This is a genomic window from Streptomyces sp. NPDC107454 (assembly GCF_055582885.1).
Genome location: NZ_JBVJPA010000023.1, coordinates 126,169 through 182,036 on the forward strand (window position 1 = coordinate 126,169; position 55,868 = coordinate 182,036).

50 protein-coding genes and 5 pseudogenes (1 of these 55 running past the window's edge) are annotated in these 55,868 nt (G+C 69.6%); 32 read left to right on the top strand and 23 right to left on the bottom strand.

Annotated elements, in window-relative coordinates:
* From ACZ69M_RS43380 to ACZ69M_RS43395, 4 genes are all read right to left on the bottom strand, one after another.
* Positions 1-46: the 5' portion of a Na+/H+ antiporter gene (locus ACZ69M_RS43380; protein ID WP_470058886.1), read on the bottom strand. 1,877 nt of this gene lie to the left of the window's left edge; 46 of the gene's 1,923 nt are visible here — the first part of the coding sequence; it begins with the start codon at positions 44-46; the stop codon falls past the left edge of the window.
* Positions 47-362: 316 nt separating this feature from the next.
* Positions 363-1,379 (bottom strand): zinc-dependent alcohol dehydrogenase family protein, encoded by a 1,017-nt coding sequence (locus ACZ69M_RS43385; protein ID WP_470058888.1) that lies wholly within the window; start codon positions 1,377-1,379, stop codon positions 363-365.
* Positions 1,380-1,400: 21 nt separating this feature from the next.
* Positions 1,401-1,808 (bottom strand): (R)-mandelonitrile lyase, encoded by a 408-nt coding sequence (locus tag ACZ69M_RS43390; RefSeq protein ID WP_470058890.1) that lies wholly within the window; start codon positions 1,806-1,808, stop codon positions 1,401-1,403.
* Between the two features lie 68 nt (positions 1,809-1,876).
* Complete coding sequence (locus tag ACZ69M_RS43395; RefSeq protein ID WP_470058892.1) at positions 1,877-2,209, bottom strand: carboxymuconolactone decarboxylase family protein; 333 nt, start codon at positions 2,207-2,209, stop codon at positions 1,877-1,879.
* A gap of 279 nt (positions 2,210-2,488) precedes the next feature.
* Here ACZ69M_RS43395 and ACZ69M_RS43400 point away from each other — a divergent pair.
* Positions 2,489-3,282: pseudogene (locus ACZ69M_RS43400) on the top strand (helix-turn-helix domain-containing protein).
* A gap of 64 nt (positions 3,283-3,346) precedes the next feature.
* Here the strand turns inward: ACZ69M_RS43400 and ACZ69M_RS43405 are convergent.
* The gene (locus tag ACZ69M_RS43405) at positions 3,347-3,715 is read right to left on the bottom strand and encodes a MarR family winged helix-turn-helix transcriptional regulator (RefSeq protein ID WP_470058894.1); all 369 of its coding nucleotides are present in this window, start codon (positions 3,713-3,715) and stop codon (positions 3,347-3,349) included.
* Between ACZ69M_RS43405 and ACZ69M_RS43410 the strand changes: the two genes are divergently transcribed.
* A complete protein-coding gene (locus ACZ69M_RS43410; protein ID WP_470058896.1) occupies positions 3,714-3,893 on the top strand; it encodes a hypothetical protein in 180 nt (59 codons plus the stop codon). The two genes, ACZ69M_RS43405 and ACZ69M_RS43410, sit on opposite strands and share 2 nt — an antisense overlap.
* A 49-nt stretch (positions 3,894-3,942) precedes the next feature.
* On the opposite strand, the gene ACZ69M_RS43415 is transcribed toward ACZ69M_RS43410, so the two are convergent.
* From ACZ69M_RS43415 to ACZ69M_RS43445, 7 genes are all read right to left on the bottom strand, one after another.
* Entirely contained in the window at positions 3,943-4,872 is a 930-nt protein-coding gene (locus ACZ69M_RS43415) for a quinone oxidoreductase family protein (RefSeq protein WP_470058897.1), read from the bottom strand.
* A 156-nt stretch (positions 4,873-5,028) separates the two neighbouring features.
* Positions 5,029-6,288 carry an MFS transporter gene (locus tag ACZ69M_RS43420; protein WP_470058899.1) on the bottom strand — a complete coding sequence of 420 codons (1,260 nt, stop codon included), beginning with the start codon at positions 6,286-6,288 and terminating at the stop codon, positions 5,029-5,031.
* A 165-nt stretch (positions 6,289-6,453) separates the two neighbouring features.
* On the bottom strand, positions 6,454-7,323 hold the full coding sequence (locus ACZ69M_RS43425; RefSeq protein ID WP_470058901.1) for a helix-turn-helix domain-containing protein: 870 nt from the start codon (positions 7,321-7,323) through the stop codon (positions 6,454-6,456).
* A 172-nt stretch (positions 7,324-7,495) separates the two neighbouring features.
* Positions 7,496-8,194: a type 1 glutamine amidotransferase domain-containing protein gene (locus ACZ69M_RS43430; protein WP_470058903.1), complete on the bottom strand. Its 699-nt coding sequence runs from the start codon at positions 8,192-8,194 to the stop codon at positions 7,496-7,498.
* Positions 8,195-8,215: 21 nt separating this feature from the next.
* Positions 8,216-8,608 (bottom strand): nuclear transport factor 2 family protein, encoded by a 393-nt coding sequence (locus tag ACZ69M_RS43435; RefSeq protein ID WP_470058905.1) that lies wholly within the window; start codon positions 8,606-8,608, stop codon positions 8,216-8,218.
* A gap of 297 nt (positions 8,609-8,905) precedes the next feature.
* On the bottom strand, positions 8,906-9,580 hold the full coding sequence (locus ACZ69M_RS43440; protein WP_470058906.1) for a TetR/AcrR family transcriptional regulator: 675 nt from the start codon (positions 9,578-9,580) through the stop codon (positions 8,906-8,908).
* A gap of 16 nt (positions 9,581-9,596) precedes the next feature.
* Positions 9,597-10,355, bottom strand: a complete 759-nt coding sequence (locus ACZ69M_RS43445) for an SDR family NAD(P)-dependent oxidoreductase (protein ID WP_470058908.1) — start codon at positions 10,353-10,355, stop codon at positions 9,597-9,599.
* A 192-nt stretch (positions 10,356-10,547) separates the two neighbouring features.
* Here ACZ69M_RS43445 and ACZ69M_RS43450 point away from each other — a divergent pair, with 192 nt between their 5' ends.
* Positions 10,548-11,480 (top strand): quinone oxidoreductase family protein, encoded by a 933-nt coding sequence (locus ACZ69M_RS43450; protein WP_470058976.1) that lies wholly within the window; start codon positions 10,548-10,550, stop codon positions 11,478-11,480.
* Positions 11,481-11,510: 30 nt separating this feature from the next.
* On the opposite strand, the gene ACZ69M_RS43455 is transcribed toward ACZ69M_RS43450, so the two are convergent.
* Complete coding sequence (locus ACZ69M_RS43455) at positions 11,511-12,059, bottom strand: TetR/AcrR family transcriptional regulator (RefSeq protein WP_470058910.1); 549 nt, start codon at positions 12,057-12,059, stop codon at positions 11,511-11,513.
* A 122-nt stretch (positions 12,060-12,181) separates the two neighbouring features.
* On the opposite strand from ACZ69M_RS43455, the gene ACZ69M_RS43460 reads away from it, so the two are divergent.
* A complete protein-coding gene (locus ACZ69M_RS43460; RefSeq protein ID WP_470058912.1) occupies positions 12,182-12,766 on the top strand; it encodes a TetR/AcrR family transcriptional regulator in 585 nt (194 codons plus the stop codon).
* Here the strand turns inward: ACZ69M_RS43460 and ACZ69M_RS43465 are convergent.
* Positions 12,747-14,480, bottom strand: a complete 1,734-nt coding sequence (locus ACZ69M_RS43465; RefSeq protein ID WP_470058914.1) for an FAD-dependent monooxygenase — start codon at positions 14,478-14,480, stop codon at positions 12,747-12,749. The genes ACZ69M_RS43460 and ACZ69M_RS43465 overlap by 20 nt on opposite strands.
* Positions 14,481-14,652: 172 nt before the next feature.
* Between ACZ69M_RS43465 and ACZ69M_RS43470 the strand changes: the two genes are divergently transcribed.
* The 8 genes from ACZ69M_RS43470 (at position 14,653) to ACZ69M_RS43505 (ending at position 21,500) form a co-directional block, all read left to right on the top strand.
* Positions 14,653-15,081, top strand: coding sequence for a nuclear transport factor 2 family protein (locus tag ACZ69M_RS43470; protein WP_470058916.1), 429 nt, complete (start codon positions 14,653-14,655; stop codon positions 15,079-15,081).
* A gap of 20 nt (positions 15,082-15,101) precedes the next feature.
* Positions 15,102-15,746: a VOC family protein gene (locus ACZ69M_RS43475; RefSeq protein WP_470058917.1), complete on the top strand. Its 645-nt coding sequence runs from the start codon at positions 15,102-15,104 to the stop codon at positions 15,744-15,746.
* Positions 15,743-16,582, top strand: coding sequence for a fumarylacetoacetate hydrolase family protein (locus ACZ69M_RS43480; RefSeq protein WP_470058919.1), 840 nt, complete (start codon positions 15,743-15,745; stop codon positions 16,580-16,582). Before ACZ69M_RS43475 ends, ACZ69M_RS43480 begins: the two co-directional genes overlap by 4 nt.
* Positions 16,583-16,597: 15 nt before the next feature.
* A complete protein-coding gene (locus tag ACZ69M_RS43485; protein ID WP_470058921.1) occupies positions 16,598-17,341 on the top strand; it encodes a methyltransferase domain-containing protein in 744 nt (247 codons plus the stop codon).
* Between the two features lie 90 nt (positions 17,342-17,431).
* Positions 17,432-18,424 (top strand): hypothetical protein, encoded by a 993-nt coding sequence (locus tag ACZ69M_RS43490; protein WP_470058923.1) that lies wholly within the window; start codon positions 17,432-17,434, stop codon positions 18,422-18,424.
* Entirely contained in the window at positions 18,421-19,524 is a 1,104-nt protein-coding gene (locus ACZ69M_RS43495) for an alcohol dehydrogenase catalytic domain-containing protein (protein WP_470058925.1), read from the top strand. Before ACZ69M_RS43490 ends, ACZ69M_RS43495 begins: the two co-directional genes overlap by 4 nt.
* A 65-nt stretch (positions 19,525-19,589) precedes the next feature.
* Positions 19,590-20,477 (top strand): SDR family oxidoreductase, encoded by an 888-nt coding sequence (locus tag ACZ69M_RS43500; protein WP_470058927.1) that lies wholly within the window; start codon positions 19,590-19,592, stop codon positions 20,475-20,477.
* Between the two features lie 42 nt (positions 20,478-20,519).
* Positions 20,520-21,500, top strand: a complete 981-nt coding sequence (locus tag ACZ69M_RS43505; RefSeq protein WP_470058928.1) for an AraC family transcriptional regulator — start codon at positions 20,520-20,522, stop codon at positions 21,498-21,500.
* Between the two features lie 70 nt (positions 21,501-21,570).
* On the opposite strand, the gene ACZ69M_RS43510 is transcribed toward ACZ69M_RS43505, so the two are convergent.
* The gene (locus ACZ69M_RS43510) at positions 21,571-23,013 is read right to left on the bottom strand and encodes an aminomethyl transferase family protein (RefSeq protein ID WP_470058930.1); all 1,443 of its coding nucleotides are present in this window, start codon (positions 23,011-23,013) and stop codon (positions 21,571-21,573) included.
* 258 nt (positions 23,014-23,271) lie between these two features.
* Between ACZ69M_RS43510 and purU the strand changes: the two genes are divergently transcribed.
* Both purU and ACZ69M_RS43520 read left to right on the top strand, forming a co-directional pair.
* A complete protein-coding gene (purU, locus tag ACZ69M_RS43515) occupies positions 23,272-24,171 on the top strand; it encodes a formyltetrahydrofolate deformylase (protein WP_470058932.1) in 900 nt (299 codons plus the stop codon).
* Between the two features lie 51 nt (positions 24,172-24,222).
* Positions 24,223-25,095: a methylenetetrahydrofolate reductase gene (locus tag ACZ69M_RS43520; protein WP_470058934.1), complete on the top strand. Its 873-nt coding sequence runs from the start codon at positions 24,223-24,225 to the stop codon at positions 25,093-25,095.
* Positions 25,096-25,137: 42 nt separating this feature from the next.
* Here the strand turns inward: ACZ69M_RS43520 and ACZ69M_RS43525 are convergent, their stop codons facing one another.
* Together ACZ69M_RS43525 and ACZ69M_RS43530 are read right to left on the bottom strand one after the other, a co-directional pair.
* Positions 25,138-25,902, bottom strand: coding sequence for a TetR/AcrR family transcriptional regulator C-terminal ligand-binding domain-containing protein (locus tag ACZ69M_RS43525; protein WP_470058936.1), 765 nt, complete (start codon positions 25,900-25,902; stop codon positions 25,138-25,140).
* A gap of 101 nt (positions 25,903-26,003) precedes the next feature.
* Positions 26,004-26,459 carry a MarR family winged helix-turn-helix transcriptional regulator gene (locus ACZ69M_RS43530; protein WP_470058938.1) on the bottom strand — a complete coding sequence of 152 codons (456 nt, stop codon included), beginning with the start codon at positions 26,457-26,459 and terminating at the stop codon, positions 26,004-26,006.
* 71 nt (positions 26,460-26,530) lie between these two features.
* On the opposite strand from ACZ69M_RS43530, the gene ACZ69M_RS43535 reads away from it, so the two are divergent.
* From ACZ69M_RS43535 to ACZ69M_RS43560, 6 genes are all read left to right on the top strand, one after another.
* A complete protein-coding gene (locus tag ACZ69M_RS43535; RefSeq protein WP_470058940.1) occupies positions 26,531-27,322 on the top strand; it encodes an SDR family NAD(P)-dependent oxidoreductase in 792 nt (263 codons plus the stop codon).
* A gap of 296 nt (positions 27,323-27,618) precedes the next feature.
* Positions 27,619-29,964, top strand: a complete 2,346-nt coding sequence (locus ACZ69M_RS43540; RefSeq protein ID WP_470058942.1) for a transketolase-like TK C-terminal-containing protein — start codon at positions 27,619-27,621, stop codon at positions 29,962-29,964.
* Between the two features lie 236 nt (positions 29,965-30,200).
* Positions 30,201-31,736, top strand: a complete 1,536-nt coding sequence (locus ACZ69M_RS43545) for an aldehyde dehydrogenase family protein (RefSeq protein WP_470058944.1) — start codon at positions 30,201-30,203, stop codon at positions 31,734-31,736.
* A 209-nt stretch (positions 31,737-31,945) separates the two neighbouring features.
* Positions 31,946-32,908: an amidohydrolase family protein gene (locus ACZ69M_RS43550; protein ID WP_470058946.1), complete on the top strand. Its 963-nt coding sequence runs from the start codon at positions 31,946-31,948 to the stop codon at positions 32,906-32,908.
* A 22-nt stretch (positions 32,909-32,930) separates the two neighbouring features.
* Entirely contained in the window at positions 32,931-33,851 is a 921-nt protein-coding gene (locus ACZ69M_RS43555) for an NADP-dependent oxidoreductase (RefSeq protein ID WP_470058948.1), read from the top strand.
* Between the two features lie 78 nt (positions 33,852-33,929).
* Positions 33,930-35,426, top strand: coding sequence for an aldehyde dehydrogenase family protein (locus ACZ69M_RS43560; protein ID WP_470058949.1), 1,497 nt, complete (start codon positions 33,930-33,932; stop codon positions 35,424-35,426).
* Between the two features lie 88 nt (positions 35,427-35,514).
* Here the strand turns inward: ACZ69M_RS43560 and ACZ69M_RS43565 are convergent, their stop codons facing one another.
* Positions 35,515-36,285 carry an IclR family transcriptional regulator gene (locus tag ACZ69M_RS43565; RefSeq protein WP_470058950.1) on the bottom strand — a complete coding sequence of 257 codons (771 nt, stop codon included), beginning with the start codon at positions 36,283-36,285 and terminating at the stop codon, positions 35,515-35,517.
* A 100-nt stretch (positions 36,286-36,385) separates the two neighbouring features.
* Between ACZ69M_RS43565 and ACZ69M_RS43570 the strand changes: the two genes are divergently transcribed.
* The 8 genes and pseudogenes from ACZ69M_RS43570 to phoU all read left to right on the top strand — a co-directional run bounded on the left by ACZ69M_RS43570 (position 36,386) and on the right by phoU (position 45,534).
* Complete coding sequence (locus ACZ69M_RS43570) at positions 36,386-37,474, top strand: cupin domain-containing protein (protein ID WP_470058952.1); 1,089 nt, start codon at positions 36,386-36,388, stop codon at positions 37,472-37,474.
* The gene (locus ACZ69M_RS43575; RefSeq protein ID WP_470058954.1) at positions 37,471-38,301 is read left to right on the top strand and encodes a fumarylacetoacetate hydrolase family protein; all 831 of its coding nucleotides are present in this window, start codon (positions 37,471-37,473) and stop codon (positions 38,299-38,301) included. Before ACZ69M_RS43570 ends, ACZ69M_RS43575 begins: the two co-directional genes overlap by 4 nt.
* Complete coding sequence (locus ACZ69M_RS43580; RefSeq protein WP_470058956.1) at positions 38,298-39,023, top strand: maleylpyruvate isomerase family mycothiol-dependent enzyme; 726 nt, start codon at positions 38,298-38,300, stop codon at positions 39,021-39,023. The genes ACZ69M_RS43575 and ACZ69M_RS43580 overlap by 4 nt, the downstream gene beginning before the upstream one ends.
* A gap of 16 nt (positions 39,024-39,039) precedes the next feature.
* On the top strand, positions 39,040-40,605 hold the full coding sequence (locus ACZ69M_RS43585; RefSeq protein ID WP_470058958.1) for an FAD-dependent monooxygenase: 1,566 nt from the start codon (positions 39,040-39,042) through the stop codon (positions 40,603-40,605).
* Positions 40,602-42,662 (top strand): acetate--CoA ligase family protein, encoded by a 2,061-nt coding sequence (locus ACZ69M_RS43590; RefSeq protein ID WP_470058959.1) that lies wholly within the window; start codon positions 40,602-40,604, stop codon positions 42,660-42,662. Before ACZ69M_RS43585 ends, ACZ69M_RS43590 begins: the two co-directional genes overlap by 4 nt.
* Positions 42,655-44,313 (top strand): (2,3-dihydroxybenzoyl)adenylate synthase, encoded by a 1,659-nt coding sequence (locus ACZ69M_RS43595; RefSeq protein WP_470058961.1) that lies wholly within the window; start codon positions 42,655-42,657, stop codon positions 44,311-44,313. The genes ACZ69M_RS43590 and ACZ69M_RS43595 overlap by 8 nt, the downstream gene beginning before the upstream one ends.
* A gap of 107 nt (positions 44,314-44,420) precedes the next feature.
* Positions 44,421-44,569 (top strand): annotated as a pseudogene (locus ACZ69M_RS43600) (LacI family transcriptional regulator); the annotation flags it as partial.
* A gap of 295 nt (positions 44,570-44,864) precedes the next feature.
* A pseudogene (phoU, locus tag ACZ69M_RS43605) lies at positions 44,865-45,534 on the top strand (phosphate signaling complex protein PhoU).
* A gap of 113 nt (positions 45,535-45,647) precedes the next feature.
* Here the strand turns inward: phoU and ACZ69M_RS43610 are convergent.
* Complete coding sequence (locus ACZ69M_RS43610; RefSeq protein WP_470058978.1) at positions 45,648-46,850, bottom strand: PP2C family protein-serine/threonine phosphatase; 1,203 nt, start codon at positions 46,848-46,850, stop codon at positions 45,648-45,650.
* A 515-nt stretch (positions 46,851-47,365) separates the two neighbouring features.
* Here ACZ69M_RS43610 and ACZ69M_RS43615 point away from each other — a divergent pair.
* A complete protein-coding gene (locus ACZ69M_RS43615; RefSeq protein ID WP_470058962.1) occupies positions 47,366-48,007 on the top strand; it encodes a carbonic anhydrase in 642 nt (213 codons plus the stop codon).
* A 24-nt stretch (positions 48,008-48,031) separates the two neighbouring features.
* On the opposite strand, the gene ACZ69M_RS43620 is transcribed toward ACZ69M_RS43615, so the two are convergent.
* The 3 genes and pseudogenes from ACZ69M_RS43620 to ACZ69M_RS43630 all read right to left on the bottom strand — a co-directional run.
* The gene (locus ACZ69M_RS43620; RefSeq protein WP_470058964.1) at positions 48,032-49,030 is read right to left on the bottom strand and encodes an L-threonylcarbamoyladenylate synthase; all 999 of its coding nucleotides are present in this window, start codon (positions 49,028-49,030) and stop codon (positions 48,032-48,034) included.
* Between the two features lie 54 nt (positions 49,031-49,084).
* Complete coding sequence (locus ACZ69M_RS43625; protein WP_470058966.1) at positions 49,085-49,582, bottom strand: hypothetical protein; 498 nt, start codon at positions 49,580-49,582, stop codon at positions 49,085-49,087.
* Positions 49,569-50,477, bottom strand: a pseudogene (locus ACZ69M_RS43630) (IS110 family transposase); the annotation flags it as partial. The pseudogene ACZ69M_RS43630 and the gene ACZ69M_RS43625, both read right to left, overlap by 14 nt.
* Positions 50,478-50,905: 428 nt before the next feature.
* Between ACZ69M_RS43630 and ACZ69M_RS43635 the strand changes: the two are divergent.
* Together ACZ69M_RS43635 and ACZ69M_RS43640 are read left to right on the top strand one after the other, a co-directional pair.
* Positions 50,906-51,994, top strand: a complete 1,089-nt coding sequence (locus tag ACZ69M_RS43635; RefSeq protein WP_470058968.1) for a phage baseplate protein — start codon at positions 50,906-50,908, stop codon at positions 51,992-51,994.
* A gap of 142 nt (positions 51,995-52,136) precedes the next feature.
* A pseudogene (locus ACZ69M_RS43640) lies at positions 52,137-53,428 on the top strand (ISAs1 family transposase).
* Between the two features lie 341 nt (positions 53,429-53,769).
* Here the strand turns inward: ACZ69M_RS43640 and ACZ69M_RS43645 are convergent.
* On the bottom strand, positions 53,770-54,726 hold the full coding sequence (locus ACZ69M_RS43645; protein WP_470058970.1) for an IS701 family transposase: 957 nt from the start codon (positions 54,724-54,726) through the stop codon (positions 53,770-53,772).
* Between the two features lie 422 nt (positions 54,727-55,148).
* On the opposite strand from ACZ69M_RS43645, the gene ACZ69M_RS43650 reads away from it, so the two are divergent.
* On the top strand, positions 55,149-55,676 hold the full coding sequence (locus tag ACZ69M_RS43650; RefSeq protein WP_470058971.1) for a hypothetical protein: 528 nt from the start codon (positions 55,149-55,151) through the stop codon (positions 55,674-55,676).
* Positions 55,677-55,868 lie beyond the last annotated feature (192 nt).

Below are 55,868 nucleotides of genomic sequence, written 5' to 3' on the forward strand. Positions count from 1 at the left end.
CGGCGGCGCCGATGCGGTCGAGTTCGTCGCTCGTCCATGTAGTCATCGGTGGTTCTCCTCTCTGCCTGCCTCGGCAACTGACTCGTCAGTGGTGTTGCGCGGGCCTGAGGAGGAGATTGGCCGTGGCGACGGCGATGGGCACCCGGGGCCCGAACCGCTCCGGACGGCGCTGTCGAGCGCCACCGGAGGTCTGTGTGCTGACACGGTGAGCGGGGCGGACATGCGGTGGGCTCCTGAGACCGGGTGGGCGTAGGAGGCGGTCGGGTGGGCGTGGTGCCGAGAGGTCGACCGAGATGGGTCACGGCTCGATGGTGCCGACGATGCTGGGTGCGGCCGATCCCGCACCCACCACCGCCGGGCTGTCACGGACGCAGCAGCGTCTTGATGGCGCGGCGCTCGTCCATGGCCTTGTATCCCTCGGCGACCTCGTCCAGCGGCAGGGTGAGGTCGAAGACCCTGCCCGGGTTGATACGGCCGCTGAAGACGCGGTCTACAAGATCGGGCAGGTAGGCGCGCACGGGGGCGGGGCCGCCGCGCAGGCCGACGTGCGAGAAGAACAGCTCCTGGCCGTCGACGGCCACGTCGTGGGGTACGCCGACGAAGCCGACGTTGCCGCCCGGGCGGGTGGACAGCAGGGCCTGGTGCATCGACTGCTGGGTGCCGACGCATTCCAGGACCGAGTCGGCGCCGATGCCGTTCGTCAGCTCCTTGACCCGGGCCACGCCTTCCTCGCCGCGCTCGGTGACGATGTCGGTGGCGCCGAACTCCAGGGCCAGCTTCTGCCGGGACTCGTGCCGGCTCATGGCGATGATCCGCTCGGCGCCCAGCTCCTTGGCGGCGATGACACCGGACAGGCCCACCGCGCCGTCTCCGACGACCACGGCCGTCGAACCGGGCTTCACCTCCGCTGCCTTGGCCGCGTACCAGCCGGTGCCCATGACGTCGGACAGGGTCAGCAGGCCCGGGATGAGCTCCTCGGCCGGCTGCTCCGGTGTGGCGACGAGGGTGCCGTCGGCGAGGGGGATACGGATGTACTCGGCCTGGCAGCCGTTGGGGAAGTCCCGGCGCAGGCAGGAGGTGTGGTAGCCGGCCTGGCAGACCGGACAGGTGTTGTCGGAGGCGATGAAGGAGCCGATGACGAACTGGCCCATCTTGACGGTCGACACGTCGCTGCCGACCTCCTCGACGATGCCGACGTACTCGTGGCCGATCGGGTGCGGCTCGGTGACCGGGTTGATGCCCCGGTAGTCCCAGAGGTCGGAGCCGCACACACAGGTGGCGACGGTCCGGATGATCGCATCCGTCGGTGCCGCGATCGTCGGCTCCGGAGCGTCCTCCACCCGGATGTCACCCGGCGCGTGGATGATCGTTGCTCGCATGGTGATGTCTCCTGTCGGGGGTCAGGAACGCGTACGGGTGCTGTCGCGCGGGCCGTTGTACTCGTCGTCCGAGACGTGTTCGAGCCAGGTGGCGTCGTCCGTCTCCCACAGGGCGAGGTGGGTCATGAACTGTTCGGGCGCGGCGCCGTGCCAGTGTTCCTCCCCCGGGGGCGTGTAGATGACATCGCCGGGGTGGGCCTCGATGATGTCGCCGCCGCGGGACTGCACTAGCGCGATGCCCTCGACGATGTGGAGGGTCTGGCCGAGGGCGTGGGAGTGCCAGGCGGTGCGGGCGCCGGGAGTGAATCGGACCATGTTGGCCCGCATCCGGGAGGGCTCCTCACCGCGGTGGATCACGTCGGCGTAGGCGTCGCCGGTGAACCACTCGGCGGGAAGCTTCATGGTCGGGGGCTGCTTCAGCAGTTCCATGGTGTCTTTCCCTAGGGGGTGCTGCCGCCGGGCGGTGCGACGGCCACATCGCGGAGGCGGGGGCGGCCTCAGCCGGACTGTTCGGCCCTGTCCACGATCGCCTTCAGCTGGGTCATCGCCGACATGGCGTTGGGCCATCCGGCGTAGAAGGCCAGGTGGGTGATGGCCTCGACCAGCTCGTCCTTGGCCACGCCGTTCTCCAGCGCCTTGCCGAGGTGGAAACCGAGCTGGTCAGTGCGGTAGAGCGCGGCGAGAGCGGTGACGGTGACCAGGCTGCGGTCGCGTGGGGACAGACCCGGCCGCTCCCAGATGTCGCCGAACAGGACCGTGTCGGTCACCTCGGCGAGTTTCGGGGCGAACTCCTGGATCGCCGGCGGTGCGAACTTCTTCCGTTCGGTCATGGGGTGGTGCTCCTAGCGTGTGTTCGGTGCGTGTGCCCGGTGGCTTTCGAACCGCCCGGTCCTCGGCCGGACGCTGGTCACGGTGCTCGACTGCCTCACGCCCAATTGGCCTGCGGGAAAACCGGTGGCAGCCGGAATGCAATCCCGAACCGGCCGCGTCATCGACCCTGCCACCTGTACACGGGCCCGCGAAGGGGAGAATTCCATCCTGGACAAGGCTTATCCAGGGAAAAATCCTTCCCCCCTTCACCAGTGACAGCCGGTGCGGCACTGGCTGCCATGACCAGCGACGCGCACCTGAACGAGCTGGGACAGTTCCTCAAGGCGCACCGGGGCGCACTGAGCCCGCGAACCGTCGGCCCGCCCGACACCGGTGGCCGGCGGCGTGTGACGGGCCTGCGGCGGGAAGAGGTCGCTCTGCTCGCCGCCATCAGTACCGACTGCTACACGCGGCTGGAGCGGGGCCGCATCCAGCCGTCCGCGCCGGTCCTGGCCGCTCTGGCGCGGGTCCTGCATCTGGACGACGACGAGCGCGACCAGCTGTACGAACTGGCCGGGCGGCAGACGGTACGACCGTGCCGTGAGGGCGTACAGCAGGTGCAGCCGCAGTTGCGTCGGCTGCTCGACGACCTCGCCGCGACTCCCGGCGTGGTGACCGGACGCCGTATGGACGTCCTGGCGTGGAATCCGCCCGCCGCCGCCCTGTTCACCGATTTCGCGAAGGTGCCCAGAGAGAAGCGAACTACGTGCATATCCTCTTCACCGACCTGCGCATGCGGACGTTGTACGCGGACTGGCGGACGGTGGCCCGCGACGCCGTGTCCCAGTCGCGCACGCTGGCCGCCGGGAATCCGGCCGATCCACGACTGTCCGGGCTGGTCGGCGAACTCTCGGTGCTGGACGAGGACTTCGGACAGTGGTGGGCAGGCCGCCACATGTCGTCGCGCAGCAAGGGCACGAAGAGGTTCTGCCACCCCGTCGCCGGCGACCTCACGCTCGACTGGGACACCCTGACCTCGCCGGCTGATCCTTCCCAGCAGGTGGACCGCCGAGCCCGGTACCCGGTCACATGACGGTCTGCGGTTCCTCGCGTCGTGGATGTGACGGCGACCCTTGTCTGCCTGGGTGGCACGCGGCTCAACCGGCGTGGTTCTCGGCCGACTCGGCGGCGGCGCGGACGATGCCGAGAAGACGGAGCAGTTCGGCCTGTTCTTCAGGGTTCAGGACGGAGAAGCGGTCGGCCGCGATCTGCCGGCGGGGCCCTTCCACTTCCTCCATGAGGTCGACGCCGCGTTCGGTGAGGCTGACAAGCACGGCTCGCCGGTCGGTCGGGTCGGGGCTGCGCCGCACCAGACCGTCGCGCACCAGGGCGTCGACCGCCTCGGTCCTACTGCGCGCGGTGATGCCGAGCCGCTCCGCGAGGGCGCCGATACGGCTGGGGCCCGTGCACGCGAGTGCTGCCAGAAGCTTGCCGCGGGCGAAGGTGAGTCCCCTGGACCAGGGCATGCACCTGTCGGTGTACGCCGAGGACCCCGATGGGATCGGCCTGGAGATCATATGGCGCGCTCCCTCGGAGGACGGGTCCTACGACGGCTTCGACCGGGTGCCCCTCGACCTCGACAAGGCCCGAGCCCGGTGGGTAGGCGAGCACGCCACCGGGGCGGCTGCGGGCGTACCCGCCTGATCACCGGTATCCCGCAATCCGCTGCGGTGTCTTACGAGTGCTTCGAGCCTCAGAACGTCAGGACCAGCCGGCCGCGCACCCCGCCCTTCGCGAGAAGCCGGTGCGCCTCGGCGGCCTGCTCCGCAGGGAACGTCCTCGCGACCCGAAGCGTGATGCGGCCCTCCTCGACCTGCTGCCGCAGCCGGTCCAGCTTGGCGCGCTCCTTGGCGTACCGGAACACGACGATCGGCTCGAAGGAGATGTCCCGCTCGCCCGGGCCGTCGAAGCCGCGCAGTGTCACCACGCGGCCGCCGTCGCGGACGGCCCGCGCGGCCAGGGCGTCGAGCAGCGCGCCGTCGAGGAGTCCGTCCACACCCTCGGGGATCGCCGCGCGCACCCGGCCCGGGTACTCGGCCCCGCGACGCAGCACGAGGTCTGCACCCAGCTCCTTGATCAGTACCTCGTCCTGCTCCGAGGCGTCGGCGACCACGCGCAGTCCGTCCTCCTTGGCCAGCTGGACGGCGTAACCACCGACCGCGCCCGCGGCACCGGTGATCGCGACGGTCTGCCCCGGCTGCAGACCGAGCGTGTCCAGCGCCAGGCGCGCGGTCAGGCCGTTCATCGGCAGGGACGCGGCCTGGGCGTCGGAGGCACCCTGGGGAGCGCGGACCACCGACTCCGCCGGTATGACGCACTGCTCGGCGTAGGCGCCGTGCGAGCCGCTGGGCATCACGATCGCCATCACCCGGTCACCGACCCGGAGATCCGTGTCCGTACCCGGGCCTATCCGGTCCACGACGCCCGCGGCGTCCATGCCGGGAACGAACGGCGGCTGGGCGTCCGGCGAGCCGGGGCCGCGGCGCTGGAGGGCGTCGACCGCGTTGACGGTCGCGGCGCGCACCCGGATGCGCACCTCGCCCGGACCGGGCTCGGGGGTGGGCTGTTCCAGGACCTGGAGCACTTCGGGCCCGCCGAATTCCGTGAAACCTACAGCCTTCATACGAATTACCTCATGGGTCGGTATGCGGTCGTTGAGGCAACCGACGATTCCGCCTCCCCCGCGTGCGGAAAAGGGGAGATTTCTTGGCTGGGATGCGTTGGTAGGGGGGAGAGAGCCTTCCCCCCATGAGGGCTCCTGGCTCTGTCTCCGGTGCGGTCATTGCGAGCGTCGCGGGACGACGAGCGGGCCCCGGCGCCCAAGTGCCCACACGACGAGGCCGAAGCCGCTGAGGACCATGCCCGCGACCGTCACGGCCGTCCAGCCGCCCGTCGCCCACAGCACCGAGGCGGCGGCCGAGCCGATTGCGCCGCCGAGGAAGTTGCTCGTGACGAACGCGGTGTTGAGTCTGCTGCGCGCCTCGTCGGACACGGCGAACATCCGCGACTGGTTGAGCAGGTTGACGCCCTGGACGGCTATGTCCAGCACGACGATGACGACCACGACGAGCATCACGGAGTGCCCGGCGAAGGCCGACAGGACGAACGCTGCCAGAACCAGGGCCCATGCGATCCCGGTCGCGGGCAGGGAGAGCCCGCGGTCGTGCAGGCGTCCGGCCCGTCGGGCGGCGAGGGCACCGGCCACACCGGCGAGGCCGAAGAGGCCGATCTCCGTCACGGAGTAGCTGAAGGGCGGGGCGCTGAGCAGGAACGTCAGAGACGTCCAGAACATGGTGAAGGCGGCGAAGGCCGTGGCCCCGAGGACCAGGGTCCAGCGCACCGTGCGTTCCCGTCGTACGACCCTCCCGACGGAGGCGATGAGTGCCGGGTAGGGCATCTGCGTCTTGGGCTCGAGGGAGGGGATCGCCCGGTACAGCAGAGCGGCGAACCCGGCGGCGGCGACCGCCGCGACGACGTAGAGGGTGCGCCAGCCGGCCGCACCGGCGATGAGCCCGCTGATCGTCCGGGACACCAGGATGCCGGTGAGGATGCCCGACACCACGGTCCCCACCACGCTGCCGCGGTTGTCGTCATCGGCCAGGTCACCGGCGAGCGGGGCGAGCAGCTGACCGGAGACGGTCGTCACGCCCAGCAGGGTGATGGCGATCAGCAGGATCCCGAACGAGGGTGCCAGCGCGCACCCCAGCAGGGCCACCGCTGAGCACAGCAGCATCATGGGTATGAGCCGTCGCCGGTCGTACGCGTCACCGAGCGGTACGACGAGGAGGATGCCTGCGGCGTATCCGAGCTGGGTGGCCGTGACGAGCCACCCCGCTGCGGCTGTGGAGGCATGCAAGTCCCGGGCGATGAAGTCGAGCAGCGGTTGCGCCCAGTACAGGTTCCCGACGGCGGCGCCGCCCGCCACCGCGAACAGGAAGGTCAGTCCGCGGGTCATGAAGGTCCGGCGCGCGGTGGGCGGGGTCAGGTGGTCGGATGTGGGGGCGGCCGGCGATGACGCCGGAGTGTCCGGTGCGGGCATGGGTTCTTCTCCTCCGGGCGCGTTCGATACGCCGGGCATCGTGAGGTCTCTGCCGCTCAGCGATGCTTCCTTGCTTCTCCGAGCTTGTGGAGGGGAGGTTTGCCACCCGGGGCAGCGCCGACCAGGGGAAGCAATGCTCCCCCTCAAGAGCCGGGATGCCGCGGGTCAGGCGATGGTGTCGGACGCCGTCCGCTTGGGGTCCGCGGCCCAGGACGCCAGGAGACGCAGTGCGTCGTGGGAAGGGGAGCCGGGTGCGGCTGTCCACACGATGATGCTCTGCTCGGGGTCCGTGGCGCACGTGAGGGTGTCCCAGTCGAGCGTCAGCTCGCCGACGACCGGGTGCCGGAGCTTCTTGGTGCCCTTGCCCCGCATGGCGACGTCGTGTTCGGTCCACCGCTGCCGGAACTGCTCGTCGCGTGCGGACAGTTCGTCGACGAGGGCGGCCAGGCGCGGGTCGCCGGGGTAGCGCGCACTCTCCATGCGCAGCTGTGCGATGGCCAGGCGTGTGACCTCCTCCCAGTCCGCGTACAGCTCGCGCATCCAGGGCTCGGTGAACAGGAGCCGGACGAACACGCGCTCCTGCTCCGGGTAGCGCCCGAAGTCGGTCCACAGGACGCCGGCGAGCCGGTTCCAGGCCAGGATGTCGGTCCGTCGGCCGATGACGAAGGCCGGGGTGGCGGTGAGGTCGTCCAGCATGCGCTGCAGCTGGGTGTCCACCCGCTGTCGGTCGCTGGGCATGGCCGGCCGTACGTTCTCCTTCGCCGCGAGCTCGAAGAGGTAGGTGCGCTGGTCGTCGGTCATCCGGAGCACCTGGGCGATCTCTCTCAGGAGGGGAGCCGACGCCTGCAGGCGGCCCTGCTCGATGCGGGCGTAGTACTCGGTGCTGATCGCGGCCAGAAGGGCCACTTCCTCGCGGCGCAGACCGCGCACCCGTCGGCGCTGTCCGCCGCGCAGTCCCACGTCGGAAGGGTTGAGCTCGGCACGGCGGGCCTTGAGGAACTCGCCCAGCTCGTTCAGATGCGGGTTGCCGTTCATGATCTCCAGCCTCGCACACGGGCTCCGCGCTGTGAGGGGGAAGGATCCTTCCTACGTTGGAGCGCGTCCGACGCGAAAATCATGTGGTTCGGCCCGGTACGGCGGTGAACCATGACAGGACGTGGCGGCCCAGTAGGCGTACTGGGCCGCCACGAGGGCAAGCGGCGTGAGATCAGCTCAGCGCCTTGAGTACCTTCTGGGCCAGCGGGACCGCCGAACCCGGGTTCTGGCCGGTGAACAGGGTGCGGTCCACCTCAACGTGCGGGGTGAACGGCTCGGCCTCGCGGTAGTCGGCCTGGAGTTCGATGACGAGCCGGTCCTGCAGCAGCCACTTCGCGCGGTCGGCGAGACCGTTCTGCTTCTCCTCGGCGTTGGAGAGGCCGGTCAGTCGGTAGCCGGCGAACGGGGAGGTCCCGTCGGGGCCAATGGTGGCGAGGAGCGCGGCGGGACCGTGGCACACCAGGGACACCGGCTTGCCGGAGGCGAGCCACTCGGTGAGCAGCTTGCCGGACTCGGCGTTGTCGGGCAGGTCCTCCATCGGGCCCCAGCCGCCGGGGTAGAACACGGCCGCGTAGTCGTCGATGTTCACGTGCTCGATGCGCAGCGGATGCGTCAGCTCGGTCGCCTCGCGCAGCGCGGTCCGCATGCGCTCGGCGCCTTCCTCGCCGCCATTGAACTCGGGGCTGAGGCTGAGGGCGTCCGCCGTGGGCGGCACCCCGCCGGGGGTCGCCGCCGCGATCTCGTACCCGGCCTCCTTGAAGACGGCGTAGGGGCCGAGGGCTTCTTCAACCCAGAATCCGGCCGGCTGGCGGGTGCCGTCGGCCAGCGTCCAGTGGTCGGACGCCGTGATCACGAAGAGGATCTTCGCCATGGGTGGTCTCCCGGTGGTGTCTCAGCCCTTCAGGGCCTGGTGGATGACGTGGCTGTCCGCGGCCTGCTGCAGCTGGACGGCCTTGCCGTCGCGGACGGTCCACAGGTGGATGAACCGGGCGTCGACCTCGTTACCGGTCTTGGCCTTGCCGTGGTAATGCCCGTACACGAAGACGTGGCCGGCGTCGTCCGCGAAGAACTCCTCGGGCACCGCGCCGAAGGACTCGAAGTTCGGCGCAAGCCTGCCGAAGAAGTCCCTCCCCGCACTGCCCCAACCGTGGTAGACGCCGCCGTACGGAAAGCCCGGGGTGATGTCCCAGACGAGGTCCTCGGCCATGACCTCCTCGGTGACCTCCGGCGCCATTCCGGACTCGTACAGGCGCTTGATCAAGGTGATGTTCGGGGATTCGGACATGGTGATTCCTTGCGGTGGGTGAATCGGATGGAATGCCGCCTGGGCGAAAGAAAGGCCCTGATCAGGTGACCAATGTGGCTTGACCGTCGAGGAAGAGCGCCGTCGCGGACCGCGGGAAGTCACCTTGAACGCCTTGCTCTGTGCGTGATCCAGCATTGCATCCGAACAGCGCGGTGTGAGGGGGAAGAAAATTTCCCCTGTATGCCCTGATCCGGGTAAGGGGAAAGGCCCCTTCACGCCGATGGCAGAAGGGGCCGCACCCGAGAATCAGATGGGAGTTGCACTTATATGGGGCCGCTACCGGGGTCCACTTTCAGGCGCATTCCACAGCTCTCGGAGTTCCGCCCATCGCGGTACGGGCCCGTGCAGGTCCGTGGACTGACCGGGGTCCGGGGTGCCCAGCCCGGCGAGGACCAGGTCGAGGTACCGCAGGTGCAGCGCGGTGGCACGCTCGCCGGTGACGGGGATCCGAGGGGTGAGGTGTTCGAGCAGCAACGGGATGTCGGCGGACCCGAAGTCGGTGCGCAACACGCCCGCCCGGTGGGCACCATCCACAAGGTCGTCAAGGGCGGCGCGCAGCCGTTCCGCGGCGGTCAGTACCTCGTCGGTTGCCGGCAGTCGGCCACCGACCAGGGGGAGGAGCGGACCGCCCGTCCCCTGGTCGGCCAACGCGTCGCGGAAGAAGCGAACGAGGGCGGCCCAGGGATCAGGCTCCTCGGCGAGCGCCGTGCGCGCCTGCGTGAGGAGTTGTTCCATCCCCGCGATCCGCATGCGCTGGGCCAGCAGCTCCTTGCTGGGGTAGCGGCGGTAGAGACTGCCCATGCCGATCCCGGCTCGGCGGGCGATCTCGGAGACGGGAGCGTCCCAGCCGCGCTCGGCGAAGACCTCGCGCGCGGCCTGGAAGAGGCGGGCGTCGTTGCGGTCCGCCTCCCGTTGGCGGCCGCGCGGTCTGCCTGCGTACGTGTCACCCATGGTGCGGCATTCTCCCTCAGCGGCGTCCCACGCCGTGCCCGCCGTCGACAGTGATAACAGCCCCGGTGACGAAACCGGCGTCCTCCCCGGCGAGCATGGTGATCGCGCGGGCCACGTCCTCCGGTTCCGCGACCCGCCCGAGCGGGGTGTGCTCGGCCAGGCGCTGCTGGAACTCGGCCGGCTGCCCGGCGCTGGCCTCGGTACGGACGAAGCCGGGCGCGACGACGTTGACGTTGATGCCGAGCGGGCCGGCCTCGTAGGCGACGAAGCGGGCGAAGGTGTTCAGCGCGGCCTTGGCGGTGCCGTGCGCGGCCATGCCCACGGTCGGTGGGCCGTCGGCCACCGCGCTGGAGACGTACACGATCCGGCCCCCGCCCTGGGCGCTCATGACGGCCAATGCCTGCTGGGTGAGGGTGAACGCGGACGCGAGTTCGTTCGTCACCTTGGCGTGGAAGTCCTCCCAGGACAGGTTGGGGAGCGGGGTCGGGGTGAAGCGGGCACCTGCGTTGCAGACGAGGACGTCCAGTTGCCCGTCGGCCGTGGAACGCTCCAGCAGTTCGGCCGCCTGAGGGGGGTCGTACACATCGGCCTGCACGGCGAAGGCTTCGCCACCGTCGGCCTCGATCTGCTTGACCACCTGGTCGGCAGCCTCGCGGTTCGAGAAGTAGTTGACGGCCACGCGGTACCCACGGGCCGCCAGCTCACGCGAGGTGGCCGCACCGATACCCCGGCTGCCACCGGTGACCAGGGCGGTCGGCTTGCTCGTCGTCTTCATGTGTCCTCCGAGTCGGCGGAACGATGCGTTCTACATCCAACTTATCGGAGCGGAGCGCTCCGCTCAAAATTGCGGTCGCGCTGCTGCGAGCGCGGGCTCGCCCGTTGTGCGTGTGGAGCTTCCAGGGCGAGTTCGGACGGCGGAATGATTGCTTCCAGCAACGTGTTGTCCGCGACTATGAGCGAAGCAGTAGTGGCGAGCGCCTACGGCGGTGCCGAGGTCCTGTCGGTGATCGACGTCGACGTTCCGGAGCCCGGGCCCGGGCAGGTGCGCATCGCGGTCCGTGCGGCAGGTGTCAATCCCTTCGACTACAAGATGTACAGCGGCGCCTTCGGAGCCGATCCGGCGAAGCTGCCGCTGCGGCTGGGTGTCGAAGCGGCGGGTCTGGTCACCGCGGTGGGCGCCGACGCGACCGGCCCCGCAGGTCCGGTCCAGGTGGGTGACGAGGTGATCGCCTATCGCGCGCCGGGCGCGTACGCCGCGGAACTCGTCGTACCGGCCTTGTCGGTGCTGCCGAAGCCGGCCGGACTGTCCTGGGAGCAGGCCGGCGGGCTGATGGCTGCCGGCGTCACCGCCGTACACGTCCTCGAAGCGGTCGGACTCGGCGAGGGCGAGACGGTGCTGGTCCACGGGGCCGCCGGAGGGGTCGGCCTGGTGGCCGTCCAGCTGGCCGTGGCACGCGGCGCCGGCGTCGTCGCGACGGCAAGCCCCGCCAAGCACGAGCTGCTGAGGGAGCTGGGCGCGGTTCCGGTCGCGTACGGGTCCGGCCTGGCGGACCGCGTACGTGCGGCGGCGCCGGAAGGGATCCACGCGGCGGCCGACCTGGTGGGCACCGACGAGGCGGTGGACGTCTCCATGGAACTCGTGACCGACCGTTCCCGTATCGCCACCATCGCGGCGTTCGAGCGCGGGGCCCGGGCCGGGATCAGACTCCTCGGCGGCGGCCCCGGCGCCGACCCCGGCACCGAGATCAGGGACGCCGCCCGCCTGCAGCTCACGGAGGCCGCGGCGGCAGGACGACTGCGCATCGTGATCGCGTCCAGTCACCCGCTGCGTGAGGCCGCCGCAGCCCATCGCGAGAGTATGGCCGGTCACACCACCGGAAAGATCGTCCTGGTGCCGTAACCCATTTCCGTTCAGCCCGCAAGAGACCACTCAGGCGCTCGCCCGCGCGATGACCGCTTCCAGCAGGAACCGGATCAGCTCGTGGGCGGGCCGCTGGGGTGAGCGGGGCACGTTCGCGCCCTCGAACACAGCGACGGCCAGTTCCGCGATCATCTCCCTGTCCACCGGGTGCGGTTCCAGCACCTCGTACACCATCGTCCGCATCCAGTGCAGGAAGCGCTCGTGGGCCTCACGCACGGCCGATGAGTGGTCGAGGCGCTCGTGCATCGCCCGGTGCAGCGAGCGATAGGGGCGCATGTCCGCGAGGCTCCGGGCCAGCGCGGTGAGCGGAGCGCGGTCACGGAGTTCGCTGTCCAGCGCCTGGTTCTCGCGACTGAGCATCCGGTCCATCACCGCGGCGAATATGTCGTCCTTCGACGCGTAGTACCAGTAGACATTGCCTCGGGCGACTCCCGCTGCCGCGCTGATGTCCGCCATGGTCGTGCCGTCATAACCTCGGGCCAGGAACCGTTCCGTCGCCGCGGAGAGCAGGTCCGCGGCCCGTTCGTCGCGCGGAACGCGCCGTCCCTTCCTCGGCACGGCATCTCCAGGGACTTCTCGCCGGGGTCCGGCGGTCACAGCACTCCTTCCTTTCGAGCAGGCACGGCCTGCCGGGTGTCTACACTCAGTTGAGACGTGGTGAACTCATGGGAGGAGTCGGGATGCCGCGGAACCGCCAACAGATCCCCCGGGAGGAGCGCACGGGTGATCTGCTAGCCGCGGCCACCGAGCTCTTTCTCGCGAAGGGCTATGCCAAGACCACGATGGCGGACATCAGCGCGGCAGCGGGTGTCGCCCGGGGCAACGTCTACTGGTACTTCGACTCCAAGGACGACATCTTCGCAGCGGTGATGGACCGCATGCTCAGCCGCGAGATCCGCATCCTGAACGAGGAGCAGGCGGGCGCCGACCCGCTGAGCCGGCTGGTGCGCGGGCTGTCCGACATGCGCCTGTACCGGCCGCTGCACCAGGCCATGCACGACCGGCTTCCCCATTCGGAGGCGGTTCGCGCCGCCCACAACACCTTCCTGGACTGGATCGTCGGACTGGTCGATGAGCTCATGGCCGAGCGCGGCCTCGATCATGATCCGGGCGTCGACGCCGCGCTCGTCCGCGATGTCGCGGTCGCCGTGTTCGAAGGCGCGAACGTGCCCAACGACCGGAACCGGCCGGCCCACGAGATGATCCGGTTCCTGATGGAGTCCGTCCTGGCGGGGAGCTCGGCGGTCAAGGGGCGTGGGCGCTGAGTCCCGCACCTCGGACGAGGTGAGCACCGACTTCCGCTGATACGTCCGCCCGCGCCGCGTCGACCGCGGTCGTGTCCGGGGGCGGGACCGTCGCCCCGCGCAGTGTGTCGAGCACGGCGACGGGATCCGCGGGAGCCTGCCGGCCCCGCCAGCCGACGTGACCGTCCGGGCGGACGAGCACCAGCGGCCGCTCGTACAGCTCCGCGGCGGCCGGGTCGGCGAGGCGCAGCACCGTCAACGGCACTCCACACCGGCGTGCCGCCTCCACCAGCGGCGACGGGTCCGCCGGCCCGGAGACCACGAGCGTGAACCCGCGGCCGAAGTGGTCCAGCACCGAGCTGCCGTCGGGCAGCCAGACGTGCGGTGCGCGGCAGCCGGGCCACGTCGACGGGACGTACTGGTCCGGCTCGTCGGGCGGTTCCGGGCTGCCGTCCGCCACGCAGATCGGGGAACCGCTGTAGCGGTATCCGAGCTGGACACCCGCGCAGCGGAACTCCTTGGCCCTGGACCGGCGGATCTCCTCGCCCGTTTCACGCCGGGCCCGTTGCCCGTCCGCGTCCGTGCCGTCGAGCACGGGATCGGGGACGAGCCCCGCGTCGGCCCTCCAGTTGCTGGAGGCTTCCGTGACGTTGCGGACGGCGATCGGCCGCCGCTCCTGTTCGTAGCTGTCGAGCAGCGCCGGGCCTCCCCATCCTTGGAGGGCCGCGGCGAGCTTCCAGCCGAGGTCCACGGCGTCGCCGATCCCGGTGTTGGCGCCGAACCCCCCCTTGGGCCACAGCAGATGCGCCGCGTCACCCGAGAGGAACACCCGTCCCGCACGGTAGGTGCGGGCCACGACGCAGTGCCCGCTCCAGGGCTGCGCCGCGAGGACCTCCACGTCGATCGGTGCGCCGACGGCCTCGTGGATCCAGGCGACCACGTACTCGGGGTCGGGCTCCTCGTCCAGGTAGACCGAGAGCCGCCACTCGTCCACGCCGTTGACGACCGTGATGTACGGCCTGCGCGCCGACGACAGGGTATGAATCTGCACCGCCGGCCCGCCCAGCCGCTCCCGAAGAAGGTCCAGCAATTGCGGCGCACGGAAGTGCACCGCGAAGTTGTGGCCCTGCGCGAACATGCCCTCGTACTCGATGCCGAGAGCCCGACGGATACCGCTGCGGCCTCCGTCGCAGGCCACCAGGTACGCGCCGGCCAGCTCCTCAGTGGCACCGCTCGCCACGTCGCGGACCACGGCCAGGACACCCTCGGAGTCCTGCTCCAGTGACTCCAGGCGGGTTCCGTACCTGATCTCGACGCCGGGCAGTTCACTCGCCGTACGGGCGAGCAACGGCACGAAGGAGAACTTGGACAGGAACGCGGGGCCTTCCGGGGTCACAGGGGCGTACACGCCCGAAGACCGGTTGGTGACCCCGTAGTCGAACTCCGTGAGCACGTGTCCCGTGGCGGACGTGGCGAACACCGTGCGGTGCGGGTAGTCCGGAGGCGGAGCCGACTCCGCGCGTGCCTCTTCCGCGCAGCCCCAGCGGCGAAGGTGCTCCATGGTGCGTGAAAAGATCGCCTCACCTGCCGGAAAGGGCACGCGGCCGTCGCCCTGATCGATCACGGTGACCGGCACACCACGCCACCCCAACTCGGTCGCGAGGGCGAGACCCACAGGCCCCGCCCCCACCACCAGGACGCGCCGCGATCCGGCTCTCTCGTTCTGGTCAGACATAGAAGATCTGCCTTCCTGAGCAAGGGTCGGACCGCTCATGGCCCCACCTCTTGAACCGGAGTCAGAATCGCACGGGCAAGCCGTTGTATGGAAGACCTGGAAAAATACAAGGCTTTTGACGGATCAAGCCCGGTGCTACGCTCGACTCAAGTTCAAGAGACAGGGGTAAGTCATGGCGACTCCCGCTGATCAAGACGATCCTTTGAGTCACTGCCGGGCCCTGGTCGTCGGATACCACCGAGACATCGACGAAGGCCGGGCCACTGCCGGGATCGACGTGTTCGCAGACGATGCCGAGTTCGAGGCACACGGCCGGGTCTTCCGCGGGCGGAGCGAGATTCTCGACTTCCTCCGTGCGCGGGAGGCCGACACGGCGCGGCAGACCGTCCACCTGCTTGCCAACGAGGTCACCACCGCCCAGGACGGCGGGCTCCACGTCACATCCGTCGAGCTGCGGGCGATGATCCTGCTGCACGTGCGGCAGCCCGATGGGGCCTACGTCCTGGACCGCGTCCTCAACTCCAGCCACCAGTTCCGCCGCGTCGGCGGGGAGTGGCGGATCACGCGCCGTACCTCACGGCCGCTGCACCCCACCGTTTGACGGGCAAGGAGGCCCTCACGATGACGACGATCCCTCTGACCGGGACCGCAGCAGGAGGCGGCGGAACGCAAGCCGTGGCGCTTCAGCTCTCCGAGCTGGTGCTCAAGACCGCGCGCTACGACGAGATGGCTGCCTTCTACACCCATGTCCTCGGGCACGGCCCGTTCTACGAGCGGACCCCCGATCCGGATGCCCCGCCGCGTCCCGCAGGCATGCCCGAGCGAGCGGTCGACGTCCGGCTGGGCTTCTTCCGCATCACGGACGCCCCGCACAGCCAGGTTCTCGCCCTGTTCGGCGTCGACAGCCTGAAGGGTACGGAGCCCTCCGGGCCGGGCCTGCACCACTTCCAGTTCGGCGTCGGCGCTCTGGGCGACCTCATCTCCCAGCACGAGCACGTGACCTCCGTGGGTGTGCGCCCCCATCGCGCGGCCAACCACGGTCAGGCCACCAGCTTCTACTACCGCGATCCGGACCGGAACACCGTCGAGTTCTCCTGCCCCAACTTCGCCACGGTCGAGGAGGAGGTGGCCTTCATGTCCGGGCCCGTCTTCGCGGCGAATCCCTCCGGGCTGGAACTGGACCCCGACCGTTTCGCCGCCCGCTACCGCGCCGGTGACCCCGAGAGCGAGCTGCTGCGTCTCGACAACCGGGCGGTGGCCCTGTGACGAGGCTCGTCAGCACTGGAAAGGGCATCGGCCGGCTCGAGGACGACGGCGAGACCGTCGCCTTCCTCGACGTCGACGCCCCGGACCTCGGTGCCGCCCTGCGGGCCGGCCTCGGCGTCGCCTCTCTCGCCACGGCTGCCGTCCGCGACCGCGTGCCCGTGGCGCAGGCCCCGCTCGTCGCACCCGTCCCCAGACCGTCCAAGGTCTGGGCCGTCGGGTACGCGTACGCCGACCACCGCACCGAGGTGGGATACGCCGGCGCGGCACAGGACCCGGTCATCTTCCTGAAGGCCCCGTCCTCGGTCATCGGCACCGGGGAAGAGATCCGCTTCCCGAAGGCCGCCCCGAACGAGGTCGACTACGAAGGTGAACTCGCGGTCGTCATCGGCCGGCGCGCCACAGACGTGCCCGAGGCGGAGGCGTACGGGTTCGTCGCCGGCTTCACGATCGTCAACGACGTCAGCGCCCGTGATGTGCAGAAGGGCCGTATCCCCGGCCGGGCCGCCGACGTGACCGCCGCCAAGAGCTTTGACACCTTCACCCCCATGGGGCCGGCCCTGGTCACGCTCGACGAGTTCACCGATCCCGACGACCTGCGCCTGCGGACCTGGGTCGACGGAGAGCTGCGCCAGGACGCGCGCACATCCCAAATGATCATGCCTGTGCCCGCGCTGGTCTCCTACCTGTCGCGGCAGACGACCCTCGAACCCGGCGACGTGATCGCCACCGGAACCCCTGCCGGCGTCGGCCACAAGCGGGGACTCTTCCTGCGGTCCGGCACCGAGGTCCGCATCGAGATCGACGGCATCGGCACCCTTGTGAACACCTGCGCCTGACAAGGAGACGAAGAAGTGAGCACGGAAGCCAAGAGCGGTTTCGGGGGCGGAAACCCCTGGGAGTACATCCAGCCGTGGGACGAGGAGCGTTTCGGACCCGAGGTCCACGACGACACCCTGCGGGCGAAATGGGAGCTCGCCGTGGCCATCGCCGGTGGACTGCCGTACATCTGGCAGGAGCTGGCCCGGCCGGTCTCCGAGATCGTCTACGGTCTCCTCGAACTGCGTCCCGGGGACCGGGTTCTGCTCATCGGCGAGGGAATCGCGCCCTCCGGGTGGGTCGAGGACATGCGGGCGCTGGTGGGGCCGGAGGGCGCCGTCGACTCGGTGGAGATCATCCAGGACGGGCGCAAGGCGGTCATGGGCAGGATCCCCGGCCGAAACGGCCAGACCGGCTGCTGGCGCTGGGCGTACACGGACTCGGTGGCCGACGAGGCGTACGACTGCGTCGCCGTGCTGCAGGCGACCCAGCACTGCGACGACTGGCAGGAGACGGCCGCTGACCTGCTGCGGGTGATGAAACCCGGCCGACGCATCGTGCTGGCCGAGTCGGTCCTGAAGGGATCGTCGTTCTACGCCCGCATCAACTCCGATGTCCACCTCCGGCAGTGGTTCGACAAACTCTTCGCGCACATTCCCGCGGAGGACATCCCCTACTACTCAGGTGAGGAGATCCGTGAGGCGTTCGGGGACAAGGTCACCAGCCCCCAGCTGATGGAATGGAAGGGCATCGAGATGTTCTGGGGGCGCAGGAAGTGAGCGCCGCCGCGGTGACACACCGCGGCGCACATTCCCCCACCACAAGCGGAATTCGGTCCATTCGATCCGCCCAGGGACAAGGAGGTCCCCGTGAAGGTCGTCGAAGACGTCATGGTCTTGGGCTCCGATCATCCGGTGCGCAGTGTCATCCGCGATGAGCATCTGCTGCTGTCGCCGCCGCACCCCCCGAAGGTGCCCGTCAAACTGTGGGACGAGCACCCGCCACTGACTGTGGTGCACTACCCGCAGCAGTACCAGCCGGAGCGATACGCCCCACCACGCGGGGTCTACGAGAACGACGAGATCCGCGTCGAGTGGCAGAAACTGGACGGGCGCCAGCCGTTCTACCACCGCAACTGCGACGTCGACGAGATCTCCTACCAGATCGCCGGCGAGCGGACCCTGATGAGCGAACTCGGCGTGATCGAGTTCCAGCCGGGCGATTTCTCGCGCATCCCGCGAGGCGTGGCGCACGACAACTACTGCCGCGAGGACAGCCACCTGCTGTTCTACATCCCCGCCCCGGTCTCCGAGCTGGTGCCGGGCCTGCGCGAGTCGAAGGCCCAGTTCCCGCCCTTCCCCGGCTGGCAGCCCGGTGAGGCAAACGAGGCGATCACCCAGTGCATGGCCGCGCTCGGACACGACATCACCGTCTTCGGAGTCGACGAACAGCTCCTGCTCGAACACGTGCACCGCGAGGACCGGCGCATGGCGGTGCTGCGGGCCGCTTCCGACCGCGACGTGACCTGGCTGTACGCCACCGACCGCATCCGCCTCGGCATGGTCACCACAACTTCCGGCGGTGAACGCCGCTACCGGCGCACCCTCGACGCCGACGAGATCCAGTACCAGGCGCAGGGCCGCCGCACCCTGATCAGCCAGCGGGGTGTCGTCGACCTCGAGCCGGGCGACTTCGTCCGTATCCCGCTGGGTCTGTCCCACACCAGCGTGGCGACCGAGCCCGGCGAGTACGTCAGCCTCCTCTCGCACCAAGAGCTGCCTCAGGTCGCCGAGACCACGCGCACGGCGGACGCCTGCACACCAGAACGGCTCCCCAACCTCACCGCGGAGGCCCGCCGATGACCACGATGCTTGCCCTGCGAGCGCACCGCGGCGCCGAGTCGCTCGTCCTGGACGAGGTTCCCGTCCCCGAGCCGGGCCCGCTCGACGTGGTCGTGAAGGTCGCCTCCGCCGGCCTGGCCCCCGGCATCATGCGTCTGTTGAAGATGGGGGCGTTCAAACACCTGCCCACCACCCTCGGCCACGAGGCCGCGGGCGTCATCACCGCCGTCGGCCGCGACGTCACCGGTCACACCGTCGGCGACCGGGTGCGGGTCCACCCTCTGCTGAACTGCCGTGAGTGCGACTACTGCCGTACCGACCGGGACATGATGTGCGCCCGGCAGGCCCTGCTCGGCCACGCCGCCTTCGGCGACGCCGCGATGCCGCTCTACGAGCAGTACCACGACGGCGGACTCGCGGAGTACATCCGTGCCCCGCACTGGCTGATCGATCCGCTGCCGGACTCCGTCGGCTTCGACGTCGCGGCCAAGGTGCATGACCTGGCCAACGCGGTGCGCGCGCTCAAGTGCGCCGACCTTCCCGAGCGGGCCACCCTCGTGGTCACCGCCGCGACCGGCACCATGGGCACCGCGACAGTCAAAATCGCGGAGCACTTCGGCGTCGCTCGGCTGATCCTCGTCGGCCGTGACACCGAGCGCCTCCACTCGGTCGCCGGGCTCGCCGACGGCATACCGGCGGACGTCGTCGCCCTGGATGAACTCCCCGAGAACTGGTCGGAAGAGGGCACGCTCACCCGCCGGCTGCGCGCGCTGTCACCCGAGGGCGCCCATGCCGTCATCGACTTCATCCCGGAGGGGCCCGCCCTCGGCCAGACCATGGCCGGGCTGGCCACCGGCGGCACCCTGGTGCACATGGGCGGCAATTCCACCCCGCTGCCGCTGCCCCCCATTGCCCTGATGATGCACTGCTGGCGCTTCGTCGCCACCCGCGCCTACACCCGCACGGACGCACAGGACGTCCTGCGCCTGCTCGAGACGGGCACCCTCACCGTCGACGAGCTTATCACTCATCGGTTCCCGCTCACCGAGGCGCTCAAGGCCATGGACGCCATACAGCAACGGGCCGACAACCCTATGTGGATGACGGTGATCAACCCCTGATCCGACGCACGAGCGGGTCACGGCTTTGCGGAGTCACCGAAGAACAGCGAGAGGAAACCAGGAAAGTGTCCGAAACAGAAGCTGTACGCAGCCATGAGCCGCCCCTGCTCGCGGTGATCGGGGCGGCAGGACTCTGCGGTATGCACGTGCTCGATGCCGCGCGGCAGGCTCCGTTCCGCGTCCGGGCGGTGGTGCACGGCCCGTCGGGACGGAAACGAGTGGCTCCGCTGGGCGTGGACGAGATCGTCGAGGCCGACCTCGGCGAGCCCGACGCCGTCCGCCAGGCACTGAAGAACGCCGACCTCGTCCTCATGATCCCGCCGGCGTTCCACCCGGAGGAAGACGTCTTCGCGATCAGGGCGCTCGAAGCGGCCGAACACGCGGGCGCGCGCCGGTTCGTGTACCTGTCCGTCCTGCACCCGCACACCCCCGGGCTGCGGCACCACATGCGCAAGGCGAACGCCGAGGCAGCTGTGCGGGCCTCCCGCCTGGACTGGACGATCCTGCAGCCCTCGATGTTCGCCCAGATCGTCCTGTCGACGTGGGGCAGGGCTCCGGGCGGTCCCGTCGGTGTGCCGTTCGACGTCGACAACGAGTTCTCGTTCATCGACCTGCGTGACCTCGGAGAAGTCGCCGTCAAGGTCCTCTCCGAGGAGGGACACGACTCGGCGACGTACGAACTGGCGGGACCCGCCATCACGCTCGCCGAGGCCCTGCGCCATGCGGGGAGCGCCCGTGGAGTGGAGCTGGAGGCGCGGACAGTCGACTGGGCGCAGGCACCGCTTCCGCCCGGAGCCGGCGACGATCCGTCCAGGGCCTCGGACATGCGGGCGATGTGGCAGGACTACGACCGGCACGGGCTGCGAGGCAACAGCAACGTCCTGCGGATGCTGCTGGGCCGTGAACCCGCGTCCTTCGAGGAAGCCGCCGCCGCGTTCGCCGCGCGAAGTTGACATCCCTCGTCCCGGACAGGAGTCGGCACAGCCGGAGAAGACATGAAGCAGACGCTGTTGTCCCGCTGGCCGCTGGCACGGTCCTCGGATCGCGACGAGATCCTGTGCTCCGTCAACGCTCTCATGGCTCCGGCCTTGGTGAAGGGCTTTGACGGGCTGTCGTCCGGACCCGGTCAATTCCGGTTGAACGGGTTCGCCGACCGGGATTTCGCCGTCGGCTTCATCTCGTCCGACCTCGGCCTGAAGGCGAACGTCTCCACCGAGCGGGAGCCCTCGTACTTCCTGATCTTCGGTGTCTTCGGCGAGATGCCCCTGGAAGTGGGGAAGCGGCCGCTGATGAGCACCCGTTCGGTCGCCGTGGTGGCGAATCCCGGTGAGCGGCTGGCGGTCCTCCCCCAGCGGCAGCCGACCGGGACCCTCGCCATCCGTGTGGCACGGTGGTTCGTGGAACGGGAGCTGACTGCCCTGCTCGGGACGGATGTCCGGGCGGACGTACGGTTCGATGCGGCGCTCGACCTCTCGCAGCCAGGCCCCTGCGGCATGCGTGAGGTGCTGGGCGGGATCCTCACCCAACTCGACAGCGAACACGAGTTGCTCACCCGGCCGGCCGTGCGCAGGGCGGAGATGCGTCTGCTCATCACGAGCCTCCTGCTCGCTCAGCAGCACACCCACGGTGCGTCGCTCCAGTGGGAGACGGCACCGATGCGGCCACGCCACCTGGACCGCGCGATCGAGTACATCGAGAGCCGGCTCGGTGAGCCGATCACCCTGGGCGACATCGCGGAGGCGGCGGGACGCAGTGCCCGGACGGTGGACGAGGGATTCCGCAGGTGTCTCGGTGCGTCGCCGATGACGTACGTGCGCAATCTGAGGCTGGAACGCGTCCGGGCTGCCCTGCTGATGTCCGAGGAGACGATCAGCACGATCGCCCTGGACGCGGGCTTCACACATCTCGGCCGGTTCGCGGCCGCCTATCGCGCGCGCTTCGGCGAACTACCCTCACAGACGCGCGCGGGTCACTGAGCGCACGGTCCGGCCCAGGGGCCGGTCCCGGAAGGCAGTTCGCCGGGACCGGCCCTTTTCCGTCGCACCGTCAGGCGACGCTGCCCAGCGCACCCTTGCGGTAGTGATCACGGGCGACGCGCGCGTACGGGGCCGGGCTGACGATGGCCCGGATTTCCACGACATCGGTGGCCGGCACGACGCTGTCGCCGTAGCCGCCGCCGGCCTCGCCCCAGTGGATCACGACCTCGTCGCCGGTCTCCACCGAGGAGTCGACGAGCGCCAGCGAGAGCACCGCCCGCTCGTTCGGTGTGTACGTCGTGTAGCCGGAGTTGCCCGCGATGTCGGCGCCGTCGGCGGAGACGCGGTCGAACTCCAACTCCAGCTTGTCCGCCATACAGGGCAGGTGCAGGGCGCGTACGTCCTTCCCGCCCGGGGTGAGCATCTCGGAGAACAGCCCGGCCGCGTCCTCCCGGTTCCACTGCAGGGTCACCTTTTTCAGCGCGGGCCGCCCCGCCTTCTTCAGCTCCGCGAGCGCTTCCTTGCCGATGTAGTCGCGGTCCGAGGACACGAACCGGCCGTAGCCCAGATCGTAGGGAGTGCGGTAGTAGTCCTCGACGCGGTCGTGCTGAAGGCTGCCGGCCAGCCGGAGGACTCCCTCCATGCTGTCGGCGGGAAGCCACTTGCGATAGTCGGCCATGCCGGCGCCGGTGTAGATCGCGGGAAGGATCATCTGGTACCAGCCCGACTCGATCGCGGTGATGAGATAGCTCATGCCGCCCACCAGGCGGAGGTCGAACTCCCGGCCCGCTTCGATGATCGTGTCGCGCACGCGGTCACGGTGTTCCCACGGGCCCCAGAGCTCCAGACCGATCGCGCCCGCCATGCCGTGCCGCAGGGCACGGCACCGGACACCGGCGATGGTGATCCCGGTCATGTGAAAGAATTTGACGTCGCCGATCGGACCGCCGTTGAGCTTTGCGATGAGCGCTCCCGCCAGCGGTCCCTGGATCTGGTAACGGAAGTCGGGCCGTGCGGTGGCGTTGCCGTTCGGGTAGACGGGGGAGCGCCCGTCGTAGGTGGCGGTGACGTCGTACCCGCCCGTCTCCGCGTGGAACCTGACCCAGTCGAGGGCGAAGGGCACGCCGTAGACGGAGAACAGGTTCTCCTCGAGGTGGAAGACGATGTCGTCGCCGATGAGTTGACCGTCTTCGTTGACGCAGAGTAGCTGATGCGCCGAGTTCGGCCTCGACCGGGAGAGGTCGTTGCACGCCAGCGACGTCAGGAGTTTCTGCGCGTCCGGCCCTTCGAGAAACAGGCCGGACATGTGATGGCTCTGGTCGAGCAGGGCGACCGACTCACGCCATGCCCGTGCTTCGCGCTCCCAGAGCGAGAACTCCTGCGGCACCTGAGGAACGATCAGCGCGGGTGACACGTCGCCGGCGATGCCGACGCGGTCGTAGGTGTGCGCGCGCAACAGGTTCAGCGGTCCGCCGGCGTCGTTGATGGCATCTTCAAGGGTCCTCGTCGTCACAGGATCCCTCCCCTTCGGTTTCGGCACTGATTCTCGATCAGAGTTCGGGCACCGTATTCGCGGCCGCCTTGCGCGGCAATCCGGATATCGCGGCGGCCAGCCGGAATTCGCAGCGACCAGGCGGTACCCGGCCGATTCCATGCGAGGTGCGGCCAGTGACCGCCAAAAGCGGATTGGCGGCGGCGAATCGGCTTCGTAGCCTGCCTCCCCACGAGAAACACAGAAGCACTGTTCCGGTGCTGAGGGAGGGATTCAAGAGTGACAACGACGGAGCCCGTATCCAGGGCGATCGCGCAACGCGCCGTGCGGGAAGGCATGCTGATCGTCTCCGGGCAGGATCGCGAGGGCATCGTGGCGGCGGCGTCGAGCGTGCTCGCTCGGGCCGGGGCCAACATCGTCTCGCTGGACCAGTACTCCACCGATGCCGCGGACGGTACCTTTTTCCAGCGCACCGTATTCCGGCTGGACGACCTGGCAGTACGACGGCCGGAGCTCGGGAGGGCTCTCGAACGGGAACTGGCCGGCGACCTTGGCCTGCGGTGGCGGCTGGTCGAGACCGGCAAGCCCAAGCGGACGGCGGTCTTCGCCTCGAAGACCGATCACTGCCTGCTCGACCTGCTGTGGCGTCAGCAGCGCGGCGAACTGAACGTCACAGTGCAGATGGTGATCTCCAATCATCCGGATCTCGCGGAAGAGGTGCGCTGGTTCGGCATCCCCTACTTCCACGTGCCGATGACGGGCGACAAGAAGGCGGCCGAGAAGGAACATCTGCGGCTGCTGGCAGGCAAGGTCGACCTCATTGTGCTGGCGCGCTACATGCAGATCCTCTCCGGTGAATTCATCCATGATGTCGGGGTGCCGATCATCAATATTCACCATTCTTTTCTGCCGGCCTTCATCGGCGCGGGCCCGTACCAGAAAGCCAAGGACCGGGGTGTGAAGCTGATCGGCGCGTCCGCGCACTACGTGACCGAGGACCTCGACGAGGGACCCATCATCGAGCAGGACGTGGTGCGGGTGACCCACGCCGACACCACCCGGGACCTCATGCGTCGCGGTGCGGACGTGGAGCGGCTCGTACTGGCTCGCGCGGTGGCCTGGCACGCCGAGGACCGAGTGCTGCGGAACGGCAACTCGACGATCGTGTTCGCCTCATGAGTACGAAAACCGCAGCCGAGGCGGCACCGACACGTCCGGAGGAGAGCGGCGATGCCCGTACCGATCAGTGAACTTCTGGCGGACTTCTCCGTCGAGATGACGGCGAAGGACGCGCCCGCCCTGCGGGAGGCGCAGCCGCTTCTGCCCCCGGGTACCCGGGTGAACGTCACGTTCCTCGGCAACGAGAGCCCGGAGTCGCGGGTGAGTGCGGCGGGGCTCGCACGGCGGCTCGGTTTCGTCCCGGTCCCGCACATCTCGGCCCGGCGCCTTGCTTCCCAGGACGCGCTGTTCTCGTTCCTGAAGGCGTTGCACCAGGCGGACGCCGGCAACCATCTCTTCTTCGTCGCCGGCGACCCGGCACGGCCCGAGGGGCCCTACGAGGATGCGGCCGCGCTGATCGAGGGGTCAGCCCTGGAGGAGTTCGGGGTGAGGACGGTCGGCGTCAGCGGCTACCCGGAAGGACACCCCGGTATCCCGCGGCAGACGCTGTGGGCCGCACTGGAGCACAAGGCGGCTGCGCTGGCCGGACAGAGCCGGAGCGGGGACATCATCACGCAGTTCGGCTTCGACGTCGATCCGGTCATCGGCTGGATCGAAGAAGTACGCTCGCGCGGCATACACCTGCCGGTCCGCGTCGGAGTGCCGGGTCCGGCCGGAATCAGGCGACTGCTGTCCTACGCGGGCCGGTTCGGCGTCGCGACCAGTGCGGGCATCGCGAAGAAGTACGGCTTTTCGCTGACGAATCTGCTCGGCACCGCGGGCCCCGACCGCTTCATCACCGAACTCGCGCGAGGACTCGACCCCGGTCGGCACGGCGTCGTGAAGCTTCACTTCTACACGTTCGGGGGCCTTCGGCCGACGGCGCAGTGGATAAGCGACTTCATCACTCCCGGCCGGGCACAGTCAGTACGGGGAGGATCGTGACCGCCCGTACCCGTAACCGGCCTCGACCAGGGCCAAGTCCCCTCAGCCCACAGGCCGTATGCCCTGAGGAACGCAGTCGACGAGTTGCTCGACGTCTTCCTCGCTGATAGTGGTGTCGGGGCGCATCAACAGGCGCATCAACAGGCGGATCAGCACAGGGCCGGCCAGGGCGTCGGCGGCCAGTTCCGGGTCGATGCCCGCGCGGACTTCCCCGTTGGCCCGGCCCCGACCAAGTATTCCCACCGCGAGGTTGCGCAGGGGTGCGATGACACCCGCATCGTAAGCAGTCCAGATCGCCGCTTTGCCCACGCCGGCGTTGCGGGCGATGCGGTCGATGGAGATCTCGGCCCATGGCACATCGTCCTCGAGGAGTCGCACGACACTCTCCAGGATGGCCTGTTCCACAGCCTCGCTGCGAGGCCGTCCCCGGGCCGATCCCTGAATCTGCGGTCGGCCTGGGGTACGGGCCATGTCTCTGGTTCCCTTCGGCGAAGACCGATCCACTCCGTCCGCCCGGAAGGGACCTGTCGGCCTCACGACACCCGACGCGGCCCAGTGCAGGGACGCGTCGGCGACGGCGAGTGCGTCGGGGTTCAGTTCTTCGACCAGGCGGTGGAGCTGGCGGTGAATCCTGTGCTTGTCGTCCGCGGAGAGCGGCGAGGTCGTCTCTACTTCGATCCGGCCGGCGATCGAGGCGGCACGAGTGGCCACCGAGCGTCCCTCCTCGGTGACGAACAGACACATGCTGCGGTGGCTGGTCGGGTGCGGCTCGCGTCGCAGCAGCCCTCGCTCGACGAGCTGGGTCACCGCGGCTCCCATGGCACGCTGCCGTGCGCATCGGCCTGTCCGAGGGCGTCGGCTGTGTTCGGTGTGCCGCGGACCGGCGTGCCTGGTCCGTGGGACAGGACTCAGGCGTCCCGGATCGCCTCGGTCACGCGGCCGAGCAGGTTTCGGAGCTGCGTGGTGTCGCCCGGTCCGAGGCCACGAGTGATCTGGCCTTCGATGTCCGCGATCACTTCGTCGGCGGCATGCAGCAGCTCGCGGCCGGCATCGGTGAGGTGCAGCTCCTGCACATGCCGGTGGCGCGGGTGCTCGTGTCGCTCCAACTGGCCGCGGCTCTCCAGGCGTGCCACCAATGAGGCGACGGCCTGCGGGGTCACGTTGAGCCGGCGGGCCAGCTCCGCGCCGGTCAGGCCCGGCTCGGCGTGCACGGACATCAGGAGCGTGTAGTGCGAGGCCGCCAGCCCCAGAGGGCGCAGCCGCTGCTCCTTCCGTGTCTGCACCGCCACCTCGGCGCGGCGCAATGCCCAGGTCACCCGCTCCATGGCGTCGGGTCGCACGGGCTCCTCGTCATGTCTTCTCACCCGAGAAGGATACGACACTTCACGACTATCAAGCGTTTGACATCAATCCATGGCTTGAACATACTGGCGACATGACTCGCACCATCGCCCTGATCACCGGCGCCTCCTCCGGAATCGGCGCCTCCTATGCCCGGCTGCTGGCCGACGACCACAACCTCGTTCTCGTGGCCCGCCGTGCCGACCGGCTCGGTGAACTCGCCGAGGAACTGCGTTCCCGCGGCGCGGCCGTCGAGGTGCTGCCGGCCGACCTCATGACCCGCGACGGCATCACCGCCGTCACCGACCGTCTGTCCGCCGGCGACGTCCGCATGCTCATCAGCAACGCCGGCGCCGGCGGCTACGCACCCCTCGTCGACGTCGACCCGGGCGACATCGACCGCCTCCTCACCCTCAACGCCGTCGCCCCCGTCCGGCTCGTGCGCGCCGCACTTCCCGCAATGCTCGAGGCCGGAGCGGGCACCATCATCACCGTGGCCTCCCTGCTCGCCTTCAGTGCGGGCCAGACCGATCCGCGAGCGCCCCGGCGCACCCTCTACGCCGCCGCCAAGGCCGCCACCGTCGCCTTCACCCGGACCCTGACCGGCGAGCTCGCCGACACCCCCATCCGCACGCAGCTGCTGCTCCCCGGCGTCGTGGCCACGGAATGGAACCAGGGGGCCGGTCACAACATCCCCTGGGCGATGACCCCTGAGGATGTCGCCTCGGCCAGCCTGGCCGGGCTGCGCCTGGGCGAGACCGTCTGCACTCCCGGGCTGGAGGACCAGAGCACCGCCCTCGACGCCCTACTGGCCGCAGAAACAGCGCTGGTCACCGGCGGCAACCAGCCCCGCCTCGCGATCCGGTACACCGGCTCCCCCGCTTAGGGGTGGCCATGGCGGGCAGGCAGAGGACCGCCGCCCGAATATTCTCTTGACTTCGAGTCATGATGGTCTGAGTTTCGAAATTATCCAAGAACTCCTTTGGTTGACTGGCTACCAAGCCGAGAACTAACTTGGCCCTGGTTCAAGAGCACGGGCGGCGCAGCCCTCCGGGGGACTTGCCGGGATCGCGGTCCAGAACGTTGACCTCGGCTGTGCAGGGGGCCCGACCGGCCTGGATCGCACGGACTGCCTCGGCGCCGTGAAAAGAACCTGCCGCCGACCCCAGGAGCTGGTCAGCCATGAGTAACCCCGTAGCCGTACCGCCCGTTACCAGAGACGATTTCGGCCTCCTGCGCGCATTGGAGGACAGGGTCCTGTGGCTGTCGTCGGCCCAGATCCACCACGCGAACCGCGTTCGCGCGAACCCCTCGGGGCTCAAGGTCGGCGGGCATCAGGCGTCCTCGGCGTCCATGGCCTCGATCATGACGACGCTCTGGTTCCGGCACCTGCGGCCGCAGGACCGAGTGTCGGTGAAGCCCCACGCGTCACCGGTACTGCACGCGATCAACTACCTGCTGGGCGAACTGGACGAGTCCCACCTGCCGAAACTGCGCGAGTTCGGCGGCCTGCAGAGTTACCCCAGCCGGACCAAGGACCCGGACCCGGTCGACTACTCGACCGGATCCGTCGGCATCGGCGCGACCGCCCCCGTCTGGGGCGCGCTCGCACGGCGCTACGTCAACGCCACCGTCGCCGATGTCGGGAGCGGGCGGCAGTACTCGCTGGTGGGCGACGCCGAGCTGGACGAGGGGGCCGTCTGGGAGGCCGTACTGGATCCTGCCGTCGCCGAACTGGGCGAGGTGGTCTGGGTCGTCGACCTGAACCGGCAGTCGCTGGACCGGGTCGTGCCCGGTATCGCGGCCGACAAGCTGAGCGGCATGTTCGGCGCGGCCGGCTGGCAGGTGATCACGCTCAAGTACGGCCGGCTCCTCGAGGACCTGTTCGCCCGGCCCGGCGGCGCCGAGCTGCGGCAGCGGATCGACACGATGAGCAACCCGGAGTACCAGCGGCTCCTGCGCTGCGACGCTGGGCAACTGCGCCGACGGCTGCCCGAAGGTCCCGGCGCCGACCGGATCCATGCGCTGGTCGACCAGGTCGAGGACGCGGCTCTGGTGGACGCGATGGCCAACCTGGGCGGCCACGACCTGGCCGCTCTGGACGCGGCCTTCTCGGCGATCGACGACAGCCGCCCCACGGTGATTCTCGCCTACACCATCAAGGGCTACGGGCTCGCCAGCAAGGGACACCCGCAGAACCACTCCGCTCTGCTCACCGAGGAGCAGATGGGGGCGCTGGCTGCGCGGCTCGGAGCCGACCCGGCCCATCCTTGGCGCGCCTTCGCCGAGGGCAGCGCTGCCTACGAACTCTGCCGGCAGGTCGCGCAACGACTGCGGAGGCCGGAGACACCGCGCCCGGCGCCGCCGGCCGTGCCGGTCGACATCGGACGCACACCGTCCGGGACCGCCACCACACAGGCCGCGCTGGGCCGGCTACTGCTGGACCTGACCCGCGTGGCCCCGGAGGTGGCGGCACGCGTGGTCACGGTCAGCCCGGACGTCAGCTCCAGTACGAACCTGGGCGGCTGGGTGAACAAAGTCGGCGTGTGGTCGTCCACCGAGCGCCCCGACTGGTTCGCCGATGACGCCGAGACGATCCTGCACTGGCGGGAGAGACCGACCGGGCAGCACATCGAACTGGGCATCGCCGAGACCAATCTGGTGGGTCTGGTCGGCGAGCTGGGTGCCTGCTGGAGCAGATGGGGGCAGCCCCTCCTGCCGATCGGTGTGCTGTACGACCCCTTCGTGGAACGCGCCCTCGAACCCTGGTCCTTCGGCATCTACGCCGGCGGCCAGTCCCTCCTGGTCGGCACGCCCTCCGGCGTCTCGCTGGCCCCGGAAGGCGGAGCACATCAATCGGTCAAGACTCCGTCCATCGGCCTGGAGCAACCCGGCTGCGTCGCCTACGAGCCGGCGTTCGCCCTCGACGCCGAATGGACGTTGCTCGCCGGCCTGGCCCTGCTCGGCAGACCCGGCGGGAGCTCCGCGTACGTACGCCTGTCGACGCGGCCCGTCGACCAGACGCTGGCCGCGGTGCCCGGCGACCCCGCGGCACGGGAGCGGCGCCGCCGTCAGGTCGTCGCAGGGGCATACCCCCTGCGACGTACCGACGGAGCCAAGGTCACCATCGCCGCGATGGGAGCGGTGGTACCGGAGGCGCTGGCGGCGGCCGACCGGCTGGCACAGGCCGGCGTGCCGGCGGACGTCGTGTGCGTCACCAGTCCGGATCTCCTGTACCGGGCGGTGCGGGCCAGGCAGGGGCACGAACAGGCCGAGTCCTGGGTGCTGGACCAGGTCTTCCCCGCCGAGCGCGCGACTCCGCTGGTCACCGTCCTCGACGGCCATCCGCACACCCTGGCCTTCCTGGCCACCATCCACCGGGTGCCCGTCTCCTCCCTCGGCGTGACCCGGTTCGGACAGTCCGGCTCGCTCCAGGACGTCTACCGCCACCACGGACTCGACACCGACAGCATCGTCCGTGCCGCTCTGGACCTGACCGACTGGATCAGGGCGACTCCTGAGATGTAAAGCAGCTCTTAGTTATCAAGTGTTTGACATAGGCCAGCTGCTTGATACTCTAGTGGTGCGGCGCGGCCCCAGACCATTCCTGCGGGGCCGCTTACGCCTCGCAGTCGAAGTCCTTCACGTCGGCACCCGCCCGCTGCCACCCCGGCGGCCTTCCGTGCCGAACGCCATGTCCGCCACCAGTCATCACCCCACGGGTGCTGCTCGCACAGGCGGTCGCAAGAAAGTGGGAGAAACCCGTGACCAACAACGCTTCAGCGATCACCCGTGACGGAGTCATCGGATACGACGCGAGCGAGATCGTCACCATCAACCAGGCCACCGGGGCCGAGTTCGCGCGGTACCCCGTGGCCGGCGAGAAGGAGGCGGTCGCGGCCGTCGCCGCCGCCCGCTCGGTCGCCGCGGCCTGGTGGGACCTCGGATTCGAGGGCCGCGCGGAACGGCTGCGCGCCTGGCGGCGGGAGATAGCCCTGACGGGGGAGGAGGGCGCCCAGCTCATCCACGCCGAGAACGGCAAGCCCCTGGACGACGCACGTGCCGAGGTGCTCGGAACCCTGGAGCACCTGGAGTACGTCCTCACCAACGCCGAGCGCGTCCTGGGACGTAGGGAGGTCCCGGCCAGCTCCACGACGGCCAACCAGCGTGCGTGGGTCGAGTACCAGCCCTACGGCGTGGTGGGCGTCATCGGCCCGTGGAACTTTCCCCTACTCACCCCGGCGGCCATCGTCGCCGACGCGCTCGCGGCCGGAAACGCGGTCGTCCTCAAGCCCAGTCAGCTCACGCCCGGTGTGGCGCAGTGGTTCATCCGGACCTGGCAGCGTGCCGTGCCGGACCTCCCGGCCGCCCTGCAGAACCTGAACGGGTTCGGTGCCACGGGTGGGGCCCTCATCGAGGCCGGTCTGAACAAGCTCGCGTTCACCGGCAGCGTCGCCACGGGCAAGACGGTGGCCGCCCAGTGCGCGCAGACCCTGACCCCCGTTCTGCTGGAACTCGGCGGCAAGGACGGTGCGATCGTCGCCGAGGACGCGGACCTCGACGAGACCGCCGCCCATGTCGTGTGGGGCGCCATGCAGAACACCGGGCACGGCTGCATCAGCCTCGAAGTGGCCTATGTCGTCGAGTCCGTCCACGACGAGTTCGTCGAGAAGATCAGCGAGCTGGCCAGGAAGGTACGCGTCGGCAGTGACGAGGATGCGGAGATCGGGCCGGTCCCCCTGCCCACGCAGACCTCGATCATCCGGGAGCACATCCAGGACGCTCTGCAGCGCGGCGCGAAGGCCACCGTCGGCGGCCTCGACGCTGTAGGCGACCGCTACGCCGCTCCCACCGTCCTCGTCGGCGTGAGCCCCGACTCCCTCGCGGTGAAGGAGGAGACGTTCGGGCCGACCCTGGCCGTCGTCAAGGTCGCCGACACGGACGAGGCCGTCGCGCACATCAACGCCGGCCGGTACGGCCTGGGCAGCGCCGTCTTCAGCCGCCACCGCGGCGAGGACATCGCCCGTCGCCTCCGCGTCGGAATGACCAGCATCAACGACGCCCTGGTGTTCTCCATGAACCCCGCCGTGCCCTTCGGCGGCCGCGGTGACAGCGGTTACGGGCGCAAGCAGGGCGAGGAAGGACTGAGGGAGTTCGCCTACCCGCACTCCTTCACTGTCAAGACCGGACCCGCCCAGTTCTCTTCCTCGACGTTCGGCCGGCCCGCGGGCGCGCTGGCAGGAGCCCTCGCCGGCATCCGCAACCGCATCCTGGCCGAGAGCGGCGAGAAGACCGACTGACCTGCTGACGGTGATGCCGCACCCAGCCGGCATCACCCCGTCACCAGGCCGGCACCGGCTCCCCGAGGGGGCGTCCCCTCCCGGAGCCGGTTGCCGACCGCGGCCCGCCGATGGCAAAAGCGGGCCGCCCACATCCAGCCGACGTCCTGCCCGCCGGTACGACCGACGGCGGCGGCTCGGAAGTCCATCGGACCACCCTGGAGGAAACGATGCGTATCGTCGCAGTGGAAGAGGCGTTCTCCGCTCCCGGAGCCATCCGGCAGGAGGGCGCGATCCGTCAGACCTTCGCGGTGCCGGGCTCGATGGCGCAGGAGTGGTTCAGGCGGCTGGCCGACCTGACCGAGCTGCGGCTGGCGGACATGGACGCCAATGGCGTCGATGTCCAGGTCCTGTCGCTGTCCACGCCGGGCCTGGAAGTGGTCGAGGATCCCGCGGAGGCCGTGGCCGCCGCACGGCGGGCCAACGACTATCTGGCCAAGGCGGTCGCCGAACACCCCACCCGTTTCGCGGGCTTCGCCGCCCTGCCGTTGCAGGACCCGAAGGCCGCGGTCGAGGAGCTGCGCCGGGCGGTGGAGGAACTCGGCCTCAAGGGCGTGCTGCACAACGACCATGTGCTGGGCCACTATCTGGACGAACCGCAGTTCAGGCCGGTCTGGGCCGAGCTGGAGCGCCTCGGCGTGACTTTGTACCTGCATCCGGCCGTCGTCCCGGCCGACAACTGGCGTGTCTTCGAGGGGTACCCCGTGCTGGTCGGCCCGTCCTGGGGCTGGACCGCGACAGTCGGCGCCCACGCGCTCCGGCTGATCTACGGCGGCGTGTTCGACGAGTTCCCCGGCGCGTCCGTGACGCTCGGGCACATGGGGGAGCTGCTGCCGTTCCAGATGGCCCGGCTCGACAGCCGCCACGACCAGGTGCCGCCGCAGAGCAGGCCGCGCCAGCTGCCGTCGTACTACCTGCGCAACAACGTGTACGTGACGACCAGTGGCGTCATGTCGCACGCGGCACTGCTGGGAGCCGTCCACGCGGTCGGCGTCGACCGGGTGCTCTTCTCCATCGACTACCCCTTCGAGTCGAGTGCCGAAGCGGTGAACTTCCTGCGTACCGCGCCGTACGCGCCCGCCGACCTCGAGCGGATCGCGCACGGCAACGCCGAACGCGTGCTGAAGCTGTGACCCGCCGACCAGAGGAATGACGATGCCCAAAGCGGTGCGGTTCACGGAGTACGGCGGCATCGACGTACTGAACGTGGTCGACGTCGAACGGCCCACGGCCGGTCGACAGCAGCTGCTCGTCCGGGTGAAGGCCGCCGGGATCAACCCGGGCGAGGCCATGATCCGGCAGGGATTCCTGCGCGACCGGTTCCCCGCGACGTTCCCCTCCGGGCAGGGCAGCGACCTCGCCGGGATCGTCGAGGAACTCGGTGAGGGCGTCACCGGATTCGCCGTCGGCGACGAGGTGATCGGCTTCACCGACAACCGGGCCAGCCACGCCGAGTACGTGATCGTCGAGGAGGACCACCTCATCCACCGCCCGGCGCGGGTCCCGTGGGAGCAGGCCGGAGCGCTCTTCGTCGCCGGCACCACGGCGTACGCGGCGGTGCGCGCCGTCGGCATCAAGGGCGGTGCGACAGTCGTCGTCTCCGGCGCCGCCGGAGGCGTGGGCTCGCTCGTCGTCCAACTCGCCCGGCACGCCGGTGCCGTCGTCATCGGCCTGGCGAGCGCACCGAACCACGCCTGGCTCGCCGAGCAGGGAGCGATCCCGGTGACCTACGGCGACGGTGTCCGTGGCCGCATCCGTGCCGCCGGTGGCGACACGATCGATGCCTTCATCGACACCTTCGGCGATTCCTACATCGACCTGGCGCTGGAACTCGGCGCGCCTCGCGAGCGGATCAACACGATCATCGACTTCGAGGGAGCGGCGAAACACGGCACCAAGGCCGAGGGCAGCGCAGCCGCGGCGAACACCGGCGTGCTGCGTGAACTCGCAGAGCTGATCGACCAGGGACGACTGAGCATCCCCATCGCCCGCGTCCACCGCCTCGCTGAAGTCCGTGAAGCCTTCCAGGAGCTGGAACTCCGGCACACGAGGGGAAAGATCGTCCTCCAGCCCTGACTGGCCTTCACCTTGGAGAGCTGTAGCTCTTCATCCGCACATCACCCGCACCAAGAGAAAACGCAAGGGGAGTACGCCATGTCGGAGTCATCAAACACCGCAAAGGCCATCCGGACCCGGTGGTCGTCCGAGGACGCCGCGGATCAATTCACCGTGGACAACCCCGCGACCGGCGCGCCGCTGGCCGTCGTTCAGGGCGCCGGCGAGAAGGAGGTCGACGCGGTCATGCGGGCGGCCTACGACGCGCACTTCTCCTGGAGGGCTCGCACCGCCCGGGAGCGCGGCACCTGGCTGCGGAAGATCGCTCAGGCGGTGCGCGAGCACGCCGATGAGATCGCGGCCCTGGAGACCAGCGACAACGGCAAGCCCCTGTCCCAGGCACGCAATCACGACGTGAATGCGGCGATCGGGATTTTCGAGTACTTCGCGAGCCTGTGCGACTCCATGCCCGGCCAGGTCAACGACGCCGGGAGCCTGCTGGACATCACGGTGCTCGAGCCCTACGGCGTCGTGGCCGCGATCGTGCCGTTCAACTGGCCGCCGATCCACACCGCCAGCAAGCTGGCCCCGGCGCTGGCCGTCGGCAACGCGGTGGTGATCAAGCCGCCGGAGCAGGCGCCGCTGTCGTCCATGCGCATGGTGGAGATCATCCAATCGGTCCTGCCCGACGATGTGGTGCACATCGTTCCCGGCACGGGCCGCATCGGGGGGCTGCTGGCCGGGCACCCGCTGGTCGGCAAGATCTCGTTCACCGGGTCGCCCACCACCGGCGTCTCGGTCATCAAGACCGCGGCCGACAACCTGACCCCCACCCTGATGGAGCTCGGCGGCAAGGACCCGTTCATCATCTTCGAGGACGCGGACCTGGACCTGGCACTGCCGTGGGCGATCGAGGGCGGCCTCTTCAACCAGGGCGAGGCGTGCACGTCGGCGTCCCGCGTCCTGGTGCACGTCGACGTCTACGACGAGGTCGCGCGCCGCTACGGTGACGCGGTGAAGCGGCTGCGCGTCGGCAACGGCGCGGACCCCGGCACGCACATCGGGCCGATGGTGTCGGCCGCCCAGCGCAAGCGGGTACTGGACTACATCGACGTCGGCGTCAAGGAGGGCGCCACGATCGCGGCGCAGGCGGCGCTCCCCGACGACCCGGAACTGGCCGACGGGTTCTACGTCGCGCCGACGCTGTTCACCGGCGTCCGCCCGGACATGCGCATCGCGCAGGAGGAGATCTTCGGCCCGGTCATCTCGATGATCCCGTTCCGCGACGAGGACGAGGCGGTCAGGATCGCCAACGGAACCGAGTTCGGTCTGGTCGCCGCCGTGTTCACGCCCGATTCCGAGCGCGCGCTGCGGGTCAGCCGTGCCCTCCACACCGGGTTCGTCTTCGTGAACAACTACAACCGTAACTTCACGGGCACCCCGTTCGGCGGTGTCGGTGCGAGCGGCTACGGCCGGGAAACCGCGGCGGAGACCCTGAACGAGTACGGCTACAGCAAGAGCATCCGCCTGGTCTCCGGACGGGGCGAGATACCGCGCTGGGCACCGTCCCTGGAAGTGACCGGACAGGGCGAGTGAACAACCCGGCCTTCGGGGCGGTTGCAACCGCCCCGAAGGTACGGCCTGCGGCACCCAAAGGGATGACGGTGTCGCACGCCGTCGCCGTTCACATGCCCTGACCGATGCCCTGCACGGTTGCCATCAACGGCCGGGACAACTCCGTCAGGCGTGCGCGCGTGCACCGTACCGACGGCGCCGCGACGGCGACGGCGGCCACGGCGGCGCCGGTGCGGTCGCGCACGCATGCGCCGATGGCGTGCACTCCGCGCTCGCTCTCCTGCAAGTTGATGGCGTAGCCGTCCCGGCGCACCACCACCAGCTCGGTGACCAGGCGCTCCATGTCCTTGGAAGGCTCGCTGCCGCCGGGAAGTCCGTTGGGATAAAGGGCCCGCAGCCGGTCCGCCGGCACTGACGCGAGCAGGGCCTTGCCGCCCGAGGTGACGTGGGCGGGCAGCAGTGTGCCGGTGCGGTAGCTGACGCGCAGCGCCTGGGGACCCTCCACGCCGTCCAGGAAACGGGCTCCGTTGCCCTCGAGCACCATCAGGTGGGTCGTCTCGCTCACTGCATTTGCCAGGCGTTCCAGGTGAGGGCGGGCGATGGTGATCAGGTCCGGAGGTGGGGCGGGCTGGCTGCCCCTGATCGCCAGCAGTGCCGGCCCCGGCCGGTACACCTTGTGCCGGTCCTGGACCGCGAACTCCTCGAACACGAGCATCGCCAGGATCCGGTGGGCGGTCGAGCGAGCGACGCCGATCCGGTCCGCTACGTCCATGACCCGCAGCTCGTCGAGTTCGTGCAGCAGCCGCACCACGCGCAAGGCGTTGCCGGCGGCGCCCACCGGATACGAAGGACCGGACGAGAAACCTGAAGAATTCTCCATAGCAGAATTCTACTCGTCCAGGATTCCTCTCTGGGGAAACCTGAGCGTAGCGTCACAGCCAGCGCCGAATCGCGCTTCCGGCGGTCGCCGAACACACGACGTGGAGGTTTCCGTGACCGACACCACCAGCGAACACATCGAGCAGAAGCTGCTCGACGAGCTGTACGCGGACTTCGAGGACGCGGGCCTGATCCCGCTGTGGACCCAAGTGGACGACCTCATGCCCACGTCGCCCAAGCCCGCCGCGCTTCCGCACCTGTGGCGATGGACGCAGCTGCTGCCCATCGCCCAACGCTCCGGCGAACTCGTGCCGGTGGGGCGCGGCGGCGAGCGCCGCGCCATGGCCCTGTCCAACCCCGGCCTTCCGGGCCTTCCCTACGCCACTCCCACCCTGTGGACCGCGATCCAGTACCTGGGGCCGCGTGAGGTCGCACCCTCGCACCGGCACAGCCAGGGCGCCTTCCGGTTCGTCCTCGAGGGCGAGGGCGTGTGGACCAACGTCGACGGGGACGCCGTGGCGATGCGCCGGGGTGACCTGCTGCTGACGCCGAGCTGGGCCTTCCACGAGCACCAGAACGTCACCGACGAACCGATGGCCTGGCTCGACGGACTCGACATCCCGCTCGTCTCCACACTGGACGCCGGATTCTTCGAGTTCGGCCCCGACGAGCTCTCCACCCGTGCCACCCCCGAGCGCTCGCGCGGCGAGCGGCTGTGGGGCCACCCGGGGCTGCGCCCGATCAGTCAGCCGGACCGTCCCAACTCCCCGCTCGCCGCCTATCGCTGGGAACACACCGACGCCGCGCTGTCCGCCCAACTGGAACTGGAGAGCGAGGGTGTGCCCGGTGTGATCGAGCCCGGCCACGCCGGCATCCGCTTCTCCAACCCCACCACAGGCAAGGACGCCCTGGTCACGATGCGCACCGAGATGCGCCGACTGCGGGCCGGCACCCAGACCGCCCCGGTGCGCTCGGTCGGCTCGGCGGTCTGGCAGGTGTTCGAGGGTGAGGCCGTCGCCCACGTCGGCGACAAGGTCTTCGAGATCGCCAAGGGCGACCTGTTCGTCGTCCCGTCCTGGTGCGATTTCTCGCTCACCGCCCGCACCCAGGTCGATCTCTTCCGCTTCAGCGACGAGCCCGTCTACGAGGCCCTGGGCCTCGCCCGCACCTCCCGAGGAGAACACAAGTGAAGCTCGCCACCATCCGGGTCAACACCACCACGCGCGCCGTCCGCATCGACGAGGACAAGGCCGTGGACCTGGGCGAGAGCGACCTGGTGGCCTTCCTGCGCCACAGCGACTGGGCCACACGTGCCGCCGACGCCGACGGTGAGACGTACGAAGGCATCCTGGACTACGCGCCGTTGGTCCTCGCGCCGGAGAAGGTCGTGTGTGTCGGCCTCAATTACCGCACGCACATCCTGGAGATGGGCCGCGAACTGCCGACCCATCCCACCCTGTTCTCCAAGTTCGCGCGGACGCTGATCGGCGCGTACGACGACGTGACCCTGCCCGCCGGCTCCACGCAGATGGACTGGGAGGCCGAGCTCGGCGTCGTCATCGGGGCCGAGGTCCGGCACGCCGACCAGGAGAGGGCGCGGGCCGCGATCGCTGGGTACACCGTGGTCAACGACGTCACCGCGCGCGACTGGCAGTACCGGACCACCCAGTGGGACCAGGGCAAGACGTTCGAGGCCACCACTCCCATCGGGCCCTGGCTGGTGACCGCCGACGACCCCGCGGTGTCCGCCTCCGGTCTGAGCCTGGCCTGCGAGGTCGATGGCGACACGGTCCAGAAGGCCGACACCGGTGACCTCGTCTTCGACCCAGCCGCACTGGTCGCGTACCTGTCCGAGATCGTCACCCTGGTGCCCGGCGACGTGATCGCCACCGGCACTCCCGGCGGAGTCGGCCATGCCCGCAAGCCGGCCCGCTATCTGCACGACGGTACGGTCCTCGTCACCCGGATCGAGCGGGTCGGCGAGTGCCGCAACACCTGCCGCCAGGAGACCCGGTGAGCGCACGCCCGGGTGCGATGCTGGAGTGGGTGGCCAAGGGCACGGCGGCCTTCGAGGCCGCCGTGCACTGGATGACCGACGTGGGGTTCGCCCGGCCCTCGTACCTGCCGGGCTGGAGCAGGGCCCACCTCGTCACCCATGTCGCCCACAACGCCGATGCCCTCGTCAACCTGCTGACCTGGGCGCGCACCGGCGTCGAGACCCCCATGTACGCGAGTGCCGACCAGCGTGCGCGGGAGATCGAGGAGGGCGCCCGGCGCCGCCCCGCGGAATTGCGCGCCGAGTTGCTCGCAGCCGACGGCCGCCTCGCCGCGGCACTCGCCGCACTGCCGGACGAGTGCTGGGGTGCGACCGTCCGCACCGCCCGGGGGCGCGAGGTGCCCGCCTCCCAGGTGCCGTGGATGCGGGTGCGTGAGGTACGGGTGCACACCGTCGACCTGAACATCGGCACCACGTTCGACGAGGTCCCGCCCGACGTGTGCGCCGCCCTCGTCGACGACGTGGCCGCCTCCTCCCGGAACCGCCCGGACTGTCCAACCGTCCGGCTGCAGACCGAGGACGGCACCCGCACCTGGCTCCTGGGCCCGTCGGCCGGCATCGAGCCGGTCCTGGTCAGCGGTGACCTCCCCAGCCTGGCCGCCTACGCGACCGGGCGCCCCGTACCCGGCCCCCTGAACCCGGCCGGCCCGGGATTCCTGCCGAAGCTGCCCGCGTGGCTGTGAGCACGAAGGAAAGACGATGAAAGTTGCCTGCATCGGCGGAGGACCGGGAGGACTGTTCTTCGCCACCCTGCTCAAGCGGAGCCGTCCCGGCACCGAGGTCGTGGTCTTCGAACGCAACCGTCCCGACGACACGTTCGGCTTCGGCGTGGTCTTCTCCGACGCCACCCTCGACGCCATCGACGCCGCCGACCCCGTCCTCAGCGAGGCGCTGGAGAAGCACGGGCGGCACTGGGACGACATCGAGGTCCGGGTGCACGGCGCACGGGAACGCGTCGGCGGGATGGGCATGGCCGCCGTGGTGCGCAAGACGCTGCTGAGCCTGTTGCAGGAACGGGCCCGTGCGGAGGGCGTGGTGACGCGTTTCCAGCACGAGGTCCGCGATCCCGCCGAACTGGACGACTTCGACCTGGTGGTCGTGTGCGACGGCGCCAACAGCCGCTACCGCACCCTGTTCGCCGACGACTTCGGCCCGACCGCCGAGGTGGCGAGCGCGAAGTTCATCTGGTTCGGCACCACGTACATGTTCGACGGGCTCACCTTCGTCCACCAGGACGGCCCCGACGGCGTCTTCGCCGCCCACGCCTACCCCATCAGCGACTCGCTGAGCACCTTCATCGTCGAGACCGACGCCGGCTCCTGGGCCAGGGCCGGACTCGACGCCTTCGACCCCTCGACCCCGCCGGGCCCGAGCGACCTGAAGACCAAGAGCTACCTGGAGAACCTCTTCCGCGAGCAGATCGACGGACACCTCCTGGTCGGCAACAACTCCCGCTGGGCCAACTTCGCCACCCGCAGGGCCCGTTCGTGGCGGCGCGGGAAGTGGGTGCTGCTGGGTGACTCCGCGCACACCGCGCACTTCTCCGTCGGGTCCGGCACCAAGATGGCCATGGAGGACGCGGTCGCGCTGGCGGAGGCCCTCCAGGAGGCACCGGACAGCGTGCCGGAAGCACTGAGGATCTACGAGGAGCGCCGCCGGCCCAAGGTCGAGAGGATCCAGAACTCGGCGCGGCCCAGCCTGTCTTGGTGGGAGCATTTCGGCCGCTACGTCCGCTCGTTCGACGACCCGACGCAGTTCGCCTTCCACTTCCTCACCCGCAGCATCCCGCGCGGCAAACTCGCCGTGCGCGACGCCGCGTACGTGGACCGCGTCGACGGATGGTGGAACCGGCACCACGGGGCCGCGCCTCTGGAGGCGCCTTTCCTCAGCGGCCCGTTCCCGCTCCCGTCACGACGCGTCACAGCCGACGACGGCCACCTGGCCGGGCCCGACGGCACCGACATCCCCATGGTCTCCTTCAGCGGCCAGTCGTCCTGCGCGGGCGTGTGGATCGACGCCCCCGACAGCGAGCGGGGCCTGCCGCTCGCCCTCGACCAGGTCCGGGAGACCGCACAGGCGGGCGCCCCGCTCGTCGCCGTACGCGGCGGTACACCGCTGACCCGCGTGCTGGTCGCGGAGGAGGCCCGGCTGGCGCAGGGCCTGCCCACCGCGGTCATCGGGGCGTACGACGACGACAGCGCGACCACGCTTTTGCTGTCCGGCCGGGCCGACCTCGTCGGAGACACCAGCGGGGGCACCAAGTGACTGATCTGGAACCGCTGTTCGCGCCCCGTTCCGTCGCCGTGCTCGGCGCCTCGGTCACGCCCGGTAAGCTCGGCGCGGCCATGACTGCCTCGCTGGCGTCCTTCCCGGGACCGGTGATGAAGGTCAACGCCGGCCGCCCGGATCCCGACCGTGGCTTCTTCCCGACCGTCGCGGCGGCCGCCGAGTCCCACGGTGCCCCGCCGGACCTGGTCATCTCCTGCATCCCGGCCGCAGTGACCGCCGACGCCCTGCGCGAGGCGGCGGCCGCCGGGGTCCGCGCCGCGCTCGTCTGCGCCGGCGGATTCGCCGAAGCAGGCGGTGACGGTGCGGTGCACCAAAAGGCGTTGGCCGAGGTGGTGCGGGACACCGGCATCCGGGTCCTCGGCCCGAACACCTCCGGTTTCCTCGCCCCGCATCACCGGCTCACGGCCAGTTTCGTCCCGGGCGCCGCCGATCTGGCGCCGGGCCCGGTGGCGGTCGTGGCCGCCAGCGGCGGCGTGAACCACGCGCTCGCCTTCGCCCTGGCCGAAGCCGGGCTCGGCCTGCGCCTCGGAGTGGGGCTCGGCAACAGCCTGGATGTCGTCCAGGCCGACGTACTGAGCCATCTTGCGGCGGACCACGGGGTACGGGCCGTGGCCCTGCACGTGGAGACCGCGGCGGAAGGGCGCCGCCTCACCGACGCCGTTCGCCGCCTGACCGATCGGGTCCCCGTGGTGGCTCTGGTCGTCGGCCGCAGCGACATCGGTGACTTCGCCCGCTCGCACACCGGTGCTCTCGCCACTTCCTGGCGTGTGACACGGGCAGCACTACGCCAGGCAGGAGCAGTCCTCGTGGACGACGAACGCGACCTCGTGGACGCTGTCATTGCGCTCAGCCGCGTACGCCTCTCCGCCAACGCACGGCCAGGCGTCGGCCTGGTCACCGCGCAGGCCGGACCCGGGCTTCTGCTCACCGACAGCCTGCGCTCCCACGGTGTGGCGGTCCCGACGCTGGTCGAGCGAACGGTGACGGAGCTGCGGGAGCTGCTTCCCGCCCTGACCTATCTGAACAACCCCGTCGACACCGGCCGTCCCTCGCCCGCGCTCATGGACGTCGTCGAGCGGGTCTCGGAGGACCCCGGCGTCGATGTCATCACCGTGTACGGGCTGCTGGAGCCCACCGCCGTGGACCTGCCGGGCGTGCTGGCCGCCGCCCACACCGCCACCCCGCTCGTCGCAGTCGTCGGCGGACCCGTGGAGCAGGCGCGGCAGGCCCGCCACGAACTCGGCGAGGCGGGCATTCCCTGCGCGGCCACGCCCGCCTCCGGCTCGGTCATGGTGCGCGCACTCGTGGAGGACGCCGCGGCCCGCGCGCGCCTACGGGCCGACCACTTCACCGCCCCCGCTGCAGCCGACCTCCCCTCGCCAGGCCCTGTCGACGAGCACACCGCCAAGAGCGTCCTCGCGAACATGGGCATCCGTACCCCCGTACGCCGCGTGTGCGAGGACCCCGCCGCGGCGCACGCGGCACTCGACGAGCTCGGCGGCCCGGTCGTCGTGAAGATCCTCGACGCGGAGGTCCTGCACAAGACCGAGGTCGGAGGCGTCCAGGTCGGCATCCGCACACATGAGGAACTCGACCACGCCCTCGCACACATGCCCGCGAGCCCGGCCCTGCTGGTCGAACAGATGGCCGCCACGGGACAGGAACTCATCGTCGGCGTAAGCCGCGACCCCGTCTTCGGCCCCGTGGTCGCCCTGGGCGCCGGCGGAACGGCCGCCGAAATCCTCGGCGACGTCTCCTTGCGTCTGGCACCGCTGTCCGCGCACGAGGCCCACGAGATGCTGGACGAGCTCGCCACCCGGGACATGTTCCGCGGAGCACGAGGCGCCACCCCGGTCGACCGCGTGCGCCTCACCCATGTGCTGCTCGCCCTTTCCTCGCTCGCCGCCGCGGAGACGGTGGCCGAGTGCGAGATCAACCCCCTGCGCGTCCTGCCCGACGGCGACCTCGTCGCGCTCGACGCCGTACTGCTGCTGCGTGACTCACAGGATCAAGGAGGAGCAGACGATGCATGAAGGATTCATGCCCTGGCCCGAGGAGGCGGCCGACCGCTATCGGGAGGCCGGTTACTGGCGTGGCAGGCCGCTCGGGTCGTACCTCCACGAATGGGCCGCGACCTACGGCGACACGGTGGCCGTGGTGGACGGCGGCACACGCCTGACCTACCGTGAACTCGTCGATCGAGCCGACGGATTGGCGTGCCGCCTGCTTGATGCCGGCCTCAACCCCGGTGATGCGATGCTCGTCCAACTGCCCAACGGCTGGGAGCTCGTCACCCTCACCCTGGCCTGCCTGCGGGCCGGGATCGCTCCCGTCATGGCGCTGCCCGCACACCGCGGTCACGAACTGCGCTACCTGGCCGCGCATGCCGACGTCACGTCGATCGCCGTACCGGACCGGCTGGGCGACTTCGATCACCAGGCACTGGGGCGGGAGGTGGCCGAAGCGACGTCGAGCGTGCGGCAGTTGTTTGTGGCAGGCGGCATGGTCGACGACGGTGCCGCGGATCTCCGCGCCCTGGCCGCACCGGCCGACGACCCGGCCGCCGCCCGGGCCCGGCTCGACCGGATCGCCCCGGACAGCGGCGACATCGCCGTCTTCCTGCTCTCGGGTGGTACGACCGGACTGCCGAAGCTCATCACCCGCACCCACGACGACTACGAGTACAACGCGCGCCGCAGCGCCGAGGTGTGCGGCTTCGGCCCGGACACCGTCTACCTGGTGGCGCTGCCCGCAGGACACAACTTCCCCCTGGCCTGCCCCGGCATCCTGGGCACCCTCATGAATGGCGGCCGGGTGGTCCTGGCCCGCACCCCGGACCCTGACAAGGTGCTGCCGCTGATGGCCGTCGAGGGGGTGACGGCCACCGCAGCGGTGCCGGCCGTCGTCCAGCGTTGGATCGACGCGGTCGCCGCCGGCCGCCACCAGGCCCCGCCCGCGCTGCGGCTGCTCCAAGTCGGCGGTGCCCGTCTGGCCCCGGAGGTCGCCCGCCGCGTCCAACCCGTGCTGGGCGGCACGCTCCAGCAGGTGTTCGGCATGGCGGAAGGGCTGCTGAACTACACGCGCCTGGACGACGCCGAGGACATCAAGGCCGAAACCCAGGGGCGTCCCATGTGCCCCGACGACGAGATCCTCGTCGTCGACGCCTCCGACCACCCGGTGCCGCCCGGCGAGATGGGCGCGCTGCTCACCCGCGGCCCGTACACCCCGCGCGGCTACTACCGGGCCGGCGAACACAACGCCCGCGCGTTCACCCCCGACGGGTGGTACCGCACCGGCGACGTCGTCCGGCTGCACCCCTCGGGCAATCTCGTCGTCGAGGGACGCGACAAGGACCTCATCAACCGGGGCGGGGAGAAGATCTCCGCCGAGGAGGTCGAGAACCTCATCTACCGCCTGCCCGGTGTCGCCCGCGTCGCCGCCGTCGCGAAGCCCGACCCGGACCTGGGGGAGCGGGTGTGCGCGGTCGTGGTCGTCGAGCCGGAGGCCGAGCTGACCCTGGAGTCGGTGCGCGCCGCCCTCACCGCGATGGAGGTCGCGCGCTACAAGCTCCCCGAAGAACTGCTGGTGGTGGACGAGCTGCCGCTGACGAAGGTCGGCAAGATCGACAAGAAGCGTCTACGGGACATCATCCGAAGCGGGATCGACTCGGTCGAGGTGGTTTGATCCCGAGCGAACCCGAAGAGCCGAGTCGGCGGGCATGTGCGACCGATCTTTAGCCATAAAGATCATAACCGGCTGCTCTGGACTTTTTTTCCCACGCTCCACATGGTGACATCACCGGCCCGTCGCTGGCCCATGCCGCGGCCGGGGTGGAACAGGAAGCGGCTGATCGAGGCAGACTGAACCTCTCGTCTGTGCCACACACGGGGACGTGGAACGCGACGACGCCCTGGTGCAGCTGATGCGCGGGCAGCATGCGCTCACTGCCCTCGAACGCGGCAGACACCGCTATTGGTCTGTCGACCAGAGACTGCCGGTCATCACCCTCTGCAGCCTCATCCATGCCGCCGCCTTGCCTCTGAAAGCCCATTCGTCTACCCCCAAAGACGCGCTACAGGCGTGGCCGACGCCGTCTGCCCGTGGGCATCAAGGAGCCCGGTCCAGGCCGGATCCGAGGCGGTGAGGCTGGCGGGGGATCGCCGCTGCCGCGTGCGTCGTGTGTGTGAGTCCGGCAGCAGGCGGTGGCCGGCGAGCGTACGGAGGACGAGGCCGGGATGCGGCAGGCGTATCACGAGGAGCTGGATGCGATCAGTGGCGGCCTGGTGGAGGTGGCGAACCTGGTCGGCTCCGCGACCGGCCTGGCCACGACTGCTCCGCTGGACGGCGATCTGCAGCTCGCCGAAAGCGTGATCTCCACCGACGCGAAGATGGATGACCTCCAGTGCGACCTGGAGAATCGGGCGGTCTCGATGCCGGCGCGGCAGCAGCCGGTCGCCACCGACCTGCGGATCGTGGTCACCTCGCTGCGCATGAGTGCGGACCTGGAACGCTCGGGTGACTTGGCCCGGCATGTGGCCGAGCTGGTCCGGATGCGCTACCCGCAGCGGGCGGTGCCGCGCGATCTGCGCCGCACGGTCTTGGAGAAGGGCCGGCTCGCGCAGCGCCTGACGGCGCAGGCCGCCGAAGTGATCCTCACCCAGGACGTCAAGGCGGCGCTGCGGCTGGAGCACGACGACCGCATGGACGAGCTGCACCGTAGGGTCTTCCGGAATCTGATGGACGAGCGCTGGAGCCACGGGGTGGAGACGGCCGTGGATGTCACGCTGGTCGGCCGCTACTACGAGCGGTTCGCCGACCATGCCGTGTCGGTCCCGGCGCGTGGTCTACCTGGTCACGGGCGAGCACGCGAACGACCTGCCCACCGATCCGCCCCCGACGACGTGATCGGCCTCTACTTCAAGGCCGTCGCCGGGGGGCGATCGCCGAGGTCACAGCCTTCTCGCCCTGGCGGCAGCAGGCGCTGACCACACGCTGATTCGATCTCCATACCGTCCCGGTCAGGGCGGTCGGGTCATTGAGCCCAGGCGGACGACGACCATGGCGATGTCGTCGCCCGCGCCGCTGGTGACGTCCAGGCCGGCCAGGACGGCGTCGGAGAGGTGTTCCGCGCCGAAGCCGGTGCAGGTGGCGAGCATGTCGGTCAGGCAGGTCAGGCCGGCGTCGATGTCCTCACCGCGGCGTTCGATCAGGCCGTCGGTGTACAGGATGAGGGTGTCGCCCGGGGTGTAGGTGGTGGTGGCCTGGGGGCGGGGGACGTGTTCGGGGCGGGCGCCAAGCGGTGGGTCGGTGGCCTGGTCGAGCAGCTCGCAGGAGCCGTTAGGGTGCAGCAGGATGGGCGGGGGGTGGCCGGCGCTGCTGTAGATCAGCAGATGGCTGTGGCAGTCGACGAGGACCTGGACGGCGGTGGCGGCCAGTGCTCCCTCGACCGAGCGCGCGTACAGCCCCAGGACCTCCAGGGCCTGGGCGGGGCCGTGGACCGTGCGGGTGGCGGCGCTCAGCGCGCTGCGCAGCCTGCCCATGACGGTGGCGGCCATCAGCCCGTGGCCGACCACGTCGCCGACCGCGACGGCGAAGCGGCCCGCGGGCAGGTCGACCGCGTCGTACCAGTCACCGCACACGTTCAGCGATCCGGTCGCGGGCAGGTAGCGCACGGCGACGTCCGGGTGTTGGGCCAGGTCAGGAGTGTGGAGCATGGTTTCCTGCAGGGCGACGGCGATGCGCCGTTCACGGGCGTGCGCCTGCCGCAGTTCCTCGTTCAGCCGCTGCAGCTGCCGTGCCCGGGCGTACAGCTCGGCTTCCATGGCCGCTTCCCGGCCGGGGCTGACCGACGGCAGGTACGCCGTGCGGCGGGCGCGGACGACGTCGGTCATGTCCTCGGACCGGTGGAGGATCCAGGCGACCTTTCCGTCCGGGCCGAAAACGGGCACGTTGATCGCGGTCCACCACCGCTCCTTGAACACCTCGGGGTTGCCGGCGACCGGGATGTCGTACCTCTGCAGCGCCATGTGATCGGTCTGGCCGGAGGACAGGACACGGTGCAGCGAGGCTTTCAGCGTCTCCATCCCGTCGGCCTCCGGGTCGGCGGCGTTGTCCGGGAAGACATCGAAGAGGTACTGCCCGACCAGCTCGGCCCGACTGCGTCCGACCCCCTCGCAGAAGGCCGGGTTGGCATCGGCGACCACCAGGTCCGTGCCCAGCATCAGGCACGGGCTCGGAAGGACGGCGAACACCGCCGTGTAGTCGATCTCCAGTGCCGTCACACGTGTGTCCCTGCGAGTTGCTCCCTCTTCAATCTACGAACTGCCCCGCTCCCGCGCCCGTCGAGCTCCCCATGGGCAGCGGGGGTGGCGGCTGCGTACCGCCATCCGGTGTGCGCCCCGGCCGGGCCCGTCTCGCTGTTTGGTGTCCCGGCCCGGTGGTCTCGGCGCCGCGTGGATGGCTTCCGGCCGCCCCGGCAGATCCACGCCTGTGCAGTACACCCCCTGCCCTCGGGACCTCGCCGGTCTGCGAGTGACAGCGTTCGCGGGAAGTGGCATAACACCAGGCCAGGCGGTACGGGCGGGCCGTTGTGGGCCGAGCAGCTGCGCGGCGCACCGAGGCGGCCCACCGAGACCGACACCGCCCGGCGTCTGGGAGTGCCGGCCGCAAAGGTGCGCAGGCCGCCATCCGTGGACCCGGCCGCGCGATTCTGCGGGACCGGTCGTAGCCTTCCGCCATGACCGAGCCCCTGACGCCGACTCCCGATGATGCCTTCGAGATGCTGCTGGCCGGCAACCACCGGTTCGTGGCCGGCTCGCCCGAGCACCCCAACCAGGACGCCGCACGCCGCGCCGAGACCGCCCCGGCCCAGAATCCCTTCGCGGTGGTCTTCGGCTGCTCGGATTCCCGGCTGGCCGCCGAGATCATCTTCGACCGGGGGCTCGGGGATCTGTTCGTGGTGCGTAACGCCGGGCATGTCGTCGGTGCGGAGGCGTTGGGAAGCATCGAGTACGGCGTGAGCGTGCTGGACTGCCCGCTGGTCGTGGTGCTGGGCCATGACTCGTGCGGGGCCATCGCAGCTGCCCGCGCCGCCGCCGACGGCGGCCAGGTGCCCGCAGGCTTTGTCCGTGACGTTGTCGAGCGAGTGACCCCGAGTGTGCTGGCGGCCCGCGCCGCCGGGCGCGACCGGCCCGAAGAGATCCTGGCCGAGCACCTGAGGCACAGCGTCGACCTGCTGCTGGAACGCTCCCGCGTGCTCGCCGAGCGAGTGGCCGCCGGCCGACTTGCCGTGGTGGGTCTGTCCTACCGCCTGGCAGACGGCAGTGCGCAACTGGTCGCCTCCCACGGCCTGAGCGGGGCTGCTGCCCCCACGCGGTGAAACCCGCTGTCGGCCGCCCGGTGTTCAGTGCTGCTGGGGGCCGGGGACCGAGGAGGGCCGGGGCCCCGCGGCGCGGCGGAGCCGGTTGGCGATCGCCAGTCCCAGTCCCTCCTGCGCCGGCAAGGACGCGACGATGAGGTCGCACCCTTGCCGGTCGAGCTCGCGCAGGAACCCGTAAAGCCCGCGCGCGTAGGCGGCCATCGAACCCGGGAGAGCCACCACGGCGTGCGCCTTGACCGGGGCGTCGGCGAAAGCGGGGGGAAGGAAGACGCCCACTTGGTGCCCCAGCCCCTGCGCGAGTTCCGCCTCGGCGACGACCTTCTCGGGCTCGACGAGGACGACTCGCGCTCGCGGCGCGTAGTGGGACGGGTGCTGGCCCGGCACCCGGACACGGCTCGTCGAAGGGACCGCAAGCGGATGGCCCAGTACCGCTTCGAGCTCCTCGTGTGTCACCCCGCCGGGCCGCAGGATGCTCGGGGCATCGCTCGTGGCGTCGACGATGGTCGACTCGACGCCGACCTCGCAGGGGCCGCCGTCCAGTACGAAGTCCACCGCATTACCGAGCTCGGCACGGACGTGGTCCGCCGTGGTGGGGCTGACCGAGCCGAAGCGGTTGGCGGACGGGGCCGTGACACCGCCGCCGAAGGCCGACAGCAGGGCGAGTGCGACGGGGTGGTCGGGCACTCGCACGGCCACCGTCTCCAGGCCACCCGTCGCTTCGAGGGGCACACGGGGACCGCGCCGCAACACCAGCGTGAGTGGCCCCGGCCAGAAGTGTTCGGCCAGCAGGCGCGCCGTCGCGGGCACGTCCTGGACCCAGTCGTGCAGATGCTCCGCGCCGCCGATGTGGACGATCAGCGGGTGGGAGGGCGGACGCCCCTTGACCTGGAAGATGTGCGCGATGGCGGCGGGGTCCTCGGCGTTGGCGCCCAGACCGTAGACCGTTTCGGTCGGGAGGGCCACCAGGCCGCCGGCGCGCAGCACACCGGCCGCCTTCTCGATGTCACTGGTTCTTGCCGTCACCCTCGCAATCCTCCCACTGTTCTGCTCCCCCCTTCCGCACAGACCCGTCCACGCTCATGGAGCAACGACCCATCGGGCGGCATCGCAGGCAACGCGAGCGGCGGCGTACTCCGTTCCGGCGACGAAGCGCATCATGGGGCCGAACATCGGGGCGGCCAGCGAACCAGTGACGTACAGGCCAGGCACGGATGTTTCGAGCGTATGGGTCAGCTGAGGGGCCTTGGAGCCGGGCACGCAGACGATGCCGCGCCGTAGCGCCGGGGCGAGAAAGGACAGTGCGTCGATGTCGAGGCGGTGGCCGGTGGCGGCCAGTACATGGTCGATGGCCAGACGCTCCGAACCGCCCGGGCCGGTGAGTTCCAGCCGGGCCGTGGAGCCGGACGCCTCAGCGCGAGTGACACGGCACGAGGTACGCACCGGCACCACATCCTCGACCCGGTCGCGCAGCCACCAGCCGCCCGAAGGTCCCAGCGCCCGTCGGAACAGCAGCAGCCGGGCGTCAGCAGGCAGCCGCCGCTCCCAGCCCGGTGCCCGGCGGACCGCGGCGAGCATCCAGCCCGTCCCCAGGGGCGAAGCCCGCGTTCCCGCCGCCGGTCGCGGCGAGGAACGCTGCACTCAGCATGGTGCCCATGCCGGGCAGGCTCTGGATCACTTCGGCGTGCGGGTGCTCGCGAAACCGGGCCTCGATGAGAGCTTCGAGCCCGGCGATCTCCTCATCGAGGGCCATCACCCCCTTCGCCAGGCGAGCCACCATGGTGGCCGCGAGCTTCTCGCGGGCAGCGCGGTGAACTGGAACTCGGCCGCCTCCACGACGACCTTGGCCAAGGCCACACTGTTGCGGACCTTGCGGTTCTTCAGCCACGTCGAGATGCGCGAGGCACCGGCGCCGCGGATCGCAGCCGGGGTCTGGTGGCCGGCCAGCAGCATGACCGGACCCTTCTTCGCCAGGTCCAACGAACGTTCCAACGCGGGGAAAATCTCCAGGAGTTGGGCGCGCGGTCGGTTGATCTGCCGGGTCCGGTCGCAGACCGGATCGGTGCGGCGGGTGACCAGGGTGCGCAGGTCGACCGCTATCTCGTCACCGGGCCGCAGGACACCGAGGTCGGTGCGCATACGGGCCTGGTCGGCGATGACGAAGGCGTCCTTCGCATCGGTCTTGGCCTGGCCCCGGTAGCCGGCCGAGACTCGGTGGATGGCCAAGCCGGTGATGTAGGTGACGTGCTGGTCGTGGCTGACCAGCAGGCCGAGCAGGAGCGCGGCCCCGCCGTGGTTGATATCCACCCCACAGCACGTCCCGCGACAACTCCAGCACGTCGGCCAGGAGCTGGAGCAGCTCGGTCTCGTCGTTCAGAACCCGCTGCGACAGCAGTCGCTTTCCCTGGGCGTCGATCACCACGCAGTGGTGATGCTCTTCGCCGATGTCCACTCCGGCCCAGATCTCGGGCACAGCCACCTCCGTCAGTTCGTCGTGCATCAACCCAGCAGACGACCTCGCCGACGTTGTCCTGCAAAGCGATCGCGTCGCGTCTCCCAATTAGCGGTCGAGTCGTCGCGGGGCTCCGGGCGGCCAAGTTCTCTGAGCCATCCAGCGGCGACTCCATGACAGCCATACGCGGACCCCCTGGGCCCCGCCGATCTTACGAATGACCAGCTCAGGCCCACATCAAGAAAGGTAGGAGAACTCCATGATCCACAGGTGCCGTATTCACCCGCTTCCGGGGCCCGTTGCCGCGATCAACCACTCCAAGCCGGGCGAGCCGGGCACACCGGGGCCCTGCCCCCGCGTCCCTCACGAGTTCAGTCTCATCACTCCTGTCACAGCGATCTGACTGCTAGTTTGATCAAAATCTGTCAGGCGACCTGGAGGGTGATGATTTGAGCGACATAACCCACGAGAGCGGCAAGCACCACACGAACCGGCGCGCATTCCTTCGTGGCAGCGCGGCATTGACCGTCGCCGCCGCGACCGGCGGACTTTCCCTGTCCGCGGCGGGAACGGCCAACGCCGATGTGGATGCGACCCTGCATTTCAAACTCGACGGGACCGGCGGTAATCCCGTCTTGCGGCAGACGCTTCACCAGCCTTACTGGGCGATGCAGTCGTTCGCCTACGATCACGTCTACGGGCACATCTACTTCGTGCAGACCAAAGTGGGCAGTGACAACGGCGATCTGTGGGTGTCGAGGACCGATCTCTCGGGCAATGTGCTCGGAGCCATGGCGATTCACGCGTTCGACCACGGCTCGTCCATCGGGGTCGAGCCCGACACCGACGGATCTCCCTACATCTGGGTGGCAGGTGACTGGGAGAGTAAGAATCCCAATGCCACGCCGCCTGAGCCGCCGAACAGTCACAAGATCGCCCGCTTCAAGTACAAGGACGGCGGCGACCTCGACTACTTCAATCGCGGCGGGCAGTATCTCGGGGTGTTCCCGATGGACGTCGCAACCTTCCTCGACTGTCCTCGTCCGGCGATCGATCCCTACAACAACCGGCTTCTCATTCGGTACATGGGAACGACGACCCCTTGGCGTCTGGCACTGTTCGACCTGTCCCAGGTGCTGTCCTCGGGTGTCATTTCCAAGCGCCTGCTGGAGCGGGCCATTCCCACCAAAGCCGAACTCGGGCTGAACGACAGCGACCAGTTCCAGGGCATCACCGCATACGGGCAATACGCCTACCTGCTCTTCGGCGGACCACCCTCTAGCAGCGACCCCACCCCGCCCTCGTACATCATCTGCATCGACATGAACGATCCTGGAAGTGCATACCGCTGGAAATTCGCGACGACGGCCGGCGCCTCCTTGCCCGGACGTGAACCCCAGGGCATAGCCGTTTGGCGGTCCTCTGGTGGTCCGCGACTTGCCTTCGGTTTCTCCGACAAGATCACCAGCACCAGCCCCGACTCGTTCGAGGCCAGCGTGTTCTTCAAGGACCAACTGACCTCACTGTGGCCTTCCTGACCCCTCTCAGTCCAGGGCCGCGGTGTGTGCCCGGCTCGCCCCGGCTTGGAGTGGTTGATCGCGGCAACCGGCCCCGGAAGCGGGTGAATACGGCACCTGTGGATCATGGAGTTCTCTACGCTGCAAGATCCACGAGGGTGCCGTGTTCGTTCCTCCGTCATCCCCTGTCGCTGTCCCCGTGTCTCAGGCGCCCTGCCTTCAAGCCCTCGGCGAGGGTGCCGCCCAGGAGCAAGTCCGCGGCCTGATCACGGAGTTCGAGTCGGTCACCGACCCACGAGGGGCTTGCGGGGTGCGTTACCGGATCTCCTCGCTGCTGGCCCTGGTGGTCTGCGCGATGACACCCGCCACGACTCGATCACCGCGGCGGCGGAGTGGTGCCGGCGTGCGACGCCGCAGGAGCTTGCCGCCTTCGGCCTGCCTTATCACCCGTTGCTGGGCCGCTACCGAGTCCCGAGTGAAAAGACCCTGCGCAGCGTCCTGGGGCGGCTCGATCCTGATGAGATCAGCGCGGCCGGCCACGGCTACCTCCGCCCCCTGCTGTCCACGCAGCCCCCTCGGCCGGATCCGGTGACGCCCGACGGCGGAACCGAGCGCGAACAGCGCCGGGCCCACCGGGCGGCCGCCCGCGCCGAGCCGGTACGGCTGCGGCGGCGGGCGATCGCGGTGGACGGCACATGCCTGCGCGGCGCGAAGCGACCGGACGGCAGCCAGGTCTTCGTCCTGTCCGCCGTCCGCCACGGCGACGGTGTCACGCTCGCCTCCCGCGAGATCGGCGCGAAGACCAACGAAATCCCCGAGTTCGCACCTCTCCTCGACCAGATCGACGACGCGGATCTCGCGGGGGTGGTCGTGACCGCCGATGCCCTCCACGCCCAACGCGACCACGCCACCTACCTGCGCGAACGCGGCGCTCACTACCTGCTGACCATCAAGAACAACCAGCGCGGCCAGGCCCGTCAACTCCACGCCCTGCCCTGCAAGGAGATCCCCGTGATCCACCGCGACGACGCCCGGGGCCACGGCCGTCACGAGCAGCGGCTCGTGCAGGTCGTCACCGTCGAGGGCCTGCTCTTCCCGCACGCGTCCCAGGTCCTGCGCATCCAGCGCCGGCGCCGTCTCTACGGGGCGAAAAAATGGTCCAGCGAGACCGTCTGCACCATCACCGACCTGCCCGCCGAGGAAGCGAACGCAGCCGAGATCGCCACCTGGGCGCGCGGACACTGGACCGTGGAAAATACCGTCCACTGGTGCCGGGATGTCACCTTCAACGAGGACAAGTCCCAAGTCAGGACCCACAACGCGCCCGCCGTACTCGCTGCCCTCCGCGACCTGATCCGCAGCGCGCTCGAACTCGCCGGCTACGTCAACACCGCCGCCGGACGCCGAGCCCACACCGACCGCCCCCGCGTCCTCACCCTCTACCGCATCACATGATCAAACCGGACCATCCAGGCACTCGCCGGGGCCCTGAGGCAGGGCGGGGATGACGGTGGGACGTACTGGGAGTAAGGAAGCATTTTGCCTCGCTCCTTGATTGCGGTTGATGAAGGGCGCCTGGCTGGGAGTTTCCTCAGTTCAGGCGCCCTTTTCCATGCCTCTAGAAGAAGCCCAGTGCCCGGTCAGCGGGCAGGAGCGATGCGGAGCACTGCATGGGTTCGGAGTGGGCTTTTGCCGTCTGTGGGAAAGCTTGGCGAGTCGACAGCGCGCCGGCAGCGGTGGTACTGGCAGGCGTCGACAATGCGACGGGCTGGTACTCCAGTTGTAGATCATGATCTTCATCGTTGATGGGCGGCCTGCCGTTGGTAGTGGCAGGCCCGGGACCTGGCTTGATGGCGTCGTCGCCAGACGGACCAGCCGAGGTGATGTGCGGCTGGGTGGGCGGTGGTGGTAAGTGCGGCGAACAGGTGCTGGATCTCGTTGCAGGTCAACCGCATCAGCTCGTCCGGGGCCGGGTGGTGCTCGTGTTCGTGTGCGGTGGCTGCGGCCAGGAAGGCATGGGCGAGCATCACGAGGGTGACCCAGCGGTGCCAGGATGTCCAGCGTCTGACCTGGTGTAGATGGCGGTGACCGGGCTGGTCGTCGGCAACGTCGGCCAGGGCCCAGTCGTAGTAGCGATGCCCCTTGGCGCCAGCGCCTGCGGAGAGCTTCTGCCAGGCCCGTTTCGGCAGCTTCTTGGCCAGTGCATCGGCCCACACCTTGCCCGCCCGGGTGGCGATCTGGTGATCCCAGGCGACCGCGAGGACGTAGCCGACCTGGCGGTATTCCAGCGCGCTCCGCAGCTGCGGGTTGCCTCCGTAGACCTCGTCTGCGGCCACCCAGGCTGCACGGATCCCGGCATCCAGGGTCCGGTCGATCATACGGAGGGCAAGCGCGGGCTTCGTGGCGAAGCCGACCTCTTCCGGAATCCCGGCCAACCGGCAGCGGGCCGCATCCGTGATCCACGAGCGCGGCACATACAGTGCCCGGTCGATCGCCGCGTGCCCGCGTCGGCTGGAATAGGCGAGGTAGACGGCGACCTGGCTGTTCTCGATGCGCCCGGCAGTGCCGGTGTATTGGCGCTGCACGCCCACAGTGGCGGTGCCCTTCTTCAGGTCGCCGGTCTCATCGACCACCAACACCGCGTCCTCATCATGCAGTTGCTCGATAGCGAAGCTGCGCAGATCGTCCCGGACCGCATCGGCGTCCCACTTCGCCCTCGACAGCAGATGCTGCAGGCCGTACGGGGGTGGCATCGCCGGCGTGCTCAGCCAGCGTCCAGCAATTCTTGCGTGGCAGGTCCGACAAGAGCCCGAGCACGAACTTCCGTGCCCGCCGGCGTGGTTCCACTCGAGTGAACCGTCCCGCGATACGACCCATCAGAGCCTCGAACACGTCCTGCCAGCGGCCTGGATCTATGCTGTGACCTGCGGCCACCGCCTGATCTTCTGTCTTCACACACCGATGATCACCGGTGGTCGCATCCGTTTCGCATGCCGCCGATCGTTGAGCAGAAGGTGCCGGGGCATCGGCGCCGTGATCGGACTGACTCAGCCAAGCGACTACAAGCCAACAACGAGCGCAAAACGGGTGGGTGGCGACACTGCAGCCAGACGCCGCTCGCCCCCTACCATCCGGGAGCAGGGGGCCTCACGCGTACCCCGGACAGGGGCTAAGCATGTCGTCGACCACTACGCGTCCGGTGTTCCGGCGCTTCCTCGGCGCCGTCGCGGTCGGCGTGGCCCTGGCCGCAACCTCAGGATGCACCGTTCCCGCCGACGCCGTCGCCGGCATCTCCGTGACCGCCGACGGCCATCTGCTCGGCGTCATGATGGTCTGCGGACATCAGATCGATGGCGCGACCCTCTACGTGGACACCGACGACGTCAACAAGCAGGTGACGGTCGGTTCATGGACCGCCGACCGCCCCCTCACACCGGGTCTCGCCACCTGGCCCCTCGATACTCCTGCTGGCTGGACCGCAACCAGATCCCTCGCTCCCCTCACCGCCAGGACCACCTACGCGCTCTACGGGTGGACCAAGGACAACTCGTGGTCAGCGAGCAGCATCTCCTTCACCCTGGCCGACCGGGACCGGCTCACCCCGGGCAAGGTCCGCTACGACAGCATCTCGGACAACGGCGACGAATCCGCAGTCACCGTCTCCATAGCGGAGTTCAAAGCCAAGGCCTGCCAGAACATGTAACGCCATGGCGCCTCTGACCAGGTCGAGACGCTCCCGTTGTCGGGAGGCACGCGCTCAACTTTCGACGCCGCAAAAACACAAGATCACGATCTACAACTGGAGTACTAGTACTCCAGCAGCGGTTCGCTATCTGGCCTGGTCAGAGATGTTGTCCGGAGTGTAGTTGGCTGATGGTACGTCAGGGGCGGTCTT

Bases quoted from the DNA above. Each gene is read 5' to 3' on its own strand.
- ACZ69M_RS43385 (WP_470058888.1), bottom strand. From the start codon at position 1,379: ATGCGAGCAACGATCATCCACGCGCCGGGTGACATCCGGGTGGAGGAC.
- ACZ69M_RS43390 (WP_470058890.1), bottom strand. From the start codon at position 1,808: ATGGAACTGCTGAAGCAGCCCCCGACCATGAAGCTTCCCGCCGAGTGG.
- ACZ69M_RS43395 (WP_470058892.1), bottom strand. From the start codon at position 2,209: ATGACCGAACGGAAGAAGTTCGCACCGCCGGCGATCCAGGAGTTCGCC.
- ACZ69M_RS43410 (WP_470058896.1), top strand. From the start codon at position 3,714: ATGCACCTGTCGGTGTACGCCGAGGACCCCGATGGGATCGGCCTGGAG.
- ACZ69M_RS43405 (WP_470058894.1), bottom strand. From the start codon at position 3,715: ATGCCCTGGTCCAGGGGACTCACCTTCGCCCGCGGCAAGCTTCTGGCA.
- ACZ69M_RS43415 (WP_470058897.1), bottom strand. From the start codon at position 4,872: ATGAAGGCTGTAGGTTTCACGGAATTCGGCGGGCCCGAAGTGCTCCAG.
- ACZ69M_RS43420 (WP_470058899.1), bottom strand. From the start codon at position 6,288: ATGCCCGCACCGGACACTCCGGCGTCATCGCCGGCCGCCCCCACATCC.
- ACZ69M_RS43425 (WP_470058901.1), bottom strand. From the start codon at position 7,323: ATGAACGGCAACCCGCATCTGAACGAGCTGGGCGAGTTCCTCAAGGCC.
- ACZ69M_RS43430 (WP_470058903.1), bottom strand. From the start codon at position 8,194: ATGGCGAAGATCCTCTTCGTGATCACGGCGTCCGACCACTGGACGCTG.
- ACZ69M_RS43435 (WP_470058905.1), bottom strand. From the start codon at position 8,608: ATGTCCGAATCCCCGAACATCACCTTGATCAAGCGCCTGTACGAGTCC.
- ACZ69M_RS43440 (WP_470058906.1), bottom strand. From the start codon at position 9,580: ATGGGTGACACGTACGCAGGCAGACCGCGCGGCCGCCAACGGGAGGCG.
- ACZ69M_RS43445 (WP_470058908.1), bottom strand. From the start codon at position 10,355: ATGAAGACGACGAGCAAGCCGACCGCCCTGGTCACCGGTGGCAGCCGG.
- ACZ69M_RS43460 (WP_470058912.1), top strand. From the start codon at position 12,182: ATGCCGCGGAACCGCCAACAGATCCCCCGGGAGGAGCGCACGGGTGAT.
- ACZ69M_RS43465 (WP_470058914.1), bottom strand. From the start codon at position 14,480: ATGTCTGACCAGAACGAGAGAGCCGGATCGCGGCGCGTCCTGGTGGTG.
- ACZ69M_RS43470 (WP_470058916.1), top strand. From the start codon at position 14,653: ATGGCGACTCCCGCTGATCAAGACGATCCTTTGAGTCACTGCCGGGCC.
- ACZ69M_RS43475 (WP_470058917.1), top strand. From the start codon at position 15,102: ATGACGACGATCCCTCTGACCGGGACCGCAGCAGGAGGCGGCGGAACG.
- ACZ69M_RS43495 (WP_470058925.1), top strand. From the start codon at position 18,421: ATGACCACGATGCTTGCCCTGCGAGCGCACCGCGGCGCCGAGTCGCTC.
- ACZ69M_RS43505 (WP_470058928.1), top strand. From the start codon at position 20,520: ATGAAGCAGACGCTGTTGTCCCGCTGGCCGCTGGCACGGTCCTCGGAT.
- ACZ69M_RS43520 (WP_470058934.1), top strand. From the start codon at position 24,223: ATGCCCGTACCGATCAGTGAACTTCTGGCGGACTTCTCCGTCGAGATG.
- ACZ69M_RS43535 (WP_470058940.1), top strand. From the start codon at position 26,531: ATGACTCGCACCATCGCCCTGATCACCGGCGCCTCCTCCGGAATCGGC.
- ACZ69M_RS43540 (WP_470058942.1), top strand. From the start codon at position 27,619: ATGAGTAACCCCGTAGCCGTACCGCCCGTTACCAGAGACGATTTCGGC.
- ACZ69M_RS43550 (WP_470058946.1), top strand. From the start codon at position 31,946: ATGCGTATCGTCGCAGTGGAAGAGGCGTTCTCCGCTCCCGGAGCCATC.
- ACZ69M_RS43555 (WP_470058948.1), top strand. From the start codon at position 32,931: ATGCCCAAAGCGGTGCGGTTCACGGAGTACGGCGGCATCGACGTACTG.
- ACZ69M_RS43560 (WP_470058949.1), top strand. From the start codon at position 33,930: ATGTCGGAGTCATCAAACACCGCAAAGGCCATCCGGACCCGGTGGTCG.
- ACZ69M_RS43565 (WP_470058950.1), bottom strand. From the start codon at position 36,285: ATGGAGAATTCTTCAGGTTTCTCGTCCGGTCCTTCGTATCCGGTGGGC.
- ACZ69M_RS43585 (WP_470058958.1), top strand. From the start codon at position 39,040: ATGAAAGTTGCCTGCATCGGCGGAGGACCGGGAGGACTGTTCTTCGCC.
- ACZ69M_RS43595 (WP_470058961.1), top strand. From the start codon at position 42,655: ATGCATGAAGGATTCATGCCCTGGCCCGAGGAGGCGGCCGACCGCTAT.
- ACZ69M_RS43610 (WP_470058978.1), bottom strand. From the start codon at position 46,850: ATGCTGGGCACGGACCTGGTGGTCGCCGATGCCAACCCGGCCTTCTGC.
- ACZ69M_RS43615 (WP_470058962.1), top strand. From the start codon at position 47,366: ATGACCGAGCCCCTGACGCCGACTCCCGATGATGCCTTCGAGATGCTG.
- ACZ69M_RS43625 (WP_470058966.1), bottom strand. From the start codon at position 49,582: ATGCTCGCCGCGGTCCGCCGGGCACCGGGCTGGGAGCGGCGGCTGCCT.
- ACZ69M_RS43645 (WP_470058970.1), bottom strand. From the start codon at position 54,726: ATGCCACCCCCGTACGGCCTGCAGCATCTGCTGTCGAGGGCGAAGTGG.
- ACZ69M_RS43650 (WP_470058971.1), top strand. From the start codon at position 55,149: ATGTCGTCGACCACTACGCGTCCGGTGTTCCGGCGCTTCCTCGGCGCC.